The 57,671-nt window shown below is 46.9% G+C and carries 58 protein-coding genes (1 of these 58 running past the window's edge); 5 read left to right on the top strand and 53 right to left on the bottom strand.

Features of this window, described 5'->3' with window-relative positions:
* On the bottom strand, positions 1-1,004 hold the 5' portion of the coding sequence (locus tag ABIN22_RS21600; RefSeq protein ID WP_346911137.1) for a M56 family metallopeptidase. The gene continues 592 nt to the left of window position 1, outside the view; only the first 1,004 of its 1,596 coding nucleotides appear in the window; the start codon lies at positions 1,002-1,004; its stop codon lies off the left edge, out of view.
* Positions 1,005-1,010: 6 nt separating this feature from the next.
* Entirely contained in the window at positions 1,011-1,370 is a 360-nt protein-coding gene (locus ABIN22_RS21595; protein WP_346911135.1) for a BlaI/MecI/CopY family transcriptional regulator, read from the bottom strand.
* A 176-nt stretch (positions 1,371-1,546) separates the two neighbouring features.
* Here ABIN22_RS21595 and ABIN22_RS21590 point away from each other — a divergent pair, with 176 nt between their 5' ends.
* A complete protein-coding gene (locus ABIN22_RS21590; RefSeq protein WP_346911133.1) occupies positions 1,547-2,770 on the top strand; it encodes a cation:proton antiporter in 1,224 nt (407 codons plus the stop codon).
* 3 nt (positions 2,771-2,773) lie between these two features.
* Here ABIN22_RS21590 and ABIN22_RS21585 read toward each other — a convergent pair whose 3' ends face one another.
* The 18 genes from ABIN22_RS21585 to ABIN22_RS21500 form a co-directional block, all read right to left on the bottom strand.
* Positions 2,774-6,124, bottom strand: a complete 3,351-nt coding sequence (locus tag ABIN22_RS21585) for a response regulator (protein WP_346911131.1) — start codon at positions 6,122-6,124, stop codon at positions 2,774-2,776.
* Entirely contained in the window at positions 6,124-7,401 is a 1,278-nt protein-coding gene (locus ABIN22_RS21580; protein WP_109730309.1) for an ABC transporter substrate-binding protein, read from the bottom strand. The genes ABIN22_RS21585 and ABIN22_RS21580 overlap by 1 nt, the downstream gene beginning before the upstream one ends.
* 186 nt (positions 7,402-7,587) lie before the next feature.
* Entirely contained in the window at positions 7,588-7,902 is a 315-nt protein-coding gene (locus ABIN22_RS21575) for a hypothetical protein (protein WP_109730308.1), read from the bottom strand.
* 88 nt (positions 7,903-7,990) lie between these two features.
* The gene (hisIE, locus tag ABIN22_RS21570) at positions 7,991-9,274 is read right to left on the bottom strand and encodes a bifunctional phosphoribosyl-AMP cyclohydrolase/phosphoribosyl-ATP diphosphatase HisIE (protein ID WP_109730307.1); all 1,284 of its coding nucleotides are present in this window, start codon (positions 9,272-9,274) and stop codon (positions 7,991-7,993) included.
* Between the two features lie 22 nt (positions 9,275-9,296).
* On the bottom strand, positions 9,297-9,887 hold the full coding sequence (gene hisB / locus ABIN22_RS21565; RefSeq protein WP_109730306.1) for an imidazoleglycerol-phosphate dehydratase HisB: 591 nt from the start codon (positions 9,885-9,887) through the stop codon (positions 9,297-9,299).
* Positions 9,888-9,907: 20 nt separating this feature from the next.
* Positions 9,908-11,209, bottom strand: a complete 1,302-nt coding sequence (gene hisD, locus ABIN22_RS21560) for a histidinol dehydrogenase (protein WP_118618724.1) — start codon at positions 11,207-11,209, stop codon at positions 9,908-9,910.
* The gene (gene hisG, locus ABIN22_RS21555; RefSeq protein ID WP_109730304.1) at positions 11,209-11,856 is read right to left on the bottom strand and encodes an ATP phosphoribosyltransferase; all 648 of its coding nucleotides are present in this window, start codon (positions 11,854-11,856) and stop codon (positions 11,209-11,211) included. The genes hisD and hisG overlap by 1 nt, the downstream gene beginning before the upstream one ends.
* 12 nt (positions 11,857-11,868) lie before the next feature.
* Positions 11,869-13,119: an ATP phosphoribosyltransferase regulatory subunit gene (gene hisZ, locus ABIN22_RS21550; RefSeq protein WP_109730303.1), complete on the bottom strand. Its 1,251-nt coding sequence runs from the start codon at positions 13,117-13,119 to the stop codon at positions 11,869-11,871.
* 76 nt (positions 13,120-13,195) lie between these two features.
* The gene (locus ABIN22_RS21545; protein ID WP_346911126.1) at positions 13,196-13,729 is read right to left on the bottom strand and encodes a Holliday junction resolvase RecU; all 534 of its coding nucleotides are present in this window, start codon (positions 13,727-13,729) and stop codon (positions 13,196-13,198) included.
* 1 nt (position 13,730) lies between these two features.
* Positions 13,731-14,696 carry an RluA family pseudouridine synthase gene (locus ABIN22_RS21540; RefSeq protein WP_109730301.1) on the bottom strand — a complete coding sequence of 322 codons (966 nt, stop codon included), beginning with the start codon at positions 14,694-14,696 and terminating at the stop codon, positions 13,731-13,733.
* A 12-nt stretch (positions 14,697-14,708) separates the two neighbouring features.
* Complete coding sequence (locus ABIN22_RS21535; protein WP_346911124.1) at positions 14,709-15,287, bottom strand: hypothetical protein; 579 nt, start codon at positions 15,285-15,287, stop codon at positions 14,709-14,711.
* A gap of 26 nt (positions 15,288-15,313) precedes the next feature.
* The gene (locus tag ABIN22_RS21530; protein ID WP_346911176.1) at positions 15,314-16,072 is read right to left on the bottom strand and encodes an SDR family NAD(P)-dependent oxidoreductase; all 759 of its coding nucleotides are present in this window, start codon (positions 16,070-16,072) and stop codon (positions 15,314-15,316) included.
* Between the two features lie 23 nt (positions 16,073-16,095).
* A complete protein-coding gene (locus ABIN22_RS21525; RefSeq protein ID WP_346911122.1) occupies positions 16,096-18,006 on the bottom strand; it encodes a YgiQ family radical SAM protein in 1,911 nt (636 codons plus the stop codon).
* A 3-nt stretch (positions 18,007-18,009) separates the two neighbouring features.
* Positions 18,010-18,675 carry an HAD family hydrolase gene (locus ABIN22_RS21520; RefSeq protein WP_346911120.1) on the bottom strand — a complete coding sequence of 222 codons (666 nt, stop codon included), beginning with the start codon at positions 18,673-18,675 and terminating at the stop codon, positions 18,010-18,012.
* Entirely contained in the window at positions 18,669-19,376 is a 708-nt protein-coding gene (locus ABIN22_RS21515; RefSeq protein WP_109730565.1) for a pseudouridine synthase, read from the bottom strand. The genes ABIN22_RS21520 and ABIN22_RS21515 overlap by 7 nt, the downstream gene beginning before the upstream one ends.
* Before the next feature lie 4 nt (positions 19,377-19,380).
* Positions 19,381-20,787 (bottom strand): RsmF rRNA methyltransferase first C-terminal domain-containing protein, encoded by a 1,407-nt coding sequence (locus ABIN22_RS21510; RefSeq protein WP_346911118.1) that lies wholly within the window; start codon positions 20,785-20,787, stop codon positions 19,381-19,383.
* A gap of 63 nt (positions 20,788-20,850) precedes the next feature.
* Positions 20,851-21,690, bottom strand: a complete 840-nt coding sequence (locus tag ABIN22_RS21505; protein WP_346911116.1) for a M23 family metallopeptidase — start codon at positions 21,688-21,690, stop codon at positions 20,851-20,853.
* Between the two features lie 60 nt (positions 21,691-21,750).
* The gene (locus tag ABIN22_RS21500; protein WP_346911114.1) at positions 21,751-23,193 is read right to left on the bottom strand and encodes an aminoacyl-histidine dipeptidase; all 1,443 of its coding nucleotides are present in this window, start codon (positions 23,191-23,193) and stop codon (positions 21,751-21,753) included.
* Positions 23,194-23,315: 122 nt separating this feature from the next.
* On the opposite strand from ABIN22_RS21500, the gene ABIN22_RS21495 reads away from it, so the two are divergent.
* On the top strand, positions 23,316-24,245 hold the full coding sequence (locus ABIN22_RS21495) for a transporter (protein ID WP_118618718.1): 930 nt from the start codon (positions 23,316-23,318) through the stop codon (positions 24,243-24,245).
* On the opposite strand, the gene ABIN22_RS21490 is transcribed toward ABIN22_RS21495, so the two are convergent.
* From ABIN22_RS21490 to ABIN22_RS21455, 8 genes are all read right to left on the bottom strand, one after another.
* Entirely contained in the window at positions 24,231-24,824 is a 594-nt protein-coding gene (locus tag ABIN22_RS21490) for an ATP synthase subunit B family protein (RefSeq protein WP_109730294.1), read from the bottom strand. The genes ABIN22_RS21495 and ABIN22_RS21490 overlap by 15 nt on opposite strands.
* A 2-nt stretch (positions 24,825-24,826) precedes the next feature.
* Entirely contained in the window at positions 24,827-25,318 is a 492-nt protein-coding gene (gene coaD / locus ABIN22_RS21485; protein WP_109730293.1) for a pantetheine-phosphate adenylyltransferase, read from the bottom strand.
* Complete coding sequence (gene rsmD, locus ABIN22_RS21480; RefSeq protein ID WP_118618716.1) at positions 25,312-25,881, bottom strand: 16S rRNA (guanine(966)-N(2))-methyltransferase RsmD; 570 nt, start codon at positions 25,879-25,881, stop codon at positions 25,312-25,314. Before rsmD ends, coaD begins: the two co-directional genes overlap by 7 nt.
* Positions 25,882-25,971: 90 nt before the next feature.
* Positions 25,972-26,178: an alpha/beta-type small acid-soluble spore protein gene (locus ABIN22_RS21475; RefSeq protein ID WP_009004297.1), complete on the bottom strand. Its 207-nt coding sequence runs from the start codon at positions 26,176-26,178 to the stop codon at positions 25,972-25,974.
* A gap of 193 nt (positions 26,179-26,371) precedes the next feature.
* Positions 26,372-28,498 carry an ATP-dependent DNA helicase RecG gene (recG, locus tag ABIN22_RS21470; protein WP_346911174.1) on the bottom strand — a complete coding sequence of 709 codons (2,127 nt, stop codon included), beginning with the start codon at positions 28,496-28,498 and terminating at the stop codon, positions 26,372-26,374.
* Between the two features lie 46 nt (positions 28,499-28,544).
* Positions 28,545-30,209 carry a DAK2 domain-containing protein gene (gene fakA, locus ABIN22_RS21465; protein WP_109730290.1) on the bottom strand — a complete coding sequence of 555 codons (1,665 nt, stop codon included), beginning with the start codon at positions 30,207-30,209 and terminating at the stop codon, positions 28,545-28,547.
* Positions 30,210-30,223: 14 nt separating this feature from the next.
* A complete protein-coding gene (locus ABIN22_RS21460) occupies positions 30,224-30,583 on the bottom strand; it encodes an Asp23/Gls24 family envelope stress response protein (protein WP_181368622.1) in 360 nt (119 codons plus the stop codon).
* Between the two features lie 74 nt (positions 30,584-30,657).
* The gene (locus tag ABIN22_RS21455) at positions 30,658-31,305 is read right to left on the bottom strand and encodes a cytidylate kinase-like family protein (RefSeq protein ID WP_242995964.1); all 648 of its coding nucleotides are present in this window, start codon (positions 31,303-31,305) and stop codon (positions 30,658-30,660) included.
* 179 nt (positions 31,306-31,484) lie between these two features.
* Here ABIN22_RS21455 and rpmB point away from each other — a divergent pair, with 179 nt between their 5' ends.
* Together rpmB and ABIN22_RS21445 are read left to right on the top strand one after the other, a co-directional pair.
* A complete protein-coding gene (gene rpmB / locus ABIN22_RS21450) occupies positions 31,485-31,670 on the top strand; it encodes a 50S ribosomal protein L28 (RefSeq protein ID WP_025657513.1) in 186 nt (61 codons plus the stop codon).
* Positions 31,671-31,785: 115 nt separating this feature from the next.
* On the top strand, positions 31,786-32,709 hold the full coding sequence (locus ABIN22_RS21445) for a LysR family transcriptional regulator (protein WP_346911110.1): 924 nt from the start codon (positions 31,786-31,788) through the stop codon (positions 32,707-32,709).
* Here ABIN22_RS21445 and metF read toward each other — a convergent pair.
* The 13 genes from metF to ABIN22_RS21380 form a co-directional block, all read right to left on the bottom strand.
* On the bottom strand, positions 32,695-33,558 hold the full coding sequence (metF, locus tag ABIN22_RS21440) for a methylenetetrahydrofolate reductase [NAD(P)H] (RefSeq protein ID WP_109730287.1): 864 nt from the start codon (positions 33,556-33,558) through the stop codon (positions 32,695-32,697). The two genes, ABIN22_RS21445 and metF, sit on opposite strands and share 15 nt — an antisense overlap.
* Positions 33,559-33,766: 208 nt before the next feature.
* Complete coding sequence (locus tag ABIN22_RS21435) at positions 33,767-33,904, bottom strand: hypothetical protein (protein ID WP_181368603.1); 138 nt, start codon at positions 33,902-33,904, stop codon at positions 33,767-33,769.
* Positions 33,905-33,951: 47 nt separating this feature from the next.
* Complete coding sequence (locus ABIN22_RS21430) at positions 33,952-34,365, bottom strand: GerW family sporulation protein (RefSeq protein ID WP_109730286.1); 414 nt, start codon at positions 34,363-34,365, stop codon at positions 33,952-33,954.
* 12 nt (positions 34,366-34,377) lie between these two features.
* The gene (locus ABIN22_RS21425) at positions 34,378-35,421 is read right to left on the bottom strand and encodes a DUF2953 domain-containing protein (RefSeq protein ID WP_346911107.1); all 1,044 of its coding nucleotides are present in this window, start codon (positions 35,419-35,421) and stop codon (positions 34,378-34,380) included.
* 6 nt (positions 35,422-35,427) lie between these two features.
* Positions 35,428-35,772, bottom strand: coding sequence for a hypothetical protein (locus tag ABIN22_RS21420; RefSeq protein WP_118618706.1), 345 nt, complete (start codon positions 35,770-35,772; stop codon positions 35,428-35,430).
* A 27-nt stretch (positions 35,773-35,799) separates the two neighbouring features.
* Positions 35,800-37,149 (bottom strand): peptidoglycan D,D-transpeptidase FtsI family protein, encoded by a 1,350-nt coding sequence (locus tag ABIN22_RS21415; protein WP_346911172.1) that lies wholly within the window; start codon positions 37,147-37,149, stop codon positions 35,800-35,802.
* A 37-nt stretch (positions 37,150-37,186) separates the two neighbouring features.
* A complete protein-coding gene (locus tag ABIN22_RS21410; protein WP_346911105.1) occupies positions 37,187-38,662 on the bottom strand; it encodes an FtsW/RodA/SpoVE family cell cycle protein in 1,476 nt (491 codons plus the stop codon).
* A 29-nt stretch (positions 38,663-38,691) separates the two neighbouring features.
* Positions 38,692-41,115, bottom strand: a complete 2,424-nt coding sequence (locus ABIN22_RS21405; protein WP_346911103.1) for a peptidase U32 family protein — start codon at positions 41,113-41,115, stop codon at positions 38,692-38,694.
* Positions 41,116-41,193: 78 nt separating this feature from the next.
* Complete coding sequence (locus tag ABIN22_RS21400; protein WP_109730281.1) at positions 41,194-41,604, bottom strand: cell division protein ZapA; 411 nt, start codon at positions 41,602-41,604, stop codon at positions 41,194-41,196.
* Between the two features lie 108 nt (positions 41,605-41,712).
* The gene (ruvB, locus tag ABIN22_RS21395) at positions 41,713-42,708 is read right to left on the bottom strand and encodes a Holliday junction branch migration DNA helicase RuvB (protein WP_109730280.1); all 996 of its coding nucleotides are present in this window, start codon (positions 42,706-42,708) and stop codon (positions 41,713-41,715) included.
* A gap of 17 nt (positions 42,709-42,725) precedes the next feature.
* Positions 42,726-43,328 carry a Holliday junction branch migration protein RuvA gene (gene ruvA / locus ABIN22_RS21390; protein WP_109730279.1) on the bottom strand — a complete coding sequence of 201 codons (603 nt, stop codon included), beginning with the start codon at positions 43,326-43,328 and terminating at the stop codon, positions 42,726-42,728.
* A 14-nt stretch (positions 43,329-43,342) separates the two neighbouring features.
* Complete coding sequence (locus ABIN22_RS21385; protein WP_346911100.1) at positions 43,343-43,837, bottom strand: Gx transporter family protein; 495 nt, start codon at positions 43,835-43,837, stop codon at positions 43,343-43,345.
* An 11-nt stretch (positions 43,838-43,848) separates the two neighbouring features.
* A complete protein-coding gene (locus ABIN22_RS21380; protein ID WP_182440605.1) occupies positions 43,849-44,205 on the bottom strand; it encodes a NusG domain II-containing protein in 357 nt (118 codons plus the stop codon).
* Between the two features lie 163 nt (positions 44,206-44,368).
* Between ABIN22_RS21380 and ABIN22_RS21375 the strand changes: the two genes are divergently transcribed.
* Positions 44,369-45,346 (top strand): FAD:protein FMN transferase, encoded by a 978-nt coding sequence (locus tag ABIN22_RS21375; RefSeq protein WP_346911098.1) that lies wholly within the window; start codon positions 44,369-44,371, stop codon positions 45,344-45,346.
* A 90-nt stretch (positions 45,347-45,436) separates the two neighbouring features.
* Here ABIN22_RS21375 and ABIN22_RS21370 read toward each other — a convergent pair whose 3' ends face one another.
* The 12 genes from ABIN22_RS21370 to ABIN22_RS21315 all read right to left on the bottom strand — a co-directional run bounded on the left by ABIN22_RS21370 (position 45,437) and on the right by ABIN22_RS21315 (position 57,525).
* A complete protein-coding gene (locus ABIN22_RS21370; RefSeq protein WP_109730275.1) occupies positions 45,437-46,249 on the bottom strand; it encodes an RnfABCDGE type electron transport complex subunit B in 813 nt (270 codons plus the stop codon).
* Positions 46,250-46,261: 12 nt separating this feature from the next.
* Entirely contained in the window at positions 46,262-46,837 is a 576-nt protein-coding gene (locus ABIN22_RS21365; RefSeq protein WP_118618698.1) for an electron transport complex protein RnfA, read from the bottom strand.
* Positions 46,838-46,850: 13 nt separating this feature from the next.
* A complete protein-coding gene (gene rsxE / locus ABIN22_RS21360) occupies positions 46,851-47,585 on the bottom strand; it encodes an electron transport complex subunit RsxE (protein WP_109730273.1) in 735 nt (244 codons plus the stop codon).
* Positions 47,578-48,192 carry an RnfABCDGE type electron transport complex subunit G gene (locus ABIN22_RS21355; RefSeq protein ID WP_118618696.1) on the bottom strand — a complete coding sequence of 205 codons (615 nt, stop codon included), beginning with the start codon at positions 48,190-48,192 and terminating at the stop codon, positions 47,578-47,580. The genes rsxE and ABIN22_RS21355 overlap by 8 nt, the downstream gene beginning before the upstream one ends.
* Positions 48,192-49,124: an RnfABCDGE type electron transport complex subunit D gene (locus tag ABIN22_RS21350; RefSeq protein WP_109730271.1), complete on the bottom strand. Its 933-nt coding sequence runs from the start codon at positions 49,122-49,124 to the stop codon at positions 48,192-48,194. The genes ABIN22_RS21355 and ABIN22_RS21350 overlap by 1 nt, the downstream gene beginning before the upstream one ends.
* A 19-nt stretch (positions 49,125-49,143) precedes the next feature.
* Positions 49,144-50,463: an electron transport complex subunit RsxC gene (gene rsxC / locus ABIN22_RS21345; RefSeq protein WP_346911095.1), complete on the bottom strand. Its 1,320-nt coding sequence runs from the start codon at positions 50,461-50,463 to the stop codon at positions 49,144-49,146.
* A 193-nt stretch (positions 50,464-50,656) separates the two neighbouring features.
* Positions 50,657-51,736: a 30S ribosomal protein S1 gene (gene rpsA / locus ABIN22_RS21340; RefSeq protein WP_109730269.1), complete on the bottom strand. Its 1,080-nt coding sequence runs from the start codon at positions 51,734-51,736 to the stop codon at positions 50,657-50,659.
* Positions 51,717-52,577, bottom strand: a complete 861-nt coding sequence (ispH, locus tag ABIN22_RS21335) for a 4-hydroxy-3-methylbut-2-enyl diphosphate reductase (protein WP_109730268.1) — start codon at positions 52,575-52,577, stop codon at positions 51,717-51,719. The genes rpsA and ispH overlap by 20 nt, the downstream gene beginning before the upstream one ends.
* Positions 52,578-52,629: 52 nt before the next feature.
* Complete coding sequence (gene cmk, locus ABIN22_RS21330; RefSeq protein WP_346911092.1) at positions 52,630-53,286, bottom strand: (d)CMP kinase; 657 nt, start codon at positions 53,284-53,286, stop codon at positions 52,630-52,632.
* Positions 53,287-53,321: 35 nt separating this feature from the next.
* Complete coding sequence (locus tag ABIN22_RS21325) at positions 53,322-54,548, bottom strand: BaiN/RdsA family NAD(P)/FAD-dependent oxidoreductase (protein ID WP_346911090.1); 1,227 nt, start codon at positions 54,546-54,548, stop codon at positions 53,322-53,324.
* Entirely contained in the window at positions 54,541-55,497 is a 957-nt protein-coding gene (locus ABIN22_RS21320; protein WP_330405264.1) for a MurR/RpiR family transcriptional regulator, read from the bottom strand. The genes ABIN22_RS21325 and ABIN22_RS21320 overlap by 8 nt, the downstream gene beginning before the upstream one ends.
* Positions 55,498-55,737: 240 nt before the next feature.
* Positions 55,738-57,525 carry an aminopeptidase P family N-terminal domain-containing protein gene (locus tag ABIN22_RS21315; protein WP_346911088.1) on the bottom strand — a complete coding sequence of 596 codons (1,788 nt, stop codon included), beginning with the start codon at positions 57,523-57,525 and terminating at the stop codon, positions 55,738-55,740.
* Positions 57,526-57,671: the final 146 nt, after the last annotated feature.

The following is a 57,671-nucleotide window of genomic DNA, read 5'->3' as shown; positions in this document are numbered from 1 at the left end:
TCCGCATCAAAAACACTTTCCTGCACCGTTTCTCTGGATATGGTTTGCACCCCACTTGCGGAAGCACGCCCGGCAGGGGCAGAGGTTGCAAATACGATCGTGATAACCCCGATCAGGACAGCGGAAGCCACAAGGTTCTTCACTGATTTTTCCGGAGATTTCATAATGGCGGTGATCCGTTCTTTTAGGGCATTTCTGCTGAAGCAGTTTGCCAGAGGTGCAAATTCTGTCCGGCGTTCCTCCATTCCTACAAGTGTCAGTGCATAGTCGGCCCGGGACTGCTGTCCATACAGATGAAGCACGGATTCATCACAGGAAATCTCCAGATCACGGTTTGCCAGTATATACATGGCCCATACAAGCGGGTTGAACCAATGCAGACATAATGCAGCGGCTAAAAACCACTTAATCAGGGCATCAAATCTGCGGATATGAGACATTTCATGTGCCAGAATATATCCCAGCAGCACCTCATCAGACCAGTTTATCTCTGCCGGCAGCAAAATAACCGGCCAAAGTACGCCATAGGTCAGCGGGGCCTCTATTTGATCCGAGTACCGTACAAAAACAGGGCGCCTCAGGCGGTGACATTCGATCCACTGCCTGACCCACTGGCTTTCCGCCGGAAGTGATGTACGGTATATCCGCCGGTTCCTGATATGGCAGATCAGGATCCCAAGTGCCAGCAGCAGCCCCCCGGCAAGCCATACAATGGCCCAGAAAGAAACGGGCACTGCCACTCTTCCGGATGAAGAAGCTGACGCCTGCGCAGCCACTCCCGGCAGCAGGATCCCGCTGCGTCCGGCATCGGAAAGCCCCGGTGTTACCGTGTAGATACTTGCCGGTGAAGATATGCGCACCGGCAGCAGTAAACGGGTTAATGCTACGGCCCATAACAGGAGAAATGCCTTTTTGGGCAGATGGTGAATCGTCAGGGAACGGACCAGTGTAATTGCCATAATGATTACCGATCCTTCGAGAGTCATCTCGATTAAGGACATCATAGATTGTCACCTCAATTCTTCAATCAGCGCTTTCATGCGCTCAATCTCTCCCTTGGAGAGCCTTCTGGCTCCAAGTAAAGAGGCTACTAGGAGGTCTGCAGACCCGCCGAAATTCCTCTGGATCAATTCCTCAGTCTCCTGTGTACAGATTTCTTCCCGGGTAACAAGGGGCCGGCAGTGAAATCCTGGATCGGTACGCTCTATAATTCCTTTATCAATACATTTACGTATCACCGTGTACGTTGTCGTCTTGCTCCATCCCACCTGTTCAGATAACTGCCCTGCAATTTCCTTTGCGCTGAGGCTGCCGCTGCTCCACAGGCATTCCATCACACGCCGTTCTGAATCAAAAAGTTTTAAGTCCATTTAACGCGCCTCCGTTCTACTGTAATAGAATATAATTTTATTCTACTCGAATAGAACAGCGATGTCAAGAGTATTATGATAAGTTTGATCTTCATCTAAATCTACTTTTAGGCAAAAACAGGTTTACAAATCAAAAGTAACACTGTATACTAGATTCGAATTTCAGGAGGTTTATTATGCTAACATCACTTGCTTTTATTTTTCTTGCAGGTCTGGCTATGGCGGCCATCTGCCAGAAACTTCAGTTACCGCGCATTATCGGTATGCTGGTGACAGGTATCGTCTTAGGGCCATATGCTTTAGATTTGCTTGATCCATCCATTCTGGCTGTTTCTTCTGAACTGCGGCAGATGGCCCTTATCATTATCCTGCTTAAGGCCGGACTTTCCCTCGATCTGTCAGATCTTAAAAAGGTGGGGCGGCCTGCGGTTATGATGTCATGTATCCCCGCCAGTTTTGAAATATTGGCTTTCTTTCTGTTTGCCCCACATATACTCGGTATCACAAAAATAGACGCCGCTGTTATGGGCGCCGTACTGGGAGCAGTGTCCCCGGCTGTCGTTGTGCCAAGGATGGTACAATTGATGGATATGAAATACGGTACATCCAAGAGTATCCCACAGCTTATTCTGGCTGGTGCTTCCTGCGATGATATCTTTGTAATTGTACTATTTTCAACATTTACCAGCATGGCACAGGGAGGGAATGCAAATCTCAAAGATTTTGTGAATATTCCTATCTCCATACTTCTTGGAATCGTACTGGGTGCCGCCGCGGGATTTATCCTCAGCCTGTTTTTTGAAACTGCATATGCACATGAACATTGTGTCAGAAACAGTATGAAGGTGATTATTGTACTTGGGACTTCGTTTATGCTGACGGCGATTGAGACATGGCTGAAAGATATCATATCGGTTTCCGGCTTACTTGCAGTAGTAAGTATGGCCTGTGTACTCAAAATGAAGAGTACTGCGTTCGTATCAAAAAGACTGTCCGAAAAATTCGGGAAATTATGGCTTGCAGCAGAGGTTATCTTATTTGTGCTGGTAGGCGCGGCAGTTGACATTCGTTATACAATGGAAGCCGGACTGGCAGCAGTCGTAATGATATTTACTGCTCTTCTGTTTCGTGCGGCAGGCGTTTATATTTGTCTTTTAGGGACCCGGCTTAATTTGAAAGAACGTCTCTTCTGCATGATTGCATACATGCCTAAGGCTACTGTACAGGCAGCAATCGGCTCGGTTCCACTGTCATTGGGACTGCCCTGCGGCAAAATCATTCTGTCTGTTGCCGTATTGGCAATTCTCATTACAGCCCCTCTGGGAGCGATTGGAATGGACCAAAGTTATAAAAAACTGCTTTGCAGAGACAAAGACGGAGATTCCCATCTCCGTCTCTGATCTTTAAGTATTCGTTCTTTTCTGATATAGGTAAAGATAAAGTATCCGTTCCAGTTCTTTTATATCAACCGGCTTTGCAAGATGGGCATCCATACCTGCATGCAGTGCGGCCCGGACATCCTCTTCGAATGCATTCGCCGTCATGGCGACAATCGGTATATTCCCGGCGTCCGGCCTCTTCAGCCTCCGGATTGCCTTTGTAGCCTCATACCCGTCCATCTTCGGCATCTGGACATCCATGAGTATTAAATCATAGTATCCCTCTTCTGATGCAGCAACCTTATTCACCGCTTCCTCTCCGTTTACAGCTTCCTCAATCTGCACACCTGTATCACTGAGCAGTTCATAGGCAATCTCACGGTTTAATTCATTATCCTCGGCCAGAAGAATTCTACTGCCCGAATAGTCAGGCTTCCGGTCCACAAACTGCTCCTCTATGGATTCACCACTGCCGCTCAGTTCTCCCAACAGGCCGCAGATCTTTGAACGGTAAAATGGCTTTGAGATAAAGGCCGTTACACCTGCCGCCCTCGCCTCCTGCTCAATTTCCGACCAGTCATATGCAGTCAGCACAATAACCGGAATCCCATCACCAAGTTTCATCCGTATCTGTCTTGTAACCTCAATACCATCCATACCCGGCATTTTCCAGTCGACAATGACCATATTAAATGGATCTGAAGTTTCCGCCTCACAAACTGCACACTGCACTGCCTTTTCACCATCTGTCACGAACTGGGCGCGCAGGCCCATCTCCTTCAAAAGTTCTGCCGCATTTTCACATGTCTGCACATCATCGTCCACAATCAGTGTCCTTATTCCGATCCATTCCTCAGGTACTTCATCCGCTTCAATATCCTGTACCTTAAGAGGTATTGTTACTGTAAATACAGACCCCCTGCCCGGTACACTCTCAACCTGGATATCGCCGTCCATCAGGTCAATTACATTCTTCGTGATTGCCATACCCAGTCCGGTTCCGGCTATCCGGCTGCTTGTCGAATCTTTTGCACGTTCGAACGGCTGAAACAGTTTATCCAGAAATTCCTCATTCATCCCGATTCCATTATCGGCACAGACAAATATGTACCTCTGGTAACCTTTACGTATGCACTGCTCCTGCCTTACCTCCACATGGATACAGCCGCCCTCAGGCGTATACTTTACGGCATTACTCAGGATATTGAGGCATGCCTGCTGAATGCGGAGTGCATCCCCGGATACATCCTCATCCTTAATAGCCATATGTACATCCAGTTCCTGCTGCTTTTCATTCGTCTGGGGACGGATTAACTCAATCGAATTTGCAATCAGTTCCGCAAGATTAAATGGTTCCTCGCTCAGTGACATCTTGCCGCTCTCTATTTTTGACATATCCAGTACATCATTGATCAGACTAAGCAGATGGCTGCTGGAAAGGTTAATTTTTTTCAGGCATGCGGCCACTCTGTCCCTGTCGTCAAGATGGGCCGCCGCAATCGCAGTCATTCCGACAATGGCATTCATTGGTGTCCGGATATCATGGCTCATATTCGATAAGAACTGGCTCTTTGCGCTGTTTGCCGCCATTGCATTATCGAGCGCACTCTGAAGTGCCTGTCTTCTTTGTTCCTCCTCATATCTCTGCTCATCGATACAGCGTGAAATCAGAATTGCCAGCTTATCCTTTGAGTATGGGTTATCCACATGAATGATCTGTGTAGAGGTCCAGTGATAGACTCCGTCTCCAAAGTTCTGTTTTGTCTCCAGAAATACTTCTGTCTTGTTCTCTCCCAGAACTGTGGCAAGGTTTTCGAGCGAGAAACGGGCCCTGAACTCCTCACGACTGTCCGGATGTACACTGGATGCAAATATATCAAAGAACTCTGTGTAGGACTTCTGTTCCCCGAGACCGGGCATATCCTTACTCTCTGTATAAATGAAAGTAACAGTATCCTTCGTCAGATTGATGCTGATGATTACCGGATAGGCATTAGATATCGCCCTGACCAGAGTCAGGCGTTCCTGGAGCTTCGCCTTCTCCTCTTCCTCCTCGGCCAGCTTCTTATCTGTAATATCGTGAAACGCAGCAATCAGAACTGGAGTTCCGTCCTCATCCAGCGTTTTTTCTATAATACCGGCTGCCCATAAAAAACAGCCGTCCGATTTTTGGATGCGGTGCTCAAAAACATTTTTCCGCGAATGGGCAATCGTATCTTCAAGAACTCCCGCCATTTCCCTGTAATCATCGGGATAAATAATATCTTCCAGACACATTTCCCACATCGGTGTATCTTCCGGATAATTCAGAATTTTCAGGCCTTCCCTGTTCATCTGTATGATCCGGTAAGGCGGATCAACTGTCAAAAGCGCTACAGCATCCGGAATCGCATTATAAAGATGCCCGATATAGTCAGCCTGATTCCGGAGCTTTTTATTTGTCCTGTTTACATAACGGATATATAGAAGTATCAGCAGGCAGATTCCCACGATAATGCTTGCTATCAGCATCATGGAGCGCCTTAATATCTGATTTGTCTGTTCATCCACCACCTCTTTCGGAATAATGGAAATTAGATACCAGTCTGTCTCCAGTTTCAGCGGGGTATAACAGAATACCGTCTCCTCGCCCTGATAAACAAACACTGCATATCCGCTTTTCAGATTCTCCAGAGAGTCCCTGAACCGGCTCAGGCTTTTCGGGTCATTCTCTACATCCGGCAGCATATCAAACAGATTTTGAACGGTTTTATTGCTGTCAGGATGCGGTGAACGGATCAGTACATCCCCCTGCCGATTGATCACATAGGAAAATCCGGCATTGTTATAAAATGACAGGCTGAAACTGTCAACAATACTCTCGATCTCGTACTCCTTCACGATCCATCCTTCTGTCCCGTCAGCCAGACTGACTTTTACAAACAGGTCAAACACATTCATTCCTGTAACACTGCTGATATGTGGATTGATAATCCCTTTTCCCTGCTTTGTATTCTCTAAGAAATTCCATGCATTCTCATCGATCACAGAACCATCCGGCATACATCTGCCGTCAGACAGATAAAGGCTGATCCCGCTCTCTATTTGTGAATAGCCGCTCATGGCCTCTTCTATATCTTCATCGCCCTCTCCCGGGCTGATTTCCTCTATGTTCTGTGCAACCGTGCTCATTGTCTGGTAATCTTCTGTAAGCTGCACTTTCAGGGTACCGCACCCCTGTCTTGTACTCTCGGCAATTGTATTGACAGATTGTTCCCATAACTGTTCCTTAACACCTCTCACAAACAGGAACGTAAAAGTACAGAGCAGTGCGGCAACACACACAGCTGTTACTGCTATTTTCTTTTTAGATCCCCCGGAGCTTTTCTTTTCCATTACAAGGCTCCCCTTTCCAACTCTGCCTCTTTATCCATCTGATCCATGACAACTTCCAGTTTTTCCCCCGACAGCAGGCTCATGGAAGCTTCTGCCGTTAATTCCCAGACTGGCAGGTAAAGCAGGCTGTCTGTACCGATCACATCCCGCCCCTCCTGATAGCATGGGACCAGAGGCTGGATTTCTTCCACAGAAGAAGGGGTTCCACCTTTCAGTGGGCTGAATGATGACTGCTGGTCTGCCAATTTCCGGATGTTCTCCTCCTGCGTAAAATACTCCAGAAACCGCATCGCCGCTTCAGTATGTTCGCTCTGCGCATTCACACTCAGGCGTACATCCGGATTGATTACAAGCAGTGAGCCATCCTCCAGAACCGGATATGGCACAACTTCAAAATCAAAATCTGGTTCCATATTATGTACGCGGCCGGCCGCCCACGCTCCAGTCAGCATAAAAGGACATTCCCCTTTTACAAATTCTTCCAGATCGTCCGAGGTCTTCTTTGTATCAACAGCCTTCCCGGCATCGATGTATCCTTTACTGATGAATTCCTCCGCAACCGAAAAGCCAGATGTCAGATAATCACTGAGCCGGTCTTCCCCACTGTTCAGGCGCTCCATGACTTCTTTCTGTCTGCCCTCCTGATATGTATAAAAGAAGCCCTCCCCGATTGCCAGAGTCTTCAGTGAAATATCATTATTGGCAATAACCGGGGTAATTTCCTGCTTTACAAATATTTCACAGATTTCTTTCCATTCTCCCAGATTCTCCGGCACTTCCAGATCATACTCTCTTAAAAGATCCAGATTGCAATACAGCCCGAAGGAAGACACCGTTGTAGGCATCCAATAGATCTCTCCATTATCCATCATCTGGTCAACCATCTGATCAGTATATTCCTCTATGGTACTTAAATCCGAAAGATCCGCGAGCTGTCCCTTTGCCTTCAGTTCGAGAACCGCGTCATGGTTCACCATGAACACATCGTCTCCCTTGCCGGCCTCCATCCTCTTTTCCAGTGCAGTATAATAATCATTTCCCTTTAAACTTTCGTATGAAACCCGGATGTCGGGGTTTTCTCTCATAAATCCGGATATGATCTCTTCGATTACAGTCACATTCTCCGGTTCGTATTTGTTGCCAAAGAAGGTGATAGACGTAACGTCCTCCTTCGTTTCCTCATAATTAACAACACTCCCTTTTTCGGAACAGCCGGTAAGAAGAAAGATACTGGCTGCGGCTAAGGAGCATAATTGCTTTTTTCTGACTTTGTTCATGTTAATCTCCTGGTATGTCCATAATGTATTTTTTCGATCGGCCCATACACATTTCTATTAATTCTAACATACAGGAAATGAATGCGCAATGAATTTAGAAATACCCGATAACAACAAAAAAACGGCAGGACGCTGATATCCCGCCGCTTTTGGCAATCACCACATCTGGCCGTAAGCATACTTCAGCTAAAGATTCTTCCATACAGCCTCAATATCTTTCATATCCATCTGCTTTTCAATCTGGTTTACGATCTTGTCGCTGCTGACATTTGCCACATTTACTTTTCCGTAATCCATCCAGACATAACAGACGAAGCAGAGAATGCCGAGTGACAAACGGAAGAAAAAACTGTTTTTCGGCCTTTCCTGCATACCGTCGTCATACAGGTTATTGTAGATATTACCGTAACGTGGATGTACTGCCGGTACAAAGCCGTCCTCGTTATAAAGCTTTCTTGTCTGGCGGAGCAGTTCACGGCGCCGCGCCTCTGATTCATTCATGGTTCACGACCTCCTTGGTTTAAAAAAGGCATATGATACGTCTAACATATCATATGCCTTTTGTGCCCTTACTAGAACTTCCCGCCTCTTATCTGTCTGCAAGTTCATTTGTAATATCATCCCATGTAATTCCCCGCTCCACCATGAGAACCATTGCGTGGTAGAGGAAATCGGACATCTCATATTTAATTTCTTCCGGGTTCGGATTCTTGGCGGCAATGACGATCTCCGTCGCCTCCTCTCCGACCTTCTTCAGTATTTTATCGATTCCCTTATCGAACAGATAGTTTGTATAGGATCCTTCCTTCGGATTCCGTTTCCGGTCCAGAATCGTTTCATATACGGACTCAAATACCTGAAGCGGATTCTTTGCATCGTAATCGCTCCCCACTACGGGCTGGAAGAAGCATGTACGGTTTCCTGTGTGACAGGCGGCACCAACCTGTTCTACCTTCGCAAGCAGTGTATCCTTGTCACAGTCGATCGTCAGTGTCTTTACGTACTGGTAATGTCCGGAGGTCTCGCCCTTCACCCACTGTTCCTTCCGGCTCCTGCTGTAATATGTCATCCGTCCGGATTTCACAGTATGCTCGAAAGCCTCCTCGTTCATATAGGCCATCATCAGCACTTCATTTGTCTTGTAATCCTGAACGATGACCGGGAGCAGTCCGTCTGAATTCAATTTAAACTCTGAAAAATCCATCATGCTCTCGAATGAGGTCATCTTAATCCCCTCTGATGTACAGATATTCTTAAACGAATTAAAGTCCATATCCCGCTGGCTGATGAACATACCGGATACCCCTTTTACACCACTGCATTTCAGAATCTTCAGTATTTCCTCCTGTTCCATTGTATCGGTTACTACGACACATGGAATCTGCGTCACATTCATGACTGAATTCAGGTCCAGCCTGTGCATAAAGATAATCTCCGTGCTGTACTCCTCAATCAGGTGCTGCTGTTTGAACAGCGCATCAAAATCATTCAGGGACACGGCAATCCGCTCTTTGCCGAAACGCTTGGATACCTCCTCAATCAGGTCTATGGACAGGTGTTTGGAAAAGTTCAGCATTGCACGCTTCGCGCCTGCATACAGAATCTTCTTCACATCCTCCTGTCTGCGGATATTTCCGCCCGCAACCATCGGGATGCTGATGACACGGTTGATCCGCTTCATCAGGTCGATGGATTCCTCGTGTTCTTCATCAGAGCTGGATAAATCAAAGATAATCAGCTCATCCGCACCCATTTCTCCATAATGCTTTGCAAGAGAAACCACGTCTTCCGCGATCACTTCTCTGTCATCAAACCATTTTACAGCCTTCCCGCCATCAATAAAAATGCAGGGAGTCAATCTCTTGTAACTCATTTGTCATCTCTCCTTTATCCGATTAAAGGCTGCCCTTCGTGGACCACACCTCTTTCATTCTCGGTTCTTCCATTGTCGCCATGTCCAGCGCCTTTCCGAATGCTTTAAATAAAGCCTCCGCCATATGGTGGTTATTGCCCTCATCCAGTATCTTCAGGTGCAGGTTCATGGCCCCGCTGTAAGATACCGCATAGAAAAATTCTCTGACCATCTCCGTATCCAGACCGCCGACTTTTTCCACGGTAAACGGCGCACTGTAATTCAGATAGGGGCGCCCTGACAGGTCAATTGCACACAAAGCCAGTGTCTCGTCCATCGGAAGCATGAAGCTCCCGTAGCGTTTGATTCCGGCCTTGTCACCCAATGCATTGGCGATTGCCTGTCCGAGTACAATGCCTGTGTCTTCAACCGTATGATGGCAGTCTACCTCCAGGTCTCCCTTTACCTTTACTTCGAGATCGAATAAACCATGCCTTGCAAATCCATCCAGCATATGGTCAAAAAAAGCGATTCCCGTATCAATCTGGTTCTTTCCCCTTCCATCCAGATTGATCGTTAAAGTAATCTCCGTCTCCTTCGTTTTACGCATACAGCTTCCTGTCCTGTCCATCATACATCCCTCCCTAAAACAATTTATTGTTCTTCCTTCTCAAAACGGACTTTGATTGAGTTTGCATGGGCGGTCAGCTGCTCCGCCTCCGCAAACTTTTCAATATCCAGATGCACTGCCTCAAGCGCTTCTTTTGAATACGCTATGATACTGGATTTCTTCAGGAAATCATCCACGGACAGCGGTGAGAAGAACTTGGCGGTCCCGTTTGTCGGCAGGACATGGTTCGGCCCCGCAAAATAGTCTCCCAGCGGTTCGCTTGAATATTCCCCGATAAAAATGGCCCCTGCATTGCGTATCTTCATCATGACCTGATAAGGATCTTTTGTCACGATCTCCAAATGCTCCGAGGCAATCTCGTTCGCCGCGGCGATGGCATCCTCAAGCGTATCAGCCACGAGTATATGTCCATAATTATCCAGTGACTTCTGAATAATCTCGCCCCTGGAGAGCTCTTTCACAAATGCATCTACCTGCGCGGACACTTTCCGGGCCAGTTCCTCACTTGTTGTCACGAGAATCGCTGATGCCAGTTCATCATGTTCAGCCTGGGAAAGCAGGTCCGCAGCAACATATCTCGGATTGGCAGTCTCATCCGCAAGTACGAGGATCTCACTTGGTCCGGCGATGGAATCGATGCTCACGTGGCCGTATACTGCCTTTTTCGCAAGTGCTACATAAATATTTCCCGGCCCCACGATCTTATCTACCTTCGGAATACTTTCAGTTCCATAAGCCAGCGCGGCGATCGCCTGTGCCCCGCCCACCTTGTAAACCGCTGTCGCACCGGCCTCTTTTGCGGCAACCAGCGTAGTCGGGTTCACCTTTCCGTCTTTCCCCGGAGGCGTAGCCATAACGATCTCATCCACTCCCGCAACCTTGGCAGGCATAATGTTCATCAGGACAGAGGACGGGTACACTGCCTTGCCGCCGGGTACATATACACCGACACGTGCAAGCGCCGTTACCTTCTGTCCGAGCAGCGTGCCGTCCGGTTTGCTGTCAAACCAGCTGTACTGCATCTGCTTTGCATGATAAGATTCAATATTCTTCAAAGACTTCCTGATGATTTCAATCAGAGAATCATCGACCGCATCATAGGCCTCTTTCACTTCTTCTTCCGTCACGAGAATATTCCCCGCATTTACATCCGCACCATCGAATTTCTTCGTATAAGTAAAGACTGCCTCGTCCCCTTTTTCCTTCACTTCATCCAGAATCGCATGCACACTTGCCTCATACTGGCCATAATTGTTGGGGCTGCGTTTTAAAAGGTCATCCAAAAGATTCTGTCTCGTGCTTTCATCTAATTTCTCTATACGCATTACGCTTCCTCCTGTAGTAAATTCCGAAGATTCATAATCAGTTCCTTGATCCTGTCATTCTCCATCCGCATACTTACCGGGTTGACGATCATCCGGGCGGAAAGCGGGCATACTTCCTCCAGTACGACAAGCCCGTTTTCTTTCAATGTGGAACCGGTCTCCACGATATCGACAATCACCTCGGAAAGGCCCACGATCGGCGCCAGCTCGATGGAACCATTCATTTTGATGATCTCTACTGTCTGATGCTTTTTATTGTAAAAATAATCCTTCGCAATATTCGGATACTTCGTTGCCACACGGATCAGTTCATGGTGCTTTAAAAGCTCTGCCGCATCCTCCTGTCCGCACACGCACATCCGGCATTTCCCAAAGCCTAAATCCAGCACTTCATGGACCTTTCGCCCTTCTTCCACAATTGTATCCTTCCCGACTACGCCGATGTCCGCAGCGCCGTATTCCACGTAAGTCGGAACATCCGGCCCCTTTGCCAGAAAGAATTTTAATTTCAGTTCTTCATTTACAAAAATCAGTTTCCGGGAGTTCTTATCCTTCATCTCATCGCATGTGATTCCCAGTTTTTCAAGCATTTCCAGTGTTTTACTCGCAAGACGCCCTTTCGTGAGGGCAAATGTTAAATATCTCATATCAGACTTCCTCTATTTCCTTTTTCCAGCATTAATCAGCTTCTCTTCCCCGTTTTTCAGGTTCACCATCTCGATCGTCAGGTCATCCTTCAGATACAGCATGCTGACCGCCTGTGTCCGTCTGCCATACTCCAGATATTCCTCCCGCTCATCATCCGGATTCCTCTTGAGCATCTCTACGCACTTTCCTTTTGAACGGAAGTTCCTGGCAAGGGAAATTGCCCATTTCTGCGTCGCCTGCGTATAGACGATCAGGTTCGTATGTGCAGCCTCTATCTGTATTTTCTGCCGGCTTAAAGCACTCATTAGTTCATCCACAATAACCGCAAACCCGATGGACGGCGTATTCTTTCCAAATTTCTCAAGAAGATGGTCATAACGTCCGCCGCGTACGATGGCATCTCCGGTTCCATATGTATAGGCACGGAAAATAATTCCGGTATAGTAACCATAACTTCCACTCATGCTCAGGTCAAAAGTAATATGGTCCTGTACCCCGTACAGCGTGAGTATCTTATAGATCTGCTGCAGGCGGGAAACAGCCAGCTTCGCACTGATATTCGGTGCAATCTCCATTGCCTGGTTTAAAATTTCCACATCCCCGATTAGTTCGGGAAGTATCTGAAACGCCTGTTTGATCGTATCTTCAACATCCCGGTTGTCCAGAATCTCCTCTACACCAAAATAATTCCTGTTCGTGATCAGATGATGGATCTCTGTCCGTTCTTCCTCCTCAAGGCCGGTCGCCTCCAGAAGGCTCTGGATAAAGTCCACGTGGCCGATATTGATCTGGAATTCTTTCAGGCCCACTTTCCTAAGGCCGTCTGCAAGCATGGCAAGCAGTTCGGCGTCAGCTTCTATAGAATCCACGCCAATCAGCTCTGCCCCCATCTGGGTATTCTCCTTCAGCCTCCCTTGGTAGCTGGAATGATTGATGAATGTATTCCCCATATAACAGAGGCGGATCGGGAACTCCTCGTCCTCAAACAGCGTCGCAGCAGCCCTCGCGATGGAAGGGGTAATATCCGGGCGCAGAGCCAGTGTATTCCCATCCCTGTCAAAGAACTTATATAGCTCACGGGAGGAGATGGTTCCGATCTCCTTTCTGAACACGTCAAAATATTCAAATGTCGGTGTCTGTATGTCCTGATATCCGTAGAGGTGCAGGACGTCCAGAAGCTTTCCCTGTACGGACAGCTTCTTCTTGCATTCTGTATTGTAAATATCCCTGACTCCTTCAGGAGTATGTAATTTCTGTTCCATAGTTTAATGCCCTTTCACTTTATCGTGCTAATACGCTAAATTACTTTGTAAATTATACGCAGTTTCTTGTGCATTGTCAATCCCTGGAGTCTAAATCCTTCTGTATATAATCCAGATATGGCACAAAACAATTATTTTTCAGTTTCATAAAATAGGCAGGGTCCAGTTCTTCATAGCGGAAGCTCTTACGCCCGCCTTCTGAAGCCCTGTCCCAGAATTGCCTGATTTCTTTGTATCTCATATAATATAATTCGTTGTTGCTGCTGTAATAAATAATCAGAAAGGAAAGCCCTCCCTGTTTCTCAAACTTCTCCATAAATACCATCTGGTGCTCATGCACGTTCTGCAGTGGAAATGTATCCGCACTGCATTCCTTTGCATCAAAACAGACCGGAATCCCCTGCACTGCCCCGATATAATCCACCGTACTGATCTTGTCAAAGTAGGCCAGCGTAATATGGCGGCGCTCCTTGTCTATCCTGACAGGTGTAATGGGGGTCGGGATCTTCTGGATCAGCGCCAGCCCCATCTCTTCATATCGTTCATTCGTACGGTTGATCAGATCTTCCAGTGTCGATCCCCTTAACCCTCTGGAATTCCATGTAGCCATCTTATAAAACTCCCTTATCTGCTGCTATTTCGCAAAACTCCTTTGTAAGAGGCGCGATAAATTCTTTTTGGGACAGGTTCGAAAGCGCCCCTTTCAGTTCCGGGAAGATGAGCCTGTACGCATGGAGGAGCTGGTGCTCCAGTCCGTAAGCTTTCCTGTAGCTGTCGTTAACATTCCGGTTCCCGTACTTATAATCCCCGATAACCGGATGTCCCACTGAAGCCAGATGCGCCCGGATCTGGTGCGTCTTCCCGGTAATCAGGTGGACCTCCAGAAGCGTTACATCCCCGTCTGCCTTCAGGGGGCGGTACTCCGTCTCAATCGGGTCCGCACCATCTGTCTTCACGGTACGGACAGTTACCTGATTCGTCTTTTCGTCCTTTGCTAAATACCCCTGTATCCGTGACGGTTCCGTTATATTTCCCGCAGCGAGGCAGAGGTAATATTTCCCGAGCGTCCTGTCCTTAAAGAGGCGGCTTAACTCCTGCAGGCCTTTCAGACTTTTCCCTGCGGCGATCATCCCGCTTGTATTCCGGTCGAGACGGTTGCAGACGGAAGGCTTAAACGTCTTCAAATCCTGCTCTGAAAGCTGCCCGGAAGTAAGCAGGTATGTGATCAGGTGTTCCACCACCGACTCATCCGAATCCACCGCTTTCTGGGAAAGCATTCCTGCCGGCTTATTGATCAGCAGGATGTTCTCATCTTCATAGAGAATATCCAGTTTTTCCTTCGTATACTGCACCAGACTGCTGGAGAATCTGGCAATCGTTTCATCGGAAAGAAACAGCTTCACCTCGTCACCGCTCACCAGCTTTTCATTTCCCGCCGCTTTTTTCCCATTCAGTGTGATATTTTTCTTGCGGAGCATTTTATAGAGAAAACTCTTCGGCGCCTCATTCAGATACTTCGCAAGCATCTTATCCAGCCGCTGTCCGGCCTCGTTGTCTTTAATGATAATCTGCTGCATTCGTAAACCTTCCTACATTGAAATATTTAAGATGACATGTGCCATCTGTTCTTCCAGTTCCTTTGTGTCACTCTTTTCCACGGCCGCGATGGAATTCAGTCCCTCAGCCCTCGCCAGAAAAGCAGTGTAATTATTCAGGATCTTAACAGATACATCCGGGAACTGGTTCTGGTTCAAAATCCCCCTGATATGGGAGGCCGCATATTTCACGTCCACTTTTTCACTATTCGTATAGCCGAAAATCGTATTGCCGGATATCACGATGCAGTCCATCGGCATGACTTTCTCACGGCTTGTAATAATCATATCATATATCACCGTAATATACCCTGTCTTGTCTTTAATTTCTTCTGCGCGGATACTTGCAATGGAAGGATACGGAAAACGGGTGATCACCCCCACCAGTGCTTTGGATGCAGGCAGGCAGCCGAGTATCGCGACAATTGTCAGAAGATTTTTCTTTGTGTGGGCCTGACTGTAACCGAGAAAAAAGACCGCTGCCACAAGGGCAAAATAAATAATCGTGCGGATGATCTCCACCTTCTTCTTATAATCCAGATAGCCGGGATTTCCCTTTATTATCTTTTTCATTCGTATGTCTCCTCAATTCTCTATATCTAGTTTGAAAGTAAATCCATGATAACACGGTGAGGCATAAGCTTCGCGCCAAGCTCTGCGCCCTTCATTGCAATTCCATAAACGGATATTTCTTTTTTCTTCCTCACGTCGAGAAGTGCCTTTTTCACTACCCTGTCCGGTTTCGCCATCACGGCATCCTTCCATTTGTTGGGAAGTTTTCCCGAGACATCGAAAAACTCTGTTGCCACGGGTCCCGGGCAGACTGCTGTCACATAAATGCCCGTGCGCTTCAGTTCTGCACCAAGGGCCCTTGAAAAACTCAGAACATAAGATTTCGTAGCCGCATAAACGGCAAAAGACGGCTGCGGACAGAATGCCGCCGCGGAAGCCAGATTCACAACCCTGCTCCCAAGGCGCAGGTAAGGCAGGCAGATGAGAGTCATCCTTGTGAGCGCCCGGCAGTTCAGATCAATCATCGCCGTCTGGGCTGACGGTTCCCTGTGGGCAATCTTCTTCACCTCACCTACCTTCCCGAATCCGGCCGCATTCACAAGCATCCGTATATCCGGTGTTTCTTCCTTTAACGCATGTTCTAACTTCTGGTAAATCTCACCCTTGCATAAATCGCCTGCAAAGATCCTGCATGGAACGGCACTTCCGTGTGCAAGGGCGGCGAGTTTCTCCTCCCTGCGGGCAATGATCCAGATCTCATCCAGATTATGGTAAAAATACGGAAGCTGTCGGACAAATTCCCGCCCCATACCCGAGGAAGCCCCCGTTACAATCGCAATTCTCACATCAAACACCTTCTTCTCTCTAATCACCTTCCGGCTTTTTTCCTGCTGACGCTGCGGGCAGGCTTCTTTTGTAAAGGTCTGCCGGCTTTTGTTTTTCCCTGTGTCTGTTTCCCCACAGGGTGCTTCTCACTTGAAAACTTTCTGGGCCTGATCAGGCACTGTTTCCCAAACCCGACCAGATCCATCCGCCCCGCCTTTTTCAGCGCCTCCATCACAAGGTCATAATTATCCGGATTCCTGTACTGGATCAATGCCCTCTGCAGTGCCTTCTCATGCGGGTTCTTCGGTACATACACCTTTTCCATTGTACGCGGGTCAAGCCCGGTATAGTACATACATGTGGAGATGGTGGACGGAGTCGGATAGAAATCCTGTACCTGCTCTGGCATATATCCCAGATCCCGGCAGTATTCTGCAAGCTTCACAGCCGCTTTCATGTCGGACCCTGGATGGGAAGACATCAGATAAGGCACAAGAAACTGCTGTTTATGGAGTTTCTTGTTCATATCCTGAAATTTTCTTGTAAATTCCTCATATACCTGATGCTTTGGCTTGCCCATTTTACTTAAAACTTCATCCGCGACATGCTCCGGGGCAACTTTGAGCTGCCCGCTTACATGGTATTCGCACAGTTCCCTTAAGAATGTTTTATCCTTGTCTGCAAGCAGATAATCAAACCGGATGCCGGAACGGATGAATACTTTTTTTACCTTCGGCACATCTCTCAGCTTTCTCAGCAGTTCCACATAGTCTCTGTGGTCTGCATCCAGGTTCCGGCACGGCTGCGGAAACAGGCACTGTTTCTCCTTGCATACACCGTGCTCCAGCTGCTTTCTGCAGGACGGATGGCGGAAATTAGCCGTCGGCCCGCCTACATCATGAATATATCCCTTAAAATCCGGCTCATTTGTTAAAAGCTCTGCCTCCTCCAGAAGAGATTCATGGCTGCGTGTCTGGATAATCCTGCCCTGATGGAAGGTGAGTGCACAGAAGTTACATCCGCCGAAGCACCCCCTGTTGCTGATCAGGCTGAATTTAATCTCGGCAATGGCCGGGACTCCCCCCGCCTTTTCATAGGAAGGATGGTACGTCCGCATATAGGGAAGTGCATAGACATCGTCCATCTCCGTCTGGCTAAGCGGTCCAGGCGGCGGGTTCTGGACCACATACAAGTGGTCTGAATACGGCTCCACAAGGCGTTTTCCTGTAAAGGGATCTGTATTCTGGTACTGCATATAAAAGCTTTCAGCATATGCCCGGGGCGACTTCACCAGTTCACCATAGGACGGCAGGACCACCGCGTCATATACGGAATCAAGACTTTTTGTCTTTACGACGGTCCCGTCAAGATAGGTCAGGTCCGATACATCAATACCTGCATCCAGAGCCTCCGCTATCTCAATAATGGAACGTTCCCCCATCCCGTAAGATATGATATCTGCGCCGGAATCCAAAAGGACGGAGCGTTTGACCTTGTCAGACCAGTAGTCATAATGTGCAAGCCTGCGAAGACTCGCTTCAATACCTCCCAGAATAACCGGCGTATGCTTATACGTCTGCCGGATCAGATTGCCATAGACGACTGCAGCATAATCCGGACGTTTCCCCATCTCCCCGCCGGGTGTATAGGCATCCTGACGGCGCCTCTTCTTAGAGACCGAAAAATGGTTCACCATAGAATCCATATTTCCCGCCGAGACAAGGAAACCGAGACGCGGCTCCCCGTATACCGTCACGCTTTCTTTCACCCTCCAGTCCGGCTGTGCGATAATCCCCACCCGGTACCCGTGGGACTCCAGAATTCTGGTAATAATGGCATGTCCAAAAGACGGGTGGTCGACATAGGCATCTCCGGAGACATAGACAAAATCAACCCGGTCCCATCCCCTGTCCTTCATATCCTGTTTACATAGTGGTAAAAACCCCTGGTTCATCTTCTATACCTCATAGGTGTTATTTTTAATATCATAATAATCATGGATAAAATAATCGGCCAGACGCTTTTTCTCGGCCTCATCCGGTCTTGAAAATTCATCATCCACGGCACATACAGTCATCCCCGCATTTAAGGCCGCCTCAATCCCTTTCGGAACATCCTCGAATACCAGACAGTCCTTCGGGTCTACATTAAGGTCTTCGGCAACCTTCAGGTAAACATCCGGTGCAGGCTTTCCGGCGGCCACTTCGCATGCCGTTCTTACAGAGATAAAAAACTCCTCCGCATGGAGTGCTTTCAGGACCGCATCTACAAGCTCTCTTGCATTGCTCGTAGCGATCCCCATAAGGATCCCCTGTTCCTGCATCTGTTCCAGAAATTCACGTGCCCCCGGCTTGAAAGGAACCTTCGATGCATACAGCTCCATCGTCATGTTCTTCCATTCCTCGCGGACATCATCGAGGGTGCACTCCAATGACGGGAATGTATCCAGAAAATACTGTGCCGTTTCTGTGTAGCTCATCCCCTCGATCGCCTTATGGAAATCCTCCGGCTGTGTCAGGTTGTATTTTTCCATATATATGTCATCCACCTCCGGCCAGATCCACATGGAATCAACCAGTGAACCGTCCAGATCAAATATTACCGCTTTTTTATTCTCTAACATAATTGTGCTATCTCTTCCTTTGTCAATTCTCTGTATTCTCCCGCCGCAAGGGTTTCATCCAGCAAAAGAGGTCCCATACGGATACGTTTCAGGTAAACAACTTCCTTGTCCACCGCCTGAAACATCCTCTTCACCTGATGGAATTTTCCTTCCTGTATGGTCAGTTCAATCCGTGATATCTCGTCTGATTCAAGAATCTCAAGCTTTCCCGGCAGGGTCTTTTGCTCTTCCCCGATATCAAGGCCTCCGGCGAAAGCGTCCACATCCTCTTTGGTGACCTTTCCTGAAACCTCCGCGTAGTACACCTTGTCAACATGTTTCTTTGGCGACAGGAGCCTGTGGGCAAGTGCCCCGTCATTTGTAATCAGGAGCAGCCCTTCTGTATCCTTGTCCAGCCTTCCCACCGGGAACAGGTCCTTACGTCTTTTACTTTCAATTAAATCAACCACCGTCCGGTCCCTTTTGTCCTCTGTTGCCGAGACAACGCCGGAGGGCTTGTTCAGCATATAATATTCATACTCCGTATAGCCGACAATCATCCCCTGGCAACAGACGGTATCTTTCTCCGTGTCGATCTTCGTCTCCGGCTTTTTAACCACTTCCCGGTTCACGGTTACCTGCCCCTTTGCAACTGCCTTTTTCACCTCACTGCGGGTTCCTGTCCCCATGTCGGCAAGATATTTATCCAGTCTTAACTTCATTTTTTTACTGCCCACTTCCCATCCATCTCCAGCCCGGGAGGTACTTATTCTTCAGTGTCTGGCCTAAAAGTTTGCCGAATCCGAGCGGATATCCGTCCACGCAGACCAGATACCAGCCTTTCTCCTTTGCAGACACCATATCTTCCAGATCCAGCGTATCCCCTTTCAGATACTTGATGACACGCTCATCCTCCAAAGGCAGGTCTAATACCCTTGCATAATCTTTACGTTTCAGGCACATGGCAAGTGCCTGGCTCGGTTCAAAGCGGTTTTTCTTTAGTTCTCCCAATAAAAGGCCGGAACGTAAAAAACGGACCCCCTTCAGGTCAGGCAGGCCTTCCGGCATGTAGTAGACACGCTCTCCATGTATATCAAGGCGGGACGCATCCAGTTCCCAGTCCACATCCTGAAAAAATGCATCCAGTTCCTCAGGCAGCTTTTTCTTCCTCCCTGCCGTTTTCCCGGCCCTGTCTGCATCTGCTGCATGGTTCTCTTCACAATGCCCTTTCTTTAGCAGAGCAAGGTAATGCCCTTCCCCCTGCATCCTGTGGGGGAAGATGCGGACCGTCTTCTTAAGTTCCTGATTCCCGCTGTCCCCCGTTTCCGGCATTCCTTCGGCAAATCCTTCGTAAGGCCGGATACTGCAGATTTCAAATTCCGGATATTCTGACAGCAGATATTCGATCGTCTGCTCGTTTTCGGAAGGGTCAAAGGTACAGGTGGAATATAAGAGCATGCCGCCTGTCTTCAGCATAGAAGCGGCCTGTGTAATAATACTCCTCTGGATCTTTGAGAAGAATTCAGGTCCGTGTTCCTCCCATGCCTTCACCATCTTCTTATCCTTGCGGAACATCCCCTCTCCGGAACACGGGGCATCGATTAAAATCTTATCAAAATACCCCCGGAAATACTCCGTCAGCTTCCCGGGCTCCTCACTGAGCACCATCATATTCCCGATTCCGAACAGTTCCAGATTCTTCAATAATCCCTTTGCTCTGGAACTGCTGATGTCATTCGCGATCAGGACGCCCTTTCCCTGAAGCTTAGCTCCGAGCTCAGTAGCCTTCCCCCCCGGGGCCGCACAGACATCCAGCACCTTATCCCCCGGATCCACCGGGAGCCTGTCGGCCGGAGTCATGGCACTCGGCTCCTGCAGATAATACAGTCCCGCAAAATAGTACGGGTGCTTTGCAGGCTGAACACTATCCCCGTCATAATAGAACCCATTGTGTATCCACGGGATCGGCTCCAGCTTCCACGGCGCAATCTTTAAAAACTCTTCCACAGTAATTTTATTTGTATTCACACGCAGCCCGTAATGCCGCGCCTCGTCAAAACACTTCTCATAATCCGCATACTCTTCATGCAGCAGACTTCTCATTTTCTCTTCAAATGCTATCGGTAAATTCATATCGTTTCCTCCACATGGGATTGATTATATCATAAATCCCGGACTCGTGAAAGACCCCGCTTACTAATACACACATTTGATTTTACGATTTTCCAGATACTTAAGAACCCAGTACGGATTTACACTGATCTCTTCCTCTCCGTGAAAAATGTAGATTCCTACATGGAGGTGCACCGGGAAGTTGCCTGTTGTCCCCTCTGTTTTGCTGTAGCCGGTGTCCCCCATATAACCAAGCAGGTCTCCGGCGCGGACCGTGTCCCCCTCCTCAATATCCGCATAGGAATCCATATGTGCATAGTAGAAATATGTACCACCGGGTGCAACGATCCCGAGCCTCCATCCCCCCTGTTCCAGCCAGCCTTTGTGGCGCACTACACCATCCGTCATACTGACGACCGGATAGAGTCCGCGTGTATTCTCCTTTGCCATAATATCAGTTCCCTCATGCCCCCTCTTTCCTCCATAGCTGCGCTCAAACATCCATGAATCAACAAAAGATGTCCCGTAATCCTTGCTGCCTGCCGGCTCCGGTATCGGGAAATACCTGACATCGTTCCAGATTCCCCTGCACTGGGCAAGGTAAGCATCCCATCCTTCCCTCCCTGCCCACTTCTTCTCCATTTCATACAACACCTGTTTATCCGGCACCGTTTTCAGTGGTTTCTTCCCAAAATCAGTTTCCAACAAATAAAGACCCAGGTCTTTTCCCGGGTCTTTTGTATTCTGTATGTAATTCAGAAACTCTTCATTCAGAGTCTGCCTCCTGAACCCGTCTGACGTAACCGTATCTTCATTCAGCCTTGCAAAGCCCCCTATTGTGAGAACTTCGTGTATACCAATCGTAAGAAACAGAGCCAGAAGCAGATTCAGGAGCACATAATTATGTAACTTTCTTCGCTTCACTCTTTTAAGAACAACCCCTTTGATATGTTAGTCATTCTAATATATGAAGCACTGACTGTCCTACTTGCATTCTTTCAGAACTTCTTTGATAATGTTCCACATTCTCCATGTGGACGCGATATCCAGACGCTCATTTACAGAGTGAATGTCATACATCCTCGGTCCGAAAGATACACAGTCCAGTTCCGGCTTCTTGCCGGAGAGGAGTCCGCACTCTAATCCTGCATGGATCGTTGAGATGTTCGGCGTCTTGCCATATACCTTCTCGAATACCTCTGCTACGATCGGACGGATCTTTGAATTTTCCTTATACATCCATGCCGGATATGCCCCGGAGAGTTCATAGGTCCCGCCAAGGAATTCAGCCCAGCTGATGAAGGCTTCTTTCATTTCCTCCATTTTCGAAGAAACAGAACTTCTGATCAGGAAGACAAAGCTTATTTTGTTCTCTTCTGTCGTAACAACACCGAGATTGTCTGATGTCTCAACCAGTCCCTTTAAGGAGCGGCTGAAGCCATACACACCGTTCTGGCAGTTATTGATAAAGAAGATTACTTTCTTCATGTCCATGTCAGACATCACAGATTTCTCTATGTTCTCTGTCTTTGTTACGATAACCTCCAGCTCAGGTTCGTCCTCGCCAAATTCCTGTTTCCAGACATTCTCCATGTTCTCGATGATCATCTCTGCCTTTACACTGTCGTGTACGACAATCGTGAATGTGCAGGCTGACGGAATAACATTGTCTTTGGCACCTCCCTGGACTTCTGCCAGTGAAATATCCATGTTCTGGTTCAGGCGGTTCAGGAGACGTCCGGCAAGTTTGTTCGCATTGCCTCTCTGGTGGTGGATCTCCATTCCGGAATGTCCTCCCTTTAACCCTCTGATAGTAACCTCGAGGCAGTCTCCTGTTACCTGCTTTCTTCCGACCGGCAGATTCATGCAGAAGCTCAATCCGCCTGCACAGCCTGCAATAATCGTCCCCTCATCTTCTGAGTCAAGGTTTATGAGCATCTTTCCCTTCAAAGGTGTCAGGTCGATTCCGCCTGCCCCTCCCATTCCCACTTCTTCATCCACTGTGAATACTGCCTCAAGCGGCGGATGCGGGATCGTATCACTGTCGAGCAAAGCAAGTGCGATCGCCACTGCGATTCCATCGTCAGCCCCCAACGTCGTATCTCTTGCTTTTACAAATCCGTCCTCCACATAGAGGTCTAACGGATCTTTTTCAAAATCGTGATCTGAAACTTCCGTCTTCTCACACACCATATCCAGATGTCCCTGAACAATAACCGGCTCACTCTCTTCATACCCTTCTGTCCCCGGCTTTTTGATAATAACATTGTTCAGTTCATCCTGAATGACCTCGAGTCCTCTGTCATTTGCAAACTTCACGCAATAATCGCTTACTGCTTTTGTGTTGAATGTCCCCCTTGGAATCTGACTCAATTCTTCAAAATAGTGAAAGACTTCCTGTGGTTCTAATTCTTCTAATACTGCCATTGTTTCATTCCCCTTCCTGTTTAAGTTGCTATCATCATTTTGTCACAGGAGGCATAAAAAATCAACCAATTTCATATATCTTTATTAATATTTATTGTCAAAATTCACGAGGAGACCTTCTTATGAAACGTAATCTGGCCGGAATCGGAATTGTCATACTGTTTGCAATCATGCTGATCTCTCCGAAAGCGGTATTTAACGGTGCCAGTGAAGGTCTTCTTTTATGGTTTCAAATCATACTGCCAACCTTATTTCCTTTCATCATCATTACAAATCTGCTGGTCTGTACAGACAGTATCCATTACATATCCGGCGCCGTCGGGGCGGTCCTTAAGAAAATTTTTAAAGTATCAGACAACGGGAGCTTTGCCATCATCACGGGATTCCTTTGCGGTTACCCGATGGGGGCAAAGGTGACGGCCGACCTGATTGGCAGCAGGTATGTGTCCGAGGATGAAGGCCGCTACCTACTCTCCTTCTGCAACAATACAAGTCCGGTGTTTATCCTGAATTTTATCGTCTGGAAAACGCTGGGGAAAGAAGAGCTCATCGCTCCATCCCTGCTTATTCTGCTCGGGACACCAATGCTGATGAGCTTCTTATTCAGACGGTTCTACCTCAAAGGCAGAAAACAATTTTCCGGCTTAAAAGAAGCCGGGCACACAAAAGCAAACTGGAATTTTAAAATCGTGGATACATGTATTATGGATAGTTTTGAGACGATCACCAAGGTTGGAGGGTATATTATCCTCTTCTCGGTTATTCTGGAGCTTGTCCGGTCAGCACCCTTTGAGTTTCCGTTTATTACATATCTCCTGCCCACTCTGGAAGTGACGAACGGAATCGCCCTGCTTGGAAAATCCGCCCTGCCTTTTGACATGCAGTACTGTGCGATCCTTGCCCTGACTTCATTCGGAGGAATCTGTGCGGTGGCACAGACACAGTGTATGATTCAGAAAACCAGCCTTTCCATCCTTCCGTATACATTAGAAAAGCTGGCAACCGCAGTGGTTACCAGCCTGATTGCTTTTCTGTATTTACATTTCACCTAAGCCGTCCTGAGGAATGTCATACTGGCTGCCATCGTCCTCAGGAACCTCGAGTTCTGCACGGTTAGTGCGCACAACATCGTAACACTCCTGAAGGGAATTGATGAGTCCGTCATACTTTGTCGTGTAGCTGTCCAGTGTATGGCCGATAATGCTCTCTGCATTCGCCAGCAGGTCATCTGTATACTGGATGGCTCCGAGCCGGATTGCATTGGCATCCTCTGTCGCGTTGTCTATAATCTCCTGCGCCTGAGCCGTTGCCTGGGTAACGATCTCGTTTGCCTGGGCATACGCCTGCTGCATGATCTCATGCTCGCTGACCAGCTCTGTCGTCTGTACCTGTGCTTCCTCGATCATGGCGTCCGCTTTTGCCTGTGCATCGGCAAGAATGGCGTCTCTGTTTGCTATGATCTTCTGATATCTCTTAATCTCATCTGGTGTCTTCATCCTGAGTTCCCGCAATAACTCATCCAGATGTTCCTTATTCACGATAATCTTTGTCGTAGACAATGGCTGGAACTTACAGTCCCTGTCAATGTACTCCTCGATCTCTTCAATAATCTGCTCAATGCGGCTGCTCATAGTTACACTCTCCTTTTTGCTTTCATCTTTTTCTCCAGTTCCACTGCTACAGCTTCCGGCACAAATTGTGATATATCTCCCCCAAAAGCTGCGATCTCTTTCACTGTAGTAGAACTTAAGTAAGAATATTCAATGCTTGTGGTCAAGAACATAGTCTCGACACCTGGTTCCAGTTTATGATTGGTCTGGGACATCTGTAACTCGTATTCAAAGTCAGTAATCGCTCTCAGTCCCCGGATTACGACAGCTGCCCCCTGTTGTCTTGCGAAATCAATTAATAATCCATTAAACAGGACAATTTTCACATTTGTCAAGTCTTTTGTTACTTCCTCTAACATTTTAACACGTTCTTCCGCAGAAAACAACGGCATTTTCGCATTATTATTCAGCACTCCGACAATTAACTCATCCACGATTTTACAGGATCTTCTGATCACATCGAGGTGTCCGTATGTAACCGGGTCAAAGCTTCCCGGATAAATTGCTTTTAACATATTTCTTCCTTTCCAGCCTTTTCAATGAAGACATGCTTATTGGTTTTGTAGGTCTTCTCCCTGATCAGGGAAAAACCCAGTTCTTCTAGGTATGAAAAATCAGTTTCTTTCGATGCTTCCACAATAATCACGGTATCTTCGTAAACAAGCTGTGAGTCTGCCAGATAATTGAGCACCTTCTTTTCAAGCTCTCTGTCATACGGAGGGTCCATAAATATAAAATCAAAGCTTTTTTCACCCTCCAGCTGATACAGCGCCGTCATAACGTCCCTCGTCACCGTCAGTGCCTTGTGGTCCAGCTTCGTAAACTTCAGATTCTCTTTTATAACAGCCATAGCCTTCGGATTATTTTCTACAAAGACTGCTTCACGGGCGCCGCGGCTCAATGCCTCAATCCCTATCCCGCCGCTTCCACTAAATAAATCAAGAAATATACTGTCGTAAATACCCGGGGCTATCATATTAAATAATGTCTCTTTGATCCGGTCTGTCGTCGGCCTTGTGTCAAGTCCGTCCAATGTCTTAAGTTGTAACCTTTTGGCAGTTCCTGCAATGACTCTCATCTTAAACACCCTCATTCTTCTAACTATGCTGAATTTTAGCAGAAAAAAGCACTTAGGTCAATCCTAAGTGCTTTTTCTTACGAAATTTGCTTATTTACCAGCCATCTGTCTTTCCTGCTGTTCGATCATTTTCTTAACCATATAACCGCCAACAGATCCGTTCTGCTTAGATGTTAAATCTCCGTTGTAACCGTCAGAAAGCGGTACTCCCAGCTCGCTTGCTACCTCATATTTGAATTTGTCCAGTGCACTCTTTGCCTCTGGTACGGCTGCTCTGTTTGATGAACGACTTGCCATGATAATTTCCTCCTTCTCGTAACTTTTCTTCGTTACTTTTTCAGATTTTTTAGTAACACTCTTGTGTGTTACAACCATAGTATATGGAGGATTCGCTGTTTTACTCTTGGAAGTTCCTTCCTTCTTTAGTGATTTTTGTAAATTGCTAAAAAAGGCGGATTTTACAGGCTTTTAAAGCATTTTCCTGGGAGCGTCAGAGCGTATTCTCCAGCATAATCTCAGACATATAGTGGTTAATATGGTCTCTCAGCTTTTCATGTCCCTCTTTTTTCAGTTCCGGATCTTCCTCTAAAAGTTCTGCCGCGGCTTCATTCGCCATCTTCAGGATTTTAGAATCCTGGAACACGTCACCAAGCCTGAAATCCAGAAGCCCGCTCTGGCGGATTCCGAACAGGTCGCCGGGACCTCGCAGTCTTAAGTCCTCGGATGCAATAAAAAATCCATCATTTGATTTATTCAAAATTTCAAGACGTTCTTTTGTCTCTTTTGATTTAGATGCACTCATAAAAATGCAGTAGGACTGGTATTTCCCCCTTCCCACCCGGCCCCTGAGCTGGTGGAGCTGGGCGAGGCCGAACCGTTCCGCATTCTCTATCAGCATGACCGTCGAATTCGGGACATCGATCCCGACCTCTATGACCGTAGTGGAGACAAGAATCTGGATCTCATTCCTTCCAAACGCTTCCATAATGATATCTTTCTCCGCCTGCTTCATCTTGCCATGCAGATAAGCAATGTGGATGCCGTTTCCGAGAGATTCTTTCAGCATCTGGGTGTAGTCGATTACATTTTCCGCCTCCATGCTCTCGCTTTCCTCAACCATCGGGCAGATCACATAGCACTGCCTGCCCTCTGCCACCTGCTTCTGCATGAATTTATAAGCCGTGCCGCGGTATCCTGTGTCTACCACACAGTTCTTAATCGGAAGCCTGTTCTTAGGCAGTTCATCAATAACCGAAATGTCCAGATCGCCATAAAGGATGATTGCCAGCGTCCGTGGAATCGGCGTGGCGCTCATGACAAGAATATGTGGCATAACACCTTTTCCGGCCAGCGTCTCTCTCTGCTTCACACCAAAACGGTGCTGCTCATCTGTTACGACAAGCGCCAGATTACGGTACTGTGCCTTCTCCTGAATCAGGGCATGGGTCCCGATGATAATATCGGCCTCCCCGGAAGCAATCCGTTCATAAGCCTCCCGCTTCTCCTTTGCCGTCATCGAACCGGTCAGCAGTTCTGTCTTCAGCGGGATATCATACTGCCCGAACATCGAAGTGATATTCTCATAATGCTGCTTTGCCAGCACCTCCGTCGGGGCCATCATCGCCCCCTGATATCCATTCAGCCCGGCATACATCAAACCTAAAAGCGCCACTATCGTCTTGCCGGAACCTACGTCTCCCTGCACAAGCCGCGACATGATATGCTCTCCTGACATATCCCGCTTCATCTCAAGCCATACCTTTTTCTGTGCATTCGTCAGCTCATACGGGAGTGCACCTAAAAAGGCGTCGATCTTTTCCTGATCCCGGAACAGAAATCCGTTCTTCGCCTTGTCCTCCCTGCTTTTGAGATTCTTAAGAGATAAGACGAACACAAGAAATTCTTCAAATACCAGACGTTCTCTGGCATGGAAAAATTCTTCTTTATCTTCCGGGAAATGAATCCCCCTCACAGAATAGTTATACTCAGCCAGACCATATTTCATCCGGATATCCTCAGGCAGGAATTCCTGCTTCAGATCCAGATATCCGACCGCCTGCAGCATCGCTTTTTTGACTGCATTATTCGTAAGCCCTGCCGTAAGAGGATAGACCGGCTGCAGTGTACCCTGTTTCTCCTCGTACTTCACACTCGGATAAAAGATCTCGGGATGTTCCATCACAAGTCCGTCGCGCCTTCTTACAATTCTGCCCCGCAGTGTAATGATGCCTCCGCGTGCAAGCGTATTTCTCAAAAACGGCATGCGGAACCAGATCACCTTCAGCGTCCCTGTAATATCCTTCAGGTATATCGTGGTAACCTGCATATTCCGGCTGCCGCCCACCTGTACCTTTCCGTATATGGCACCGGTTATGGCGACTGTCCTGCCCTCCACTGCCTCCCCGATAGATACCGGGTCATCATAAACATCATATCCTCTTGGATAGTATCGCAGCAGCTCGCCGATCGTACGGATTCCGGCTTTCACAAATAATGCCTCCGTCTTTTCACCTATTCCTTTTAACGCACTGATTTTAGAATCTTCGTTCATAGAATTATTATTCTCCTGCCTGAATTTCCTGACACGTTTTGGTCTATAACTTTCGAAACGGGTCAGCTGCCCTCTTCTGGGTGCTGGCCCGTTCCTGTATTTATGTCTTTCGTTATTCTACAGATAATACATAGTAGTAAATCGGCTGGCCGCCTGAATGTGCATCCACATCCACGTCCGGATACAATTCCTCGATCTGCTCTGCAAAGTGTGCCGCATCCTCCTCGAGGACATCCTGTCCATAATATAAGCTGATCAGTTCTGTATCGTCATCGACAAGCTGGGAAAGCATATCCTTCGCCGTCTCCTCTACAGACTGTCCGACAGAAAGGATTCCGGCATCGCCGATTCCCATGATATCTCCCTCATGGATCTCCTTGTCATCTATCTTCGTATCTCTGACCGCATAAGTAACCTGTCCTGTCTTAACGTTCTTGATCTCCTCATTCATCGTCTCCGCGTTCGTATCAATATCCGCCTCCGGCATGTAATTGATCACGGCTGTAATTCCCTGAGGGACTGTCTTCGTCGGAATTACCAGGATGTCTTTATCCTTTGTCAGCATCTGTGCCTGATTGGCAGCCAGAATGATATTCTTGTTATTCGGCAGAATAAAAATGTGGTCAGCATTTACTTCATCGATTGCCGTCAGCATGTCTTCCGTACTCGGGTTCATCGTCTGGCCGCCTTCGATAATATAGTCAACACCCAGTTCTTTGAATATCTCATTCATTCCCTCACCGATTGAAACCGCGATGAAGCCGACAGACTTCCTCGGAACCGTAACCTTCTTCTCTTCTTTCTGCTGTGCGGCGAGCTTCTCAGCATCTTTGATCAGCTTCTCCTGATGCTCCTCACGCATGTTATCAATCTTCATCCTGGAGAGCTGTCCATAGGTCAGTGCCTTCTGGATTGCCAGCCCCGGATCGTTCGTATGCACATGGATCTTCACGATATCATCATCTGCCACGCAGACGATGGAATCGCCGATCGATTCCAGATATGCCTTGAAATCTATCTCGTCATCATCCGTAAATTCCTTCTCCACCATAATAATGAATTCCGTACAGTAACCGAACTTGATGTCCGCCTCGGCCTGAGCCGTCGGTTTCACCATCTTTGTCCCGGCGCTTGCCTCAATCGCACTGTAGTCGATCTCTTTCCCCTGGAAAGCATCATACGCACCATTTATCACTTCTAAAAGTCCCTGTCCGCCTGAATCCACAACACCAGCCTCCTTCAGGACCGGAAGCATCTCTGGTGTCTTGGAAAGAACATACTCCGCATGCTTAATCACTTCCGGAATGAATACTTCCAGATCATCTGTTGTCTCGGCCATCTCTGCCGCCTTCTGAGCGATCCCCTTTGCCACAGTCAGGATTGTTCCCTCCTTCGGCTTCATGACCGCCTTATAGGCTGTCGCACGGGCACGCTCACATGCCTGTGCCAGTACCGGCACATCAATCTCTTTGAACTCACGGATCTCCTTCGTAAATCCACGCAGCAGCTGGGACAGGATGACTCCTGAGTTCCCTCTGGCGCCACGAAGGGAGCCGGAAGAGATTGCCTTGGATACAGACAGCATATCCGGGTTTTCCAGACTGCTGACTTCTTTGGCCGCAGACATGATCGTCAGCGTCATGTTCGTCCCCGTATCCCCGTCAGGAACCGGGAATACATTCAACTCGTTAATAAATTCCTTTTTTGCCTCCAGATTTGCTGCCCCCGCTAAAAACATCTTCGTAAGCAGCTCTGTATTTATCGTTTTTGTTGCCACGACAAGTATCCTCCTTAATCAATCACTCTGACACCTTCGACGAAGATGTTTATTTTATCTACAGTCATGCCGGTAAATTCCTCTACCTTATACTTCACATTGTTCATCAGATTGTCAGAAACTGAAAGAATATTCACTCCATAAGCAACAATCACGTGAAAATCTAATGCCAGGACATTATCCTCAGAAATCTCCACATGGATTCCGTGGGTCAGGCTTTCTTTCTTTAAAAGCCTTACTAATCCGTCTTTCATATTGACCGCAGCCATACCGACGATGCCAAAACACTCTACCGCAACAGATCCTGCATACTTGGAAATTACGTCAGGATTGATCGTAATAATCCCCAGATCTGTACTCATACTACCCTTCATCATATATTACCTCCAATTCTTATATGGATTTTCGCGATAATCAACACAGGTATTATACTCTCTTTATCCGAATTTTACAATATCGATTCATAAAGTGCTGCCAAAACATCGAGAATCTGCTCCTCACAGACACTTCCACTGTTCAGGCAGATGTCATACTGTGTCATATCTTCCCATTTCTGGTCTGTAAAATAGTTATAATAATATCTGCGCTGTTTATCAATCTTTTTAATCAGAAGTGATGCTTCCCTCTCATCAACAGACGCCCTCTCCATAATGACTTCTACCCGTTTCTCAAACGGGGCATGAATGAACACGCTCCTGCATCCCTCATACCCTTTCAGGATGTCATTCGCGCAGCGTCCGACAATAATGCAGTCTTCTTTTGCAGCCAGATCCTTAATAATCTCTACCTGTGTATAAAAAAGCACATCATTCATAGGTTCGAAGCGGAACTGCTTCGCCATCTGGACTTCATCCTCCACCGGATACCGCCACGGATTAGCCCTCTTTTCATCTACTTTGAGTAATTCTTCATAAGTAATGTTCTGCATCTCACCTGCAATCTTGATTAATTCCTTGTCATAATAATGAATCCCAAGACGTTCAGATAATTTTTTAGCAATTCTATGCCCGTTGCTCCCGTACTGTCTCCCAATTGTAATCACCCGTCTGCCCATAGTCTTCCCCGCTTTCTTCGTTCCCGGGATAGTATGTACCATATCATCTCCCGGTTCGGTTTATTTATATTGATTTTATCATGAATTCCAGATTATGTGAACCGTAAAAGAAAAGGAAAAGGAAAAATTTGAAAAAGTGCTTGCATAAACCACCCCTATCTGCTAAAATAACAGTGTTGTGAGTCTGTATGGACTATTTCAGATTGTTAGGAGGTGCAATGATGGCTAAATGTGCTATTTGTGAAAAGGGTGCTCATTTTGGAAACAACGTAAGTCACTCTCATAGAAAATCACCAAAAATGTGGAAATCAAATGTGAAGTCCGTTAGAGTGAAAACAGAAGGCGGATCTAAAAAAATGTACGTTTGTACATCCTGCTTAAAATCAGGACGTGTAGAACGCGCTTAATAAACATTGAACTGACACGGGGGTACTCACTTATGTGGGTACTTTTTTTGTACCTTGTAAGGCAGAATTTCATTATATCCTAATAAAAACTAAATGTAAACGGCAGGATTTTATTATGACACTACAGCAGTTAAGATATGTAATTAAAATTGTAGAATGTGGTTCCATCACGGAGGCGGCAAGGCGGCTCTTTATCTCACAGCCCACCCTGTCCACCGCTGTAAAGGAACTCGAGGCAGAACTGGGGATTGAAATATTCTACCGGACACCAAAAGGCATTTCCTTATCCGCGGACGGAACGGAATTTCTTTCCTATGCCCGCCAGATCATTGAACAAACCCAGTTGCTTGAACAGCGGTATACAAATAAAAAGCCTTCGAGGCAGCTCTGCTCCGTCTCCACCCAGCATTATGCATTCGCTGTCAACGCCTTTGTAAACCTGATCTCTTCTCTCGAGGCAGATGAATACGAGTTTACTCTGAGGGAGACAAGGACCTATGAGATTATAGAAGATGTGGCAAACATGAGAAGTGAAATAGGAATTCTTTATTTGAGCTCCTTTAACGAAAAAGTGCTGAAAAAACTTCTGAAGGAGAATGCCCTGCGCTTTACACCGCTGTTTGATGCCATTCCCCATGTTTTCATTCATTCCGGACATCCTCTGGCAGGCAGGAAGCAGGTCGCACTGGAAGATCTGGACGATTACCCGTTTCTTGCGTTTGAGCAGGGAACCTTTAATTCCTTCTATTTTTCCGAGGAGATCCTCAGTACCGCGCCCCATAAAAAGACAATCCATGTCAGCGACAGGGCAACTCTGTTTAATCTCCTTATCGGTCTGAACGGATATACAATCTGTACCGGTGTACTTAACAGAGACCTCAACGGAGATAATATTGTTTCCGTAAAGCTGGAGACTGATGAGCGGATGAAGGTGGGGCTGATTTCTCATGAAAAGGTACCGTTCAGCGCATCCGCCTCCCGGTACATAGAAGAATTAAAAACACTGATAACAGAATACGGATATTCATGCTGCGATTAACCTGTGTACGGCCTCATATATCCGCGATGCAATATAGGGGTTATTCATCGTGTAAAGATGGATTCCGTCAACCCCCTGCGATATCAGGTCCACGATCTGATTGATGGCATATGCAATTCCGGCATCCCTCATGGCTTCAGGATTGTCTTCATAACGTTCCATCATGGTGACGAATTTGGACGGCAGGTGCACCCCGCAGAGTGACACCATCCGTTCGATCTGTTTCTTATTGGCCACAGGCATGATTCCGGCTTCTATGGGAACATCGATCCCGGCCAGGGTGCACCGCTCTCTGAATTTATAAAAGTAATCATTGTGGAAAAACAACTGTGAAATCAAATGGGACGCCCCTGCATCTACTTTTCTTTTCAGATTGCGGATGTCCGCAACAATATCTGCGGACTCATTATGCCCTTCGGGGTAGCAGGCCGCACTGATATGAAAGTCACCATTCTCCCTGATAAAGGAAATCAGCTCATCCGCATGCTGAAAATCGCCTCTCGACTCCAGTCCCGGCACATAATCTCCCCTGAGTGCCAGAATGTTCTCAATCCCTGCCTCTTTAAACTGGCCAAGCTGCGTCAGGATGTCTTCTTTTGTCAGCCCCATGCACGGCAGGTGTGCCGCACTCTCAATCCCATAATCATTCCTGATGGCTGAAGCAATGTCCAGTGTCGTCCTGCAGTTTTCGCTTCCGCCAGCCCCATAGGTAACACTGATAAAATCTGGGCGGAGTTCTTTCAGTTCATCCAGAGTACGGTATATTGTATGGATGGACCCCGTCCTTTTCGGTGGAAACACCTCAAAAGACAGAACCGTTTTTTGTTTAAATAATTCCTTTATTTTCATCTTTCAATCTCCCTGCAATCCAATTTTCATTTGTTTCGTGCTTAGAATTATAGCATGGAGATACTGCCATAGGATAATCTTTATATTTTATGGCAACATATAGTTAAAATTTATGTCCCGGCCAATTACTATTGCCGGCAATAGAAAAAGCTGTACTTTACGACAATTATTGTCTGTAAAATACAGCTTCATTACTTTTTTTGTTCTGTTAACAGCTGCAAAACAGCTTATATCCCACCGCCAGACATATAAAGGTGATGATCAGTCCTATCCCATTCGGCAGAATCAGCATAAGGAACATTCCTATTGCAAACCAGAGTAATGCGAATCCTATTACTTTTTTCATAGCTGCCAGCCTCCGGCAGGTTCTTTGGTTTATTCTATGCGGATTCTTTAAATGCGTGCATCATTTTCATCTGATTCTTCAGAATTCAGGATATCCATGACGTCTTCCTCTGTCACCTTATCTTCTTTTCTTGTCGTAAACTTGTCTACCATATCGGGAACCATATCCAGTATCTTTGTGATGGTATCCTGATTTTTAATATTAACAAGCTTCGTCGACCCGTTTCTGATAACCAATACCGCACTCGGGGTCACTTTTCCGCCCATACCGCCCATGCCTTTGTTCTTTTTATCAGCGTTGAATGAGCCCGCCCCGATTCCAAATGAAACATCCACAAGCGGCAGGATAATCGTATCCCCCACATTGATTGCGTCCCCTACTACGGTCTTGGATGTCACAACACTGTCCATCCCCTGAAATAATGCTTCCACTGTTGCTTTGAAGTTGTTTTCTTCTGCCATGCCTGATTCCTCCTATAATTCAAATTTCCGGATATGTTTTATTGTGGTCCGTACGTTTTTATTCCATACCAGATTCCAGAGCATGATGATCATGTAAAGAACACGCACCTTTCCTGAAATCATAATACTGCCTTCCAATACTTTCTGTTCAAAGTCCGGCTCAATATCTGCATGATCTCCAAGAAATGGATAAATCACGCTCAGTACCGCCAGTACCTGTCCTGTATAATACGGGTCCTCGAAACCAAAATGGACATCCGCCTTAAGTTTCTTTGGTTTCAGGAAGCGCAGAAGCCTCCTCACCTCCACGAGTACGGCGCCCAATGCTGATTTATGGACTTCATCAGTAATAAACAGGATCAGCTTGTCTTTCTTATCCGACGTTGTTTTCATAGTATCACAGATTTTAAGAAATGTATATTTTAACTTTTCATATAATTTCTTTACCTTTTCGGCGAAACCCCGAAACAGGTTCCCAATCCTGCTGAATAAACCGGGCCCCTTCTCCTCTTCTTTTTCTTCAGGTTCAGGAAAAGGTATCTGCTTTACTTCCGGCTGAGGAGTGTTTGTTTCTTCCTGAATGGTCTTCTCATCCTGAATTGATCCCTCCTCCTCCTGCATGAGCTTCTCCAGACGCTTCACATCAGATTCAAATTCTCCCGGCTCTTTCTCTTTGTCTGGCTCTTTTTCTCTGCCCGGCTCCTGCTTTATCTCTTCCTGCGCCGGTTCTTCCTGACGCATGTTTTCCCCAGGCACCTCAAGTTCATCCAAAACGGCTTCCTGCACCGGTTCTTCCGACGACATCTTCTTCCATGCAATCCTGACCGTCCAGCTTAACTTACCTTCCTCATACACGGCAATACCGCTGACCAGATGCCAAAGCCAGGAAAAACGGATTTTCCCGTACAGGGAGTCAAAAGTTCCCTTACAGCTTCCGTCCGCGCGGTAACAAAGGGGCACAAAAAAGACGACACAAAGAAGCAATACAATAAGTCCCAGTATCGCAAGCAATATCCATCCTATAATTTTTAAAATCAACAGGATTATATGTAACATCTACTCTTACACTCTGCCTTCCTCATATTCTATCTGACGCTTCTCGATGTATCCCCGTACATCGGTATCATCCGTCCGGTCATAAATTTCTCTGACGATTTGTTCCACCAAGTACATAGCATCGTCATATCCGTCTGCGATTCCCACAACAAACAGAGGGGTATCTTCATAAATATGCTGTTTTAAAAGCAGGGAAGAATAAAATTCCAGATGGTTCTGTCTCCCCTGTGCAAGGGTTATTACATAAACCGAAGGCTGTGCCTTGTTTTCCCGAAGTTTCTGCATTACCTTCTCTTTTTTCTTCCCCAAATCTTCACTGACATATAAGTCACAGTAAAATGTCATCTGCATTTTCTTCACCACTTTTGGCCCTATATTTTAATAATAGTAAGCATCCAGCACCTGCTTAGCGATAGGCACTGCCTTTGCTCCTGCATCTCCGTCATAGCCTTCGATAATGACACTGATCACAAGCTCCGGGTTGTCAACATTGGTAAATCCCATGAACCAGGAATGTGTCTTCTCCCCGTCGTCAAGACTGTACTCAGCTGTTCCTGTTTTTCCTGCCGCCGTATAGGACTGACCACTCAAAAGCGTTGCCGTTCCTTCGTCCACAACCGCCCGCATATAATCTTTCAGCTGGGATGCCTCATCAGAGGTCATCAGCTTTCTATAACTCTTCGGGACATTCTTGCTGATCTCTGTTCCATTGTAATTCGTTACTTTTTCGACAAGATATGGTTCCATCAATGTTCCGCCGTTGGCAATTGCGGACGTAATCAAGGCCATGTGGTAAGGACTGACCAATGTCTCCCCCTGTCCCATTGCCGTCATCATCATATCGGCGCTTGTAGACTTTTCATTAATCCTAAAAGAGCTTCTGGAGTAGTCCATTACAGACGGAAGCTTCTTATTAAAGAGCAGGTCCTCCGCGGTTTTCCGGTACGATGTCTTGTTTAAAGATAACCCGATATTGGCAAATGAGGAATTACAGGAGTTCGCCATAGAACTACGCAGGTCCTCCAGCCCGTGAACGGTACTGTCAAAGCAGTGGATCGTCACATTATCCGCCGTGATCTCACCATTGCATTCATAGCTGTAATTCGCATAATCACTATGTTCCCGCATATATTCCAGCGCCGTGACTACTTTGAATGTTGAACCGGGGGCATACTGCCCCTGTGTCGCCCTGTTTAACAACGGGCTGTTTGTATCGTCTGAATTCAGGACATCCCAGTTACTCTCCACGCTGTTCGGATCATAGGCGGGCCCCGAGACCATAGCCAGTATCTTTCCTGTGCCCGGCTCCATCACGACAATTGCACCTTTATTACTGCCAAGTGCATTATAGGCAGCCTGCTGCAGATCCGCGTCCAGAGTCGTAACAACCGTATCCCCCATATTCTTTTCATCTTTAAACTCGTTCATCAACTTTTCTACAAAAAATGAGTTCGAGGTGAGCAGCTCAAAATTCTCGATCGATTCCAGACCGCTCTTGCCCGCGGCGGAATTGCTGAATCCGACTACATGTGCGAAAGCGGCCCCATAAGGGTAGCTGCGCACCTCGCTTCCATCCTCCGCGACCTCTGTCGTCGCAAGGATATTGCCGTTCCTGTCTGCAATGTTTCCGCGTATGACCCGGTCGGCAAATGCATCCTGACGTTCATTATACGGACTGTTTACGATTGTCTTTGCCCGCACAATGTTAAAATATACAATATAAGCCATCAGCGCCAGAAACAGCGCGACAAAGAGATAGGTGACCCTAGCGAACTCTTTGTTGCGGAACTTCTTCGAACGCTGGTTTTTTCCTCCGCTGTTTTGGCGGCTGCTCTGACGGACGTTTTGGCGGCTGTTTTGGCGGCTGTTTTTTCCCCGGCGCCCTCCCCCCTGGCTCACTTCTTCGAATATCTCTTTCTCTTCTCTTCTCAATAATCTCTTCCTCGTCTTCTCTTAAAATATACAGGCCCTGTATAATCCCAAACATAATCATTGTACTCAGCATGGAGCTTCCTCCATAGCTGACCAGCGGCAGGGTCACCCCGGTAGACGGAATGAACTTTGTAACACCGCCGATTGTCAGGAATACCTGGAAAATATAGCAGGTTCCAAGACCAAGAGCTATTAATTTATAGAACTGGTTGCGGATCGCCATTGCAATGTTTAAAAACATTACGTAACAGCTCACGCACACGAGTATCAGGCACAGCGCGAATATCAGTCCCATTTCTTCTGAAATGGCGGAAAAAATAAAATCTTCGGCTGCTACCGGTATGCTGTCAGGCAGTCCCTGATACAGCCCCATCCCGAACCAGCTCCCTGTCCCGATTGCAAACAAAGACTGTGCGACCTGGTAGCCGCCCTCACTGTAAGAGGCAAACGGGTCCTGCCAGGCTGAAACCCTGACTTTAATATGGCTGAACATATGATAGCCCAGCACGGCGGCCACACTCCCTCCCCCGATGCCCGCAATTGCATAGAACGGATTTCTGGTCGCCACGTAGAGCATAACCAGATAAACAACAAACATAATCAAAGCGGCACCAAGGTCCGTGGAAATAACAAGGATCAGAACATGTGCGGCCGCTATGGCCGTCGTGATCACAACATTTTTAAAACTTGTCGACCTGTTCAGGCTCGCCGCCACAAAAAACACAAACAAAATCTTGATAAATTCAGAAGGCTGTACCCCGAATCCCGCTATTGTAAATCCAAGCTTCGCCCCGTCAGATATCTGCCCCAGTACGGCAACAGCCCCCAGTGCGAGTATCCCGATGCCGGCATAGATATACCCCCAGTCCTTTAAGAACTTCAGTTTTCTTATCAGCACCGGTACAAACAGACCGATCACGGTTCCCAGCACCGCAAATATAAACTGCTTCACTGCTTTTGAGTAAGTCAGCCTTGTAATCATGATAAATCCGATGCTCAGCAGCATACACATATTATTTACAATCAGTCTGGATACTTTCGGATATAAAACTCTGTACAGTACAAGGATCGCAATCAGCAGTACCACCTGGGCCAGATAAAAGAAGACAAGCTTCTTCTCCTCTGTCTGCAGATACATGACCAGATATGCCGTGAACTGAATCAGGAACATCAGGACATTCTGCCTGATCAGTATCCACTTCTTATCTTCTTCATATACCTGGGCAAATACCGAAAAGCATGAAAATGTGTATACAGCCATCAGTATGATCATAATATACTTTGATAATTCTACTATTACATTAACCATTTTTCACCTGCTTTATAAGTCGTTAAGAACTAGGTTACCCCCCGTTTAAAATGTCCTCTGGTAAAATCTGTGTCTTTCAAATCAGCCGGCATGTCCCTGTGGTAAATATCCCCGCATAACCGGATGATACGTGCCGTCTCTTCTGCATCTTCCAGCGAAAACTGCATCCTCAGCCCGGCCGGGGAAAGCCCCCTCAAAGATTCTTTTAAATCCGCCGTAAAAAGTGGAGAGGTATAATATATAATATTATAACAAAAACGGCAGCAATTCCTGACCGGAAATTCTTTCTGGTACCTGTCACCGATCCTCGTAATACCGGTCACCCTGCTGCATCCGTCAGTCGTTTTTAAGATACACTGGGCCGTAACCATCGCGGGAAGCCTTCCATATGCGACCAGTTCGGCCTCACTGATGCCTAATTCCTTTAATTCCCCTTCGTTTAGCTCGGCAGGTGCCGTAAAGGAAATCTGCCCCTGCCTGCTCCAGAACTGCTTAGCCTTCTGATTGAACACATATAGATTATGGTCCAATATGACCTTCTTGTCAAATCCATGTTCCTTTAAATAATGAAAACTTTCATAATTCCTTACCAAAACCCCGTCAAATCCAAACTTCAGAAAGTCCTCCCAGCCCGCGTCAAAAAACGCAGCCGCCTCCTTTCGGAAAATATGCGGCATGGCAAGAAAGAACTCCTTTCCCGTCTCTTTGCATTTATCTCTCAGACCGGCAAGTTCATGATCCCGGAAAATGTCACCTTCAATGACGCTGTCTATGTAAATCCTGTACAGGTCATCAGAATCTGCCGCAGCCCTCAGCTGCTCCTTTGATTCCACCAGTGCAGACAGCCGGGGAAACCATTCCTCCTGATAAAGACTGCCGGAAATCACTTGATCCGTCATCCGCTCTCCGTAAAGGGTGCCCTCTTCTTTCCGCCGGAATCCGTCACAGATTTTCTTTTCCAGCAGTTCCAGTGCCCGGCGCCTAAGTTCGTTAATCCTCTGCATGGGAAGAAAAACCGCCCCTTCTGTTACAATTTCCAGATTTTCAAAATTAAATTCTGTATTCCCGGTCTTTTGAAGCTGCTTTCTGAGGCGGGTCTCATCCAGAGGCTGGTTCTTGGCTTCCTCTGTAAGCTCTTCTGCCCTGACCGTTACGGATACCTCGCCGCGGCTGACTGTCAGCACGGCCTTCTCACCCTGTCTGAGCTCCAATCTTCCGGTGATTGGCCCCCAAACGGCACCTCTGCCATAACGTTCCCCAATATCATCCAGCAGGCTCTGGTTACGAAGGCGGTATAATACAATCCCCTTTGCATATTTCCTTCCCTTTGGAACAAGAAGTGAGACACCGCTTCCCCTGCCCGCATCCTTCCCAAAGGTATAGTTATTCTTTGTATCCGTATGGTCTCTGAAACTGTCGAGTTCCAGTATATCACCTTTGTGGATATCCGTCAGGGCCTCACCGAAAACTTCCCGGCCTTTCTGCCCCGTCACCCTTACGGCAGGAACCCCGGCATGGTTCGGCCGCTTCAGGGATAACATGTCTCTCCCGTTATGCTGCCTGTAATATCCGGTGCTGAACCCTCCGCGGTTGTAAATATCCATCAGCATTTCTTTATCCTGGTCTGTAACCCGAAATGCTTCTTTCCCTTCCTCCAGATATAAATCTGTATATTTCCGGTACATAGAGGTTACTAAGGCCACATATTCCGGCTTTTTCATCCTGCCCTCTATTTTAAAGGAATCGATCCCTGCCTCAACAAGCTCTGGAATCAGTTCCAGTGTACAAATATCTTTCAGGCTCAGTAAATGCTCTTTCTTTTTATCCGTCGTAAAAGGAAGTCTGCACGGCTGTGCACACTGTCCCCTGTTGCCGCTTCTTCCACCGATCAGGCTGCTTAGCAGGCACTGTCCTGAATAACAGTAGCAGAGTGCCCCATGTACAAAGCACTCAATCTCCAGCCCTGTCCTGTCAGCAATATCCCTGACCTCTTCCAGAGAGAGCTCTCTTGCCGGTACAACCCGCTCCACCCCCTGCTCTTCCAGAAACAGAGCGCCCTCTGCATTTGTAATCGTCATCTGGGTGCTGGCATGTACCGCCATCTTTGGAAACTGCGTCCTCATGAATTCCAGGACCCCTGCATCCTGAACAATCACTGCATCCAGCCCCTGCCGGTACAGTGGTGCAAGATACTCATATAAGTGATCTGTCTCCGCATCCTTAAGCAGTGTATTAACAGTCAGATACAGCTTTCTGCCATGTAAATGCGCATAGTCAATGGCCTTTAAAAGCATATCTTCTGTAAAGTTATCTGCAAAGGCCCGCGCACCAAAACGAGGGCCGCCTGCGTAAACCGCATCCGCCCCTGCTCTTACGGCCGCCAGAAAGCTCTCATAAGAGCCTGCCGGCGCCAGTATCTCTATTCTCCGTCTATCCTGATTACCCCTTGTCAATCCTGCTCCTCCAAGTTTAGTCTATACATAGCAAAGTTGTCCATAAGATGAAATAAGCTGTCTTAAGACAGCCTATCCCTATTTCCTGCGGTTCTTCATCTCGGTCTCTAATTTTACGATCTGCATCTGCAGGTCATTATTCTCTTCCTTCATCTTCGCCAGTTCTTTTTCAGCATTCTCAAGCTTAATCTGAACAGATATCAATTCGTGCTTCAGGTCGTACATCTCTTTGTCTTTCAGTTCGATATCACTTTCAAGGGAATCACCCTGTTTCTTCGCTTTAAAGTAGTCATCTGCGATGTTCAGGGCAAGGAGTACGTTCCGGGTATCAGAGCTCTGCCGTCTGAATCCTTCACTGTTGGCACATTCTGTAATTTTATGGTTCAGATAGGAAGAAACTTTTTGAAGGTATTCCTCACCCTCAAAGCCGCTCAATGTGTAGACCTTTCCTCCAATTAAAACTTCCGTATAATGTTTAGCTGAACTCATAGCATCCTCCTCGCGTTTCTTATCTGTTATTATAAACTATATGAATACAAAAACCAACCATTTTTTCAAGTTATTTCCTTTTCCTCCCCAAAGGCACGGACTCCTTATTTAAGGAAACGGAATGCCGAGATGGGCATATGCCATCTCCGTCGCCACTCTTCCACGGGGGGTCCGCTGTATAAATCCGCTTTTCAGCAGATAAGGCTCGTAGACGTCCTCAAGCGTGCCTGCATCCTCTGAAATGGTAGCCGCCAGTGTCTCCAGACCGACAGGCCCGCCCTGGAACTTCTCGATCATAGTCAGCAGGATGTTCCTGTCTATGTGGTCCAGACCATATTTATCGACATCCAGCAGATCAAGGGCGTAATTGGCTACTGCCTCCGTGATCACACCGTCATATTTGACCTGTGCGAAGTCCCTGACTCTTTTCAGCAGGCGGTTTGCCAGCCTCGGCGTGCCTCTGGAGCGTTTTGCAAGTTCCAGGGCCCCCTTCTCGTCAATCTCTACTCCGAGCACGTGTGCCGACCGCAGGATAATGGTCTTTAATTCTTGTTCCGTATAGAACTCCAGATGATTGACAACGCCAAACCGATCCCTTAATGGCGCAGTCAGCATCCCGGCCCTTGTCGTGGCCCCAACCAGTGTAAACTTTGGCAGGTCCAGCCGGATCGAACGGGCGGTAGCGCCCTTTCCTATCATAATGTCTATGGCATAATCCTCCATAGCCGGGTACAGAACCTCTTCCACCTGGCGGTTCAGGCGGTGGATCTCATCCACGAACAAAACATCGCTTTCCTGAAGATTATTCAGGATAGCCGCCATTTCCCCCGGTTTTTCAATTGCGGGACCAGATGTAATCTTAATATTCACACCCATCTCATTTGCAATAATACCTGCAAGTGTTGTCTTTCCAAGCCCCGGAGGGCCGTAAAAAAGAACATGGTCCAATGCTTCGTGCCTCTCCTTCGCGGCCTTAATATATATGTTCAGTGTCTCCTTCGCCTTCTCCTGTCCGATATAGTCCTCCAGAAACTGGGGCCTGAGACTGCTTTCGATCTTAATGTCTTCTTCCAGATTTTCCGTAGTGATAATTCTTTTTCCCATACTCTCCCTCTATATCTTTAAAGCATTTTCTTTAAAGCTTCTTTCAGTACATCTTCTACTGAAGCATTCTCCAGCTCCACCTGTCTGACAGCACGCAGACTCTCGGTGCTTCCATAACCAAGTGCCACCAGTGCCTGCACTGCCTCAGACTGAATCCCTCCTGAGACATCCGTATCCGGCGCCCTGTCGCTTTCGATGGCATGGTTTAAAACATCCTCTATATCCAGCTTGTCCTTTAATTCAATGATCAGCTTCTCCGCCGTCTTCTTCCCGATCCCGGGTGCAGCAGAGATGGCCTTGACGTCACCGGACAAAACAGCATACCTCAGATCATCCGGGCTGAGCTTCGATAAGATACTTAATCCCCCCTTCGGACCGATTCCGCTGACGCCGATTACAAGCTTAAAAATCTCCAGGTCATCCCTTGTCAGGAATCCAAACAGCTGCATGGCATCCTCCCGTACATTCAGATATGTATGGATCTTCACCTCACTGCCGGGCTGTGGAAGCACGGCAAGTGCCTGTCCGGGCATATAGATGCCGTATCCGACGCCCCCCACATCTACAATTACTTTCTCTTTTTCTACAGCGGCAAGTTCGCCGCGAATATATGAAATCATAACTCTCCTTCTCCTTAATACAGATTGATATTCCTGATCCGTTTCAACACCTCATTGGACACAATGCCGATCAGCATTCCGGTCAGCATTCCGGCGATCAGAAGAACCGGGAGATAGTAACCTACCCGGTATGTCTCCACAACGGCCATTGCGACGGCAAGCTGTCCCATATTGTGGCATACGCCGCCAGCAATACTGACGCCCATCACGCTGAAACTGCCGCGCCCCTTCAGAAACGCCATCACCGCCAGGCTCAAAATCCCACCGGCCAGACTGTATATAATACTGAACATATTTCCAAATATAAATCCGGACAGGACGATTCTGACAACGGACAGAAGCAGTGCCTCCTTCGGCCCGCATTTATATAACATGATCACGATCAGGAGATTCGCCAGACCCAGTTTAATCCCCGGCACACCGAACTGAATCGGAATCAGCATTTCCACATAGCTGAAAATAAGGGCAAGGGCCGTGAATACTCCAAAATATGCTGCTCTATTTTTCACCGGTCATCCTCCTACTTCGCAACCCCATCAAGTTCACTCTTTTCTCCGCCTTCAATGGTTACCACCACTTTATTCGGCAGACAAATGATGCTCTCACCGTCTCTGGAGATTGCCTTCTGATGCACACACAGCTTGTCCGGACAGTCCGCGGCCTTCATAGCGGCCTTCCCGTCCCTGATCTCGAGGGTATTCGTACCGTCTATCTTTATTATCTGGTCCGCTGACAGTGCATATCTGCCATATGGCTCTCCATCAACGGTGACCACAACATCTGCGTTAACACTCTTCCCCTTCAGGAATTGGTAACCGATGAACGCGGCAGCCAGACATAAAATCATTCCAACTAATATTAAATCATTTTTCTTCATCACAGCCTCCAGCAATTATCATAGCACACCGACTTTTAGAATGCAATGTTCCTGTTCACACTGTAGTGTGAACAGGAACAATACAATCACATGTTCGATTGTAATTTTCCTTTGAAATGGGTATAATGATTCAGATATTGTATTATACGAAAAGAGGAACCTTATGAAAAGATTTACGAAACATATGCTGCCGTTCCTGGTATCGGCAGCCATGCTTTTTTCACTCACCGGCTGCACGACTCCGCCCGCCAGTGAACCTCTCGAAACAGTCGGTGTTTATTTCGACACCATTATATCCATAAAAATATGGGGCGGCAGTCAGGATATACTCGATCACTGCAAGGAAATGTGCTCAGATTATGAACAGTTATTCAGCCGCACGATTGATACAAGCGATATTTCAAGGATCAATGCAGCACACGGACAGCCTGTCGAGGTGGATGACGAGACTATCGAACTGATTGAAAAAGGACTGTACTATAGCCAGCTTTCAGGAGGAAGGTTTGATATCACAATTGCACCCTTAAGTGAACTCTGGGATATCAAAAACAATCCCGGCAGCATTCCGGACGAAGCCGCCATTGAAGAAGCCGTAAGCCATATAGACTACAGAAATGTTCTGGTCGAAGGCAATACTGTCACCCTGAAAGATCCGAAGGCAGCGATTGACCTTGGAGGTATCGCAAAAGGATTCATCGCAGACAAGCTGAAAGCCTGGCTGAAAAGTGAAGGCATCGAACACGGGCAGATCGATCTGGGCGGGAACCTGCTTACAATAGGAAGTAAGACGGATGGCAGCGATTTTCACATTGGCATCCAGAAACCCTTTGCTGAAACGAATGAGGCCATCACAACTGTCGACATCCATGACCAGTCTGTCGTCTCCTCCGGGATCTACGAACGTTATTTTAAGAAAGACGGTAAGATTTACCACCACCTTCTTGACCCGGAAACAGGTTATCCGTTCGATAACCACCTGCTTCAGGTAACGATCATCTCCGACCAGTCTGTGGATGGCGACGGGCTGAGTACAGCCTGCTTCGCACTGGGGCTTGAACAGGGAAGCCAGCTGGTTGAAAGTCTGGACGGCATACGGGCCATCTTTGTAACAGATGACTACAGCCTGCACTATGTAAATTAATAAATCATTCTCTATGGAACAAAAACGCTGCATACAGGAAGCCTTAAGCTTCCCATGCAGCGTTTTCTAATGACATTACCGCTATAATTCTTATGAAATCGGTATCTTTCTTGGTGTAATAATCTTTCTCGGGCACTTATCGGCACAAACGCCGCAGTTCGTACATTTCTCCGGATCAATGTGTGCCAGGTTATCTGTCACTGTCACGGCACCGAACTCACAGTTCTTCACACAGAGACGGCAGCCGATGCAGCCAACCAGACAGACATCCATCAGTGCTTTTCCTTTATCGTTGGAATTACACTGTACAAATGTCTTCTGATCATACGGGATCAGCTCAATCAGATGTTTCGGACATGCTGCAACACACTTAGAACATGCCTTACATTTTTCCTTGTCTACAACTGCGATTCCTTCGATAATATGGATTGCATCGAACGGGCACGCCTTCACACAGGTGCCATAACCGAGACATCCATAGTCACAGCCTTTTGGTCCGCCATCCTGCATCATATTTACCATAGTGCAGTCTTCGATTCCAAAATACTCATATTTATTCTGCGCCTTTTCACAGGTACCGGCACATTTCACGAATGCAACCTGACGAACCTGATCTCCTGCCGCCATTCCCATAATCTCACCGATACGGGCCGCAACAGGTGCACCGCCGACCGGGCATCCGCTAACTTCAGCCTTTCCTTCTACGATCGCAGCCGCCAGACCTGAACATCCTGCATAGCCGCAGCCGCCGCAGTTGTTGCCCGGGAGCACGCCCATAATAGCCTCTTCCCTTTCGTCAACTTCTACCGCAAACTTCTTTCCTGATATCCCAAGGAAGACACCGATGAATAATCCGGTTCCGCCGACGATTGCCGCAGCTATTAAAATTCCTGATATACTCATGTTTCTTCCCTCCTAAATTAATCCTGAAAATCCGAAAAATGCAATTGCCATCAGTCCCGCAGTTACAAGGACAATCGGAGTTCCCTGAAACGATTCCGTGATATCATTGTGCTCTATCTTCTCACGGATACCTGCCATCAGCACGATCGCCACAAGGAAACCAAATGCTGTTGCAATCCCGTTAATCACGCCTTCCAGAATACTGTATGATTTCTGGACATTTGTCAGCGCGACACCGAGCACTGCACAGTTTGTTGTGATCAGCGGCAGGTAAACACCAAGTGCATTATACAAAGGCGGCATCGCCTTTTTCAGGAACATCTCTACAAACTGTACAAGCGCCGCAATAACAAGAATGAAGACGATCGTCTGTAAATATTCAAAATTTGCCGGCACAAGGATGAATTTATAAATTAAACTTGTTACAAATGATGCAATTGTAATAACGAAAATAACAGCACCGCCCATACCGCCTGCGGTCTTTACATTTTTAGAAACACCGAGGAACGGACAGATTCCAAGGAACTGGCTGAGTACAACGTTATTCACGAATGCAGCGCCAACTGCAATTAAAAGTAGTTCTTTCATCTACACTCTCCTCCTATTCCTTCTCATTTTTTGCTGTTTTCTTTGATTCCGGGGTCACATCTATAAACATTGAACCTCCGCAGGTCTCTTTCTTCCCGCATGTTGCACATCCTGATCCGCAGCCGATCTTTTCAGCGATTGGATCACCCTTTTCTGCCGCTTTCTTCTTGAACTTGTTCTGCAGGGCAGTCAAGGCTGCAAGCACGAAGAACGCGCCGGGCGCCAGAATAAAGATTGTGACCGGTTCATAGGATGTTGGCAGGATCTGGAAGTTAAATGCCTTTCCTGAACCAATAATTTCTCTTACAAGGCCAATTGCCGTGAGACCTACCGTAAATCCAAGTCCCATACCAATTCCGTCAAATATGGATGGCAAAACAGGGTTCTTAGATGCATAGCTTTCGGCCCTTCCAAGGATAATACAGTTAACAACGATCAAAGGGATATAGATTCCCAGTGAATCATAGAGACTCGGGACGAATCCTTCCAGCAGGAACTGCACCATCGTTACAAAGGATGCCACGACAACGATAAATGCAGGCATTCTGACGGAATCCGGGATAATCTTCCTCAGCATGGATATTAGCATATTGGATAATACAAGTACAACTGTTGTTGAGAGTCCCATACCGATTCCATTGATCGCCGACGTTGTAACCGCCAGTGTAGGACACATACCAAGCATCAGCACGAAGGTAGGGTTTTCTTTGATCAGACCGTTATACAGTCTTTCCGTATACTTATTCATTGACACTACCTCCTAACACATTCTGAAAATATACCAGGGCAGAGTCTACCGCATTCGTTACGGCGTTTGTCGTGATTGTGGCGCCACTGAGCGCATCAATCTTGTCATCGCCCTTCTCACCGGTCTTTGTATAGGAAAACTTCTCGACCTGCTTATCCTTGAACTGGTCCTTAAACGCAGGTTCCGTGGATTTCATACCAAGTCCGGCTGTTTCACTGATCGAAAGCATCTCGATTCCCTTCACAGTACCGTCGCTTAAGATTCCGACAGAAATCTTGATATCCCCGCCGTAACCCTCATGAGAAGTTACAGTCACAACATATCCCACATCTTCGCCGTTCTCGTCTTTTGCTACGGCTACTTCTGTGATGTCATCCCCTGTATAGCCGCCTTCTTTTAACACTTTGGCCGCCTCATTTTCATTAAAATCCGCATACTCTTCAAATACAGCCGCATCTGCAAGGACCGTCTTATACGCTTCCTGCTTTGCATTCTCCTGCGCCTTGGCGATAGGAGCTTTTGTCACTTCATAGACGAGGCCCAGAAGTGTTCCTGCGACCAGAGTAATTATCGTGAGTATCAATGTGTTCTTTACTATTTTATTCATTATTTTTCTCCTCCTTTACCGAATGGTTTTGGAAGAGTAACCTTTTCGATCAGCGGTACTAAAAGGTTACTGATGATGATCGCATAGGACACACCCTCTGCCGATCCGCCGAACAGTCTGAAAAGACCGGTCAAAAGACCTAAACAGACACCATATACAATCTGCCCTCGTTTTGTAATAGGCGAAGTAACATAATCCGTAGCCATGAACCATGCCCCCAGCATCAGGCCGCCTCCGCAGAGATGTGCGGTGATGTACTGCGGGTCAAGCCCGTGTCCGCCGAAAATCGTAATGAAAATGACAAATGTTACAAGATATGTACCGGGTATCCTTAAATCAATAATCCCCATCAGAAGAAGGAACATGGCACCAATCATGATTGCAAGCACGGAAGTCTCACCAATCGTACCACGGATATTCCCCATCAGCATATCCATTGTGTTCACTGCCTCACCCGCTTTGAGCTGTGCAAGCGGTGTTGCGCCTGTGACACCATCATATACAAAGTAGGTCATACGCCCCGTAAAAGAAATAAGCAGGAAACATCTCGCTCCCAGTGCCGGGTTCATAAAGTTCTGCCCCAGACCGCCAAAAAGCTGTTTTACCACTATGATAGCAAATACGGAACCAAGCGCCCCCATCCATAACGGGAGTGTCGGCGGCAGATTCAATGCCAGCAAAAGTCCTGTGACAACCGCACTGAAATCTTTGATTGTGATCGGCTTATGCATCAGCCTCTCATATAAGTACTCAGTCAACACCGCAGTTCCCGTCGTAACTGCAACCAGAAGCCATGCATTTTCGTGTCTGAAATTATAGATTCCAAAGATTGTTGCCGGCAGAAGCGCAATCACAACATACAGCATGATATTGCTTGTGGTTGCCTTGTCTCGTATATGCGGTGAAGATGATATGTTATAATTCTCGTTCACTTTTGATTCACCTCTTTCGTTATTTTTTCTTTCTGTTCGCGAGAGCAATCTTGCGCATAGAACCAATTGACTGCTTCAGCGGTCTTTTTGCCGGGCAGACATAGCTGCAGGAACCGCATTCCACACACTCCAGTCCGTTCTGTGCAGTAAAGGTCTCTTCATCGTGTCTCTCCGCATAATCCGCAAGTCTGGACGGAATAATTCTGCTCGGGCATATTTCCACACACCGTCCGCAGTTGATGCAGGGACCTGGTTTTGCCTTCTCCACTTCATCCTCTGTAAATCCAAGGATGGAGGAAGATGTCTTTGTGACCGGGGTATCCAGGGTCATCATTGCAAATCCCATCATCGGGCCGCCTGAAATCACTTTCTTCGGCTCTGTCTTAAACCCGCCGGCAGCCTCAACAAGCTCCTGCTGGTTCGTTCCTAAAAGTGCCTTGAAGTTGCCTGGCTTTGCAACCGCATTACCGCTGACTGTCACGACACGCTCCATAAGAGGTTTTCCTTCTACCACGGCACGATGGATGCTCACAAGAGTCTCCACGTTATCCACGATACAGCCCGCATCAGCCGGAAGCATCGCAGAATTTATAGCACGTTTCGTTACCGCGTAGATCAGCTGGCGCTCAGCCCCCTGCGGATATTTCGTCTGCAGCACATTGACCTCCATACGCGGTTCATCCTTAACTGCCTCTTTTAATTTCTCAATACAGTCCTTTTTATTGTCTTCTACACCGAATATACCTTTTGCATTTTCAAACAAGGATAATATAACCCTCATACCACTTACCAGCTCTTCTGTATTCTCTAACATTCTCCGGTAGTCTGCTGTTATGTACGGTTCGCATTCTGCACAGTTCGCTATGATATATTCAATCTTGTCAGGTTCTTTCGGAGAAAGCTTCACTCTTGTAGGGAATCCGGCACCACCCATTCCGACAATTCCGGCATCACCGATCATTTTGATGACTTCTTCCTTCGTAAGCTCATTAAGCGGCTTCACTTCAGGATACTCTACCTCTGCATATTCCCCATCGTTTTCAATTACGATACAATCCACTTTGCTCCCTGTCGGATTGAAATGCTTTTCCAGGCCTTTGACAGTACCTGAAACAGACGCATAAACCGGTGCGGAAACAAATCCGCCAGCTTCAGCAATCTTCTGGCCTTTTAACACATGGTCGCCCTTTTGTACAACCGGACTTGCAGGGGCACCGATATGCTGTGAAAGCGGATATACCAAATCGCCTTTCGGCAGTACTTCTGCAATCGCCTGATCCTTTGCCAGACTTTTACCGTCATTTGGATGTATTCCGCCTTTAAAAGTTAAAAGTCCCATTCTTTACTACCTTCCTTTCTCTTATCGCAATAATAGTATTGTACTAAAAATTGTATGCAAAATCCAGTAAATTCACATATTTTATTGCACATAAATCCATACATCTTGTCGTTTTTTTAACATTTACCACAAAACAAAGATAGAGGCTTGTCAGCCTCTATCTCAAAGTCCCATATAGATGTTAAAACATATACTACTCTTCTGTATACTCCTGTGCCTCAGGCTCTTCCAGAGCCTTCATGCTCAGGCTGATCTTCTTATCTGCCTCATTCAGGTCCACAATCTTAGCCGTAATTTCCTGTCCGATAGAAAGTACATCAGACGGTTTCTCAACATGTGCCCTCGAAATCTGGGAAACATGAAGCAGTGCGTCAACTCCCGGCGCAAGCTCAACAAATGCTCCGAAATCTGTCATACGTGCAACTTTTCCTGTAATAACTGTACCTACTGCAAAATCCTCTGTAGCATTAGCCCACGGATTCGTCTCCGGGAACTTCAGGCTGAGTGCAACCTTTGTATCATTGATGTCTTTTACAAGAACTTTTAACACATCTCCAACCTGGAAGACTTTCTTAGGATTCTCAACTCTTCCCCATGACATCTCAGAGATATGTAACAGTCCGTCAACACCGCCGAGATCAATAAATGCTCCAAAGTCTGTTACATTCTTAACAGTTCCTTCAATTGTATCGCCAATCTGCAGCTTAGCAAACAGCTCTTTCTGTCTCTCTGCTCTCTCTGCAACGAGAAGCTGTCTTCTGTCACCGATCACGCGGTTTCTTCTCGGGTTGAATTCGCTGATTACAAATTCAATCTCCTGGCCTTCATATTTGCTCAGGTCCTTCTCATAAGAATCAGAAACAAGGCTTGCCGGAATGAATACACGTGCTTCTTCAACTGTCGCACATAATCCACCACCAAGGATCTGAGTTACTGTAGCCTTCAGAACTTCTTTGTTCTCATAAGCCTCTCTTAACCTCTCATTTCCCTTTTCAGCAGCAAGTCTCTTATAAGTCAGCAACATCTGGCCTTCGCCGTCGTTCACCTTTAATACCTTCACTGTCATCGGATCACCAACTTTTACAACAGTTGTCAGATCTAATGACTGATCGTTGGAATACTCACTCTTAGATATGATACCATCCGCTTTACATCCGATATTCAGGATAATCTCATCCGGCTTCACGTCAATGACTGTCCCATCTACTACCTCTCCGTTGTGAATTGTTTTAAATGATTCGTCTAACATTTGTTCAAAAGATAATTCTGACATTATTTTGAACCTCCTCAATTATATTGTTGGGCGTGGATGCCCCTGCTGTAATACCTACTGTTTCCACTGACCCTAATTGATTCAAATCCAAATCGTCAAGTGTCTGTATATAGTACGTATCTTTACATGCGTTCTGACATATTTCAAATAACTTCTGGGTGTTGGAACTATGTTTGTCACCAATCACTATCATAGCATCCACCTCTTCCGCAATACTGCGAGCTTCGGTCTGACGCTCTTTCGTTGCATTGCAGATTGTATTTAAAACACTTACATCATAACTCTTTTTTGAAAGAATTTCAACTAATTCTTTAAATTTATTGTAATTAAATGTCGTCTGGGAGACAATACAGACCTTCTTTCCCTCTCCGGCGGAAAATTTTTCAGCCTCTTCAGGTGTCTGCACGACGGTCACATCAGCCCCTGCCCAGCCGCGGATTCCCTCCACTTCAGGGTGGTCCGGGTTCCCGATAATCACGATGTGTTTTCCTTCGCCGCTCTCTTTTTTTACAATATTATGGATTTTTTTTACAAAAGGACAGGTTGCATCAATAATTTCCAGACCGTTTGCCTCCATCTCCCTGTAAACCTGTTCCGCCACCCCGTGTGAACGGATGATTACGGTTCCTTTTTCCAGCTGTTTTAGTTCTTCTTCTGTCCGGAGCACCCTGACCCCTTTTTTCTCCATATCCTTCACAACCTCTTCGTTGTGGATAATCGGGCCAAAGGTATAGATGCCGGTGTTTTCCCCGCCATTCTTTTCTAACTGTTTATACACGGTTTCTACGGCCCGTCTGACGCCAAAACAGAAGCCCGCCGTCTTTGCACGAATGATTTCCATCCTTTTCCCTTTCTTGCTTTATGCCTGTTACTATTTCGTATCTGCGACCTATTTACCTGCAGTGTCTGATAATCTCTTTTACAACTTCTTCAATCGTCATCTCAGAACTGTCGACAAGGACTGCATCCTCTGCCTGTTTAAGAGGGGCAGTCTCACGGCTCATATCCCTTCTGTCGCGCTCCTCGATATCTCGGGCGATTTCGTTATAATCACATTCGATCCCTTTTTCCCTGAGTTCATCATAACGTCTCTTTGCCCGTGTTGCAACACTGGCCGTCAGATAAATCTTCACATCCGCATCAGGAAGTATATTCGTCCCGATATCCCGTCCGTCCATAATCACATCTTCCGATCTTGCCAGCCCCCGCTGCAGTTCCAGAAGCTTTTCACGCACTTCAGGCACCGCTGAACTAACGGATGCCATATTTCCGACACTTTCCTCTCTCAGTCTGGACGTTACATTCTTCCCATTTAAATAAACCTGCTGGACATTGTCCTGATATTTAATACTGACATCTGCATCTTTACAGGCTCCAACGATCCCTAACGTATCCTCCGGACGAATGCCGCATTCCAGAAAATGAACCGCAAGAGCGCGGTACATCGCCCCTGTATCTACATATATATATCCTTTTTCTTTTGCAACCAGTTTTGCAATCGTACTTTTACCGGCCCCTGCCGGTCCGTCTATTGCTACATTATATCCCATTATATATCCTCCTTATATCCTGTATACTTTCTGCTTTAGACAGAAATACCGGCAAGGTATGCCGTAGACCATGCAATCTGCAGATTAAACCCGCCTGTCAGGGCATCCAGATCCAGCACTTCGCCAATAAAATACAGTCCCGGAACGAGTCTGGATTCCATCGTGCCCGGATCAATCTCCTTCACATCCACACCGCCCTTGGTAATAATCGCTTCTTTAAAATCTCTCAGTTTCACAAGGGTGACCTCAAAGTTCTTGATCAGGGCAGCAAAATGCTGCCTTTCCTCTCTGCTGACCTCATTTACCTTCTTCTCCGGATCGATCCCGCTGCGTTCTATCATCACCGGCTTTAATTTCGCTGGAAAGAGTTTATCTACTGCATTCTTAAACTGCTTATTCCTGTTCTCTTCAAAGTCCCGCAGCACTCTTGCATCAAGCTGTTCAAAAGTCAATGCCGGCTTTAAGTCGATCAGAAGTCTGAGGCTGCGCTTTTTTAAGACCTTCCCTATCACACTGCTGGCACTGATGATAACCGGGCCGCTCACGCCATAATGTGTAAACAGCATTTCGCCGAATTCTTCATATATCTTCTTTTTCCCGTCATAGATGCGGGCATTCACATTGCGAAGGGAAAGACCTTGTAAAGCCTTCACATCATCCTCTTTAGCCTCGACCGGCACAAGAGAAGGCAGAAGCTCTGTGACACGATGCCCTGACTCTCTGGCAAAACGATAGCCGTCCCCGGTAGACCCCGTAGCCGGATATGAGACTCCCCCTGTCGCAACGATACAGGCATCTCCTTCCAATTCCTTTCCGTCAGAAAGAAGCAGACTGTGATAACGGCCGTCTTTTACCCGTATTTCCTTCACATTACAGTGCAGGTGGATCTGTGTGTGCAGCCTTTTAAGTTCTCTTTGCATAGCCCCGATCACATCCGAGGAATGGTCAGACTGGGGAAATACCCTGTTCCCCCGTTCAACTTTTGTTTTCACGCCTAATTCTTCAAAAAAATTGATTGCCTGTTCATTTGTAAAGCTGTAAAAACCACTGTAAAGAAACTTCGGATTTGTCAGCACAGACGCAAAAAGAGTGTCCATGTCGCCGGCATTCGTTATGTTGCAGCGCCCCTTCCCCGTAATAAAGAGTTTCTTTCCAAGCTTTTCGTTTTTTTCATATATATGGACCTCATGCCCGTTCCTTGCAGCAAATATCCCTGCCATCATTCCTGCGGCGCCGCCGCCTATAATCTGTATTTTACTCATCTGTCTTCCCTTCCAAATTTTCCGGCACAACAGGAAGTTTATCGTTGACATGGTTCAGCTCATCACCACTGTACACCTGGTACTCATCCCATATCTCTTCCAGTGTCTCAAGCGTGGTGACGACTTCCTTCTGCTTCTTCATACAGAGGGCCACCACGAGCGCATTCACAACACTGAGGGGTGCCACAAGGGAATCCACGATAGACGCCATATCACTTCTGGCAATCAGGTTGCAGGAAGAATACAGTGTCATAGGAGAATGCACGCTGTCTGTCAGTGTAATCACCTTGGCCTTCCGGTTGCTGGCAAACTCAAGTGCTTTTAGGGTACGCATGGAATAGCGCGGAAAACTGATGCCGATGATCACATCATCCGCATTAATCCGGATCAACTGCTCAAATATTTCACTGGAGCTGTTTGTATTCACTGCTGTTACACTCTCACAAATCAGATTCAGGTAAAAGCTTAAAAATGCCGCCAGCGGCGCACAGCTTCTGATCCCGATCACATAGATCCTCTTTGCATTCAGAATAGTGTCAATGGCAAGTTCAAAGACCTTCTGGTCAATCCCTGCGAGTGTCAGCTTGATCTTATCTATATCGGACTGCAGGACAGTTGCCAGTATCTCAGACTGGCTGATTCGCCCATATGTCACTTCCATTCTCTGGATTGAATTCAGCTTATTACGGACCAGTTCCTCCAAAGCCTTCTGGAATCCCGGATATCCCTTGTAACCCAGCTGAGTTGCAAAACGCACCACTGTGGACTCACTGACACCGACAATTTCCCCCAGCTTTGCGGCCGTCAGGAAAACCGCTTTATCATAATTTTCACAGACATAATTGGCGAGACGCTTCTGCCCCTTGCTGAGTTTTTTATATTTCTCTTCAATTCGAAGCAGCAGTTCGTTCGTGCCGCTCTCATTCGTGTTTACTTTATTTCCACTCACATTCATTCCTCTTCCCGGTTCAAAATACCTTTTGACCCCAACATCATTCTGATTATACAATACCCTCAATTTGTTTGCAAGGCGCTATTACGCAAAAAGAGGCCAGACCGCTTATACATGGCCTGTGGCCGTCAATAGTAATGCTGAACAAGAACAGGGCTGTGCTGCATTTCCTTACGGAAAATGCGGCACAGCCCTCGTGTCCTTTAATATCAGGTCCGGATCTGTCTGACCCGTCCCTTAGATTTCTCTTGTATATTCTTTCAGCCACTCCTGCTCTTCCTCTGTCAGGTGTGGTGCAATCAATTCGTATACCTTCTTATGATAATCATTTAAGAGTTGTTTCTCTTTTACTGACATCAGGTCTGGATTAATCGCATCCAGATCGATCGGTACGAATGTGATTGGTTCGAAGTACATGAACTGTCCGTATTCGTTCTTTTCACCGTTGCATACGAGAAGTTCATTTTCTGTACGGATTCCGTGAGAACCTTCAATGTAGATTCCCGGCTCGTCAGTAATGATCATGTTCGCTTCGAAAGGATGGATCTCATTCGGACGGAACTGCCAGCGGAAACCTGTCGGCGGCTCATGGATATTTCCGAGGTAGCCTACTCCGTGTCCCGTACCGTGGTTGAAGTTTAAGTTCTGTCTCCAGAATGGTTCTCTTGCCACATAGTCCAGATTCATTCCTGAACACCCGTACAGGAACTTCACATCCGCCAGATTCAGCATGCTGACCGCTACGGCTGTAAAGTGGTCTTTTTCAATCTGGCTCACTTCACCTAATGCAACCGTACGCGTAATGTCTGTTGAACCTTCGTAATAATGTCCGCCGGTGTCTGTCAGGAACAGCGCGCCTTCCTTCAGTTCAACATTTGTCTCCGGGGTAGATGTATAATGTACAATCGCCCCATGTTCCTTATAGGCACAGATTGGTTCGAAACTTGGCCAGAGGAAATTATCCTGCTCTGCACGGAATTCTTCCAGTTTATCAGATGCGCTTAACTCCGTCATCTCAATCTTGCCCACATTTTTCTTCAGCCAGTACATAAACTTCGTATGTGCCACCCCGTCTTTGATATGTGCCTTTTTGATATTCTCAACCTCAACGTCATTCTTGACTGCTTTCATAAGAATGGTAGGGTTCTCCTGTTTTACAGTCTGGACACTGTCAGGAATGTTATTATACAGGGCATAATTCATTCTTCTCGGGTCAATCATAACCACATCATCTGCTCCGAGCTTTTTGACTGCCTCATAAACGTCATTGTATGCATGTATACAAACATGGTTTTTCTCAAATTCCGCCTTGATTTCATCATTCAGCTTACGCTCGTCCACATAAAGCTCAACCGAATCCATTTTTACAACCGTATAAGAAAGAAGCAGCGGGAAGTATTCAACATCATCTCCCCTTACATTCAAAAGCCAGCCCGTATCATCCAGACTTGTAATGATATGTGTATTAGCCCCTGCCTCCTTCATCGCAGCCCGTACGCGTTCCAACTTGGAAGCAACAGTCTCGCCTGCATACTTTACATCCAGAAGGAATGCCGGTTTCTCAGAAAGCGGCGGTCTGTCTTCCCAGATCTCATCCACGAGATCATAATCATAGATCACACTGCCCTTCTTTTCTGCCGCAATATCAGCATAAACCTGTCCTTCATCCACTCCAACAGTGCGTCCGTCAAAACCAATCACACAGTTTTCACCTAATGTTTCTTTCAGATATTCCTCGACAGAAGGCACTCCCGGTTCGCCCATCTTGCGAAGCATAACACCTGTCCCTTCCATCTGCTGTGAAGCCTGAATGAAATATCTTCCATCTGTCCACATTCCCGCTTCATCCTTTGTGAACACGGCTGTTCCTGCAGACCCTGTAAAACCAGTCATAAACGCCCTTACCTTAAAGTGTTCCCCAACATATTCACTCTGGTGGTAATCAGCCGTTGGCACGATGTATGCATCCATGCCTTTCTCCTCCATCAACTGACGGAGCTTTTCAATTCTCTCTGAAACTTTCATGAAAAAACCTCCTTTACATTCATACGCCCATTATACCACAAAAAAGTGGCGGTGGGGTGAAAAAATTTCTGTTTGGAGGGGGGACGCCAATAAGGAGGGGGGGGGGGGGGGGGGGGGGGGGGGGGGGGGGGGGGGGGGGGGGGGGG

Source organism: Faecalicatena orotica (assembly GCF_905197545.1).
Classification (GTDB): Bacteria; Bacillota; Clostridia; order Lachnospirales; family Lachnospiraceae; genus Faecalicatena_A; species Faecalicatena_A orotica.
Note: the sequence above shows the minus strand (reverse complement) of the source record. Positions and strands in the feature narration are given on the sequence as shown.

Excerpts from the sequence above, each read along its gene's own strand:
- ABIN22_RS21595 (WP_346911135.1), bottom strand. The coding sequence starts at position 1,370 with ATGGACTTAAAACTTTTTGATTCAGAACGGCGTGTGATGGAATGCCTG.
- ABIN22_RS21590 (WP_346911133.1), top strand. The coding sequence starts at position 1,547 with ATGCTAACATCACTTGCTTTTATTTTTCTTGCAGGTCTGGCTATGGCG.
- ABIN22_RS21585 (WP_346911131.1), bottom strand. The coding sequence starts at position 6,124 with ATGGAAAAGAAAAGCTCCGGGGGATCTAAAAAGAAAATAGCAGTAACA.
- ABIN22_RS21580 (WP_109730309.1), bottom strand. The coding sequence starts at position 7,401 with ATGAACAAAGTCAGAAAAAAGCAATTATGCTCCTTAGCCGCAGCCAGT.
- ABIN22_RS21575 (WP_109730308.1), bottom strand. The coding sequence starts at position 7,902 with ATGAATGAATCAGAGGCGCGGCGCCGTGAACTGCTCCGCCAGACAAGA.
- hisIE (WP_109730307.1), bottom strand. The coding sequence starts at position 9,274 with ATGAGTTACAAGAGATTGACTCCCTGCATTTTTATTGATGGCGGGAAG.
- hisB (WP_109730306.1), bottom strand. The coding sequence starts at position 9,887 with ATGATGGACAGGACAGGAAGCTGTATGCGTAAAACGAAGGAGACGGAG.
- hisD (WP_118618724.1), bottom strand. The coding sequence starts at position 11,209 with ATGCGTATAGAGAAATTAGATGAAAGCACGAGACAGAATCTTTTGGAT.
- hisG (WP_109730304.1), bottom strand. The coding sequence starts at position 11,856 with ATGAGATATTTAACATTTGCCCTCACGAAAGGGCGTCTTGCGAGTAAA.
- hisZ (WP_109730303.1), bottom strand. The coding sequence starts at position 13,119 with ATGGAACAGAAATTACATACTCCTGAAGGAGTCAGGGATATTTACAAT.
- ABIN22_RS21545 (WP_346911126.1), bottom strand. The coding sequence starts at position 13,729 with ATGGCTACATGGAATTCCAGAGGGTTAAGGGGATCGACACTGGAAGAT.
- ABIN22_RS21540 (WP_109730301.1), bottom strand. The coding sequence starts at position 14,696 with ATGCAGCAGATTATCATTAAAGACAACGAGGCCGGACAGCGGCTGGAT.
- ABIN22_RS21535 (WP_346911124.1), bottom strand. The coding sequence starts at position 15,287 with ATGAAAAAGATAATAAAGGGAAATCCCGGCTATCTGGATTATAAGAAG.
- ABIN22_RS21525 (WP_346911122.1), bottom strand. The coding sequence starts at position 18,006 with ATGAACCAGGGGTTTTTACCACTATGTAAACAGGATATGAAGGACAGG.
- ABIN22_RS21520 (WP_346911120.1), bottom strand. The coding sequence starts at position 18,675 with ATGTTAGAGAATAAAAAAGCGGTAATATTTGATCTGGACGGTTCACTG.
- ABIN22_RS21515 (WP_109730565.1), bottom strand. The coding sequence starts at position 19,376 with ATGAAGTTAAGACTGGATAAATATCTTGCCGACATGGGGACAGGAACC.
- ABIN22_RS21510 (WP_346911118.1), bottom strand. The coding sequence starts at position 20,787 with ATGAATTTACCGATAGCATTTGAAGAGAAAATGAGAAGTCTGCTGCAT.
- ABIN22_RS21500 (WP_346911114.1), bottom strand. The coding sequence starts at position 23,193 with ATGGCAGTATTAGAAGAATTAGAACCACAGGAAGTCTTTCACTATTTT.
- ABIN22_RS21495 (WP_118618718.1), top strand. The coding sequence starts at position 23,316 with ATGAAACGTAATCTGGCCGGAATCGGAATTGTCATACTGTTTGCAATC.
- ABIN22_RS21490 (WP_109730294.1), bottom strand. The coding sequence starts at position 24,824 with ATGAGCAGCCGCATTGAGCAGATTATTGAAGAGATCGAGGAGTACATT.
- coaD (WP_109730293.1), bottom strand. The coding sequence starts at position 25,318 with ATGTTAAAAGCAATTTATCCGGGAAGCTTTGACCCGGTTACATACGGA.
- rsmD (WP_118618716.1), bottom strand. The coding sequence starts at position 25,881 with ATGAGAGTCATTGCAGGAACTGCCAAAAGGTTACAACTTAAGACATTG.
- ABIN22_RS21475 (WP_009004297.1), bottom strand. The coding sequence starts at position 26,178 with ATGGCAAGTCGTTCATCAAACAGAGCAGCCGTACCAGAGGCAAAGAGT.
- ABIN22_RS21460 (WP_181368622.1), bottom strand. The coding sequence starts at position 30,583 with ATGAAGGGTAGTATGAGTACAGATCTGGGGATTATTACGATCAATCCT.
- ABIN22_RS21455 (WP_242995964.1), bottom strand. The coding sequence starts at position 31,305 with ATGGTACATACTATCCCGGGAACGAAGAAAGCGGGGAAGACTATGGGC.
- rpmB (WP_025657513.1), top strand. The coding sequence starts at position 31,485 with ATGGCTAAATGTGCTATTTGTGAAAAGGGTGCTCATTTTGGAAACAAC.
- ABIN22_RS21445 (WP_346911110.1), top strand. The coding sequence starts at position 31,786 with ATGACACTACAGCAGTTAAGATATGTAATTAAAATTGTAGAATGTGGT.
- metF (WP_109730287.1), bottom strand. The coding sequence starts at position 33,558 with ATGAAAATAAAGGAATTATTTAAACAAAAAACGGTTCTGTCTTTTGAG.
- ABIN22_RS21435 (WP_181368603.1), bottom strand. The coding sequence starts at position 33,904 with ATGAAAAAAGTAATAGGATTCGCATTACTCTGGTTTGCAATAGGAATG.
- ABIN22_RS21430 (WP_109730286.1), bottom strand. The coding sequence starts at position 34,365 with ATGGCAGAAGAAAACAACTTCAAAGCAACAGTGGAAGCATTATTTCAG.
- ABIN22_RS21425 (WP_346911107.1), bottom strand. The coding sequence starts at position 35,421 with ATGTTACATATAATCCTGTTGATTTTAAAAATTATAGGATGGATATTG.
- ABIN22_RS21420 (WP_118618706.1), bottom strand. The coding sequence starts at position 35,772 with ATGCAGATGACATTTTACTGTGACTTATATGTCAGTGAAGATTTGGGG.
- ABIN22_RS21415 (WP_346911172.1), bottom strand. The coding sequence starts at position 37,149 with ATGGCTTATATTGTATATTTTAACATTGTGCGGGCAAAGACAATCGTA.
- ABIN22_RS21410 (WP_346911105.1), bottom strand. The coding sequence starts at position 38,662 with ATGGTTAATGTAATAGTAGAATTATCAAAGTATATTATGATCATACTG.
- ABIN22_RS21400 (WP_109730281.1), bottom strand. The coding sequence starts at position 41,604 with ATGAGTTCAGCTAAACATTATACGGAAGTTTTAATTGGAGGAAAGGTC.
- ruvB (WP_109730280.1), bottom strand. The coding sequence starts at position 42,708 with ATGGGAAAAAGAATTATCACTACGGAAAATCTGGAAGAAGACATTAAG.
- ruvA (WP_109730279.1), bottom strand. The coding sequence starts at position 43,328 with ATGATTTCATATATTCGCGGCGAACTTGCCGCTGTAGAAAAAGAGAAA.
- ABIN22_RS21380 (WP_182440605.1), bottom strand. The coding sequence starts at position 44,205 with ATGAAGAAAAATGATTTAATATTAGTTGGAATGATTTTATGTCTGGCT.
- ABIN22_RS21375 (WP_346911098.1), top strand. The coding sequence starts at position 44,369 with ATGAAAAGATTTACGAAACATATGCTGCCGTTCCTGGTATCGGCAGCC.
- ABIN22_RS21370 (WP_109730275.1), bottom strand. The coding sequence starts at position 46,249 with ATGAGTATATCAGGAATTTTAATAGCTGCGGCAATCGTCGGCGGAACC.
- ABIN22_RS21365 (WP_118618698.1), bottom strand. The coding sequence starts at position 46,837 with ATGAAAGAACTACTTTTAATTGCAGTTGGCGCTGCATTCGTGAATAAC.
- rsxE (WP_109730273.1), bottom strand. The coding sequence starts at position 47,585 with ATGAATAAGTATACGGAAAGACTGTATAACGGTCTGATCAAAGAAAAC.
- ABIN22_RS21355 (WP_118618696.1), bottom strand. The coding sequence starts at position 48,192 with ATGAATAAAATAGTAAAGAACACATTGATACTCACGATAATTACTCTG.
- rsxC (WP_346911095.1), bottom strand. The coding sequence starts at position 50,463 with ATGGGACTTTTAACTTTTAAAGGCGGAATACATCCAAATGACGGTAAA.
- rpsA (WP_109730269.1), bottom strand. The coding sequence starts at position 51,736 with ATGTCAGAATTATCTTTTGAACAAATGTTAGACGAATCATTTAAAACA.
- ispH (WP_109730268.1), bottom strand. The coding sequence starts at position 52,577 with ATGGAAATCATTCGTGCAAAGACGGCGGGCTTCTGTTTTGGCGTCAGA.
- cmk (WP_346911092.1), bottom strand. The coding sequence starts at position 53,286 with ATGGGATATAATGTAGCAATAGACGGACCGGCAGGGGCCGGTAAAAGT.
- ABIN22_RS21325 (WP_346911090.1), bottom strand. The coding sequence starts at position 54,548 with ATGAGTAAAATACAGATTATAGGCGGCGGCGCCGCAGGAATGATGGCA.
- ABIN22_RS21315 (WP_346911088.1), bottom strand. The coding sequence starts at position 57,525 with ATGAAAGTTTCAGAGAGAATTGAAAAGCTCCGTCAGTTGATGGAGGAG.